This window comes from Micromonospora sp. DSM 43699 (assembly GCF_055517075.1).
This window is the reverse complement of sequence record NZ_JBTMMT010000003.1, coordinates 173,015-230,685: the sequence shown is the minus strand read 5'-3', so window position 1 is coordinate 230,685 and position 57,671 is coordinate 173,015. Positions and strand designations below refer to the sequence as shown.

The window sequence follows — 57,671 nt, the reverse complement described above, 5'->3', positions numbered from 1 at the left end:
AGGTGTTGGAGGCGGCGTCGGCGCTGGGTGGCGCGGTCACCGAGGCGGAGGTGTCGGCGTTGGTCGGTGCCGACGCGACGCCCTATCTGCAGCGTGCCACCGATGCGGGGCTGCTCGGGCGGCTGCGGAGCCGATTCGCGGTGAGCGGCATCCTGCGAGAGGTCTTCGACCGTCCGCTGGGTGTCGGCCCCGCCGCAGGTCAGCTCGCCGCGGTGCTGAACGTCGAGGACCTGAAGGTGATCACGGGCAACCTGGGGTTGCCCACGAAGGGCCGCAAGGCGGACCTGCTGGAGGCGCTGGCGGAGTTCTTCCTCCACCCGGACAACGTGCACGCTCTGGTCAAGCGGATGCCGGCCGCGACCCGGTCGCTGGTGCAGGAGGCTGACCGTGAGGGCGGGCGGATCCGCCGCTACGGCGGCAGCGGCATCGCCCACCGCATTCGGTACCAACCCCGCTACCGGCAGGTGCATCCGCTGGACTGGGCCGAGGAGCACGGGTTGGTCTACCGCGTCACCTGGGAGGACTATCAGCTGGCGGGTCAGGTCGCGCTCGCGCTGCGAGGCGTGGACTACCGGGCGCCGTTCCAGCCGCAGGAACCACCTGTCGCCTGGCACACCCCGGACCCGGTGACCGTGCGCCGCGACGCCCAGGCACAGGGCATCGCCGTGGTCGGATTGTTGTCGGCGCTGCTGGACGGGGCGGGACGCGAACCGCTGGCCACGGTCAAGGCCGGTGGCGTCGGCGTGCGGGAGCTGAACCGGACGGCGAAGGCGCTCGGTGTGACGACACCGACGGTACGACTGCTGCTGGCCGTCGCCACGGAGGCCGGGCTGGCCGAACTCGGCACACGCGTGATCCCGACGGCCGGGTACGACCGCTGGCTCACCCGTGGTCTGGACCGCCGGCTCGCGGTGCTCCTCACGGCATGGCGCGACCTGGACTACCTGCCGTCGTCGCAGACCGGGCCATGGATGCCGGAGTACGACGGGGCCTGGTCGGCGCACGCGCGGCTGGCCGCGCTGCGGGCATTGGGCCCCCGGGCGACGACGAACCTCGATCAGGCGGCTCAGTGGACCTGGTGGCGCCAGCCGTTGGCCTTCGGAAGCGCCACCACCGTACGCGGCCTGCTGGACGAGGCCACCACCCTGGGAGTCCTCGGCGCGGGCGCTGTCAGCCCCGCCGGCCAGGCGCTACTCGCCGACGCGGACGTCGTCGAGGCCGTCGGCGACCTGGGCGAGGTCACCCGTACCGCCCGGTTGCAGGCGGACCTGACCGCGGTCGTGGCCGGAACACCAAGCCCAGAGCTGGCAGAGCTCCTCGGTGCCACCGCCGTCGTCGAGTCCCGCGGCACCGCCACGACCTGGCGCTTCAACCCGGCTACGGTACGCGGCGCGTACGACGCCGGCTGGACCAGGCAGCGCCTGACGAAGGCCCTGACGAAGGTCGCCGAAGGCGGGCTGCCGCAACCACTTGCCTATCTGCTCGCCGACGTCGCCCGCCAACACGGGTCGGTACGCGTCTCGCCAGTGGTCAGCACCCTGGTCAGCGACGACACCGTGCTGCTGGCGCAGATCTGTGCCGACAAGCGGCTGGACCCGCTCCACCTGCGGCTGCTCGCCCCGACCGTGCTGGCCAGCCAGGCCACCACGGCCGACACGACAGCCGCTCTCCGCAAGGCCGGCTACGCGCCCCGCCAGCAGCACGTCGACGGCCGGGACGTCATCGAGAAGACCCGCCGTCACCGCGCGTGACGCGCGGGAGAGCCCACCGACCTCGGCCGAGGCCGGGGCAGTCCTCCGCGCCGTACACGGGTATCGCGGCCGGGCCCGAACCCGACGTCGTCGGTCGGCGGTCTGCCGTCAGGGCGTGGCGGGGGGAACGTCGGCGTCACGTCCGGTCAGGGGCAGCCCGGCGGTGATGGCGATCCGGAGGACGGCCTCCTCCATCGAGGTCACCTCGGGCAGGACGACCTCGTCGTCGTACCCGACGACGTCGCGCGGGGCGTACCAGTCACGCATGTTGTCCGCCGTGAACTCCGTGGCCTGCGGGCGCAGCTCGTGCCGACGCAGGGTTTCCGACAGGGACACGTCGAGATAGACGAACAGCGTACGGCCGCGGTGGCCGTCGCGTAGGGAGGTGAGCATCCGACGGTAGCGGGCGGCGTGCATGATCCCCTCGAGGATCACGTGGTAGCCGTGGTCGAGGGCCATCCGGACCGTCTGCTCGATCAGGGCGGGTGCGAGCCCACCGGGCCGGTCCCGTTCCCGCAGCAGAATCCGGCGTAGGTAGTCCTGCTCGACCAGGGCACAGCCACGACCATGCCGCAGCCGCAACTGCCGGGCGATGCTGCTCTTGCCTGCACCGGAGTTCCCCCTGATACAGACCAGAATCGTCCCGGGGCTGCCGGTAGGGATCACATCGTTCATCGCGGCGCTCCTCCGGGCCGGTGGTCACCTGCGGCTACGGCACCGGTGTCGCGGTGGCCGTCGGCTTCGTCAGCAGCATCGATGACTGTCTCTTTTGCCGGTCCTGGCGCCATCTGGCGGCGTGGCCGGCGACGGTATTTCCCGGCGCAGCCACGACTCTTCCATATGTCATCGCGCCGACACGGCATGGAAACACTCCGGGCTCGGCGTCCCCCGTCGATGGGAGAAACCTGTCATGGGCAAGGTAGGGAAACGGGTCCGCCGCTCGACGTTGGCCGTGCTCACGGGCGCGGCGCTGGCCGGCCTGCTGGCGGTCACCGCAGCCGCCGCGGCACCCGGCGAGGCACCGCAGAAGAGGGCCGCCGCGGCGGCCCGCACCGACGTCTACCTCAAGGACGTCACCGCCGACACCGGCGTCCAACCACACTCGTACAGCCCGCTGTGGGCCAGCCCCGACATCAAGGTCTGCCCGACCGCCGTGGAGTGTGCCGTCAGCCAGAACCCGATCGTCGGCGTCACCAACTACCTCTTCCTGAAGTTGCGCAACAACGGCCCGTACGGCTCGGGCATCGACAACGGCGTGCTGCGGGTCTACCGGACGACCCCGGGCGGCGGCGCCACCTGGCCGACGCACTGGACCCAGATCGGCGCGGCCAGCGTGACCGTCTACCCGGGTGTCACCACGGTGACGATCCCGTGGACCGGGGTGCCCGGACCGGGGCACTTCTGCCTGTTGGCGCGCTGGGTGTCGCCCACCGACCCGATGACCTTCGAGGGCCCGAGCAACAGCGTCAACACCCTGCACAACAACAACATCGCCTGGCGCAACGTCGACTCGGTCCGGCTCACCGCGGGCGGGCCGCGGGTCGTCCGGCCGTTCGCCATCGGCAACGTGACCACCGTGGAGACCAGGAACGACCTGGTCTTCACCCAGCCGGGAGAGCAGGCCCGGGGAGCCCGGGTCTTCGTCGACCTCGGCGCGACGCTGTTCGAGCGCTGGCAGGCCACCGGCAAGATCGGTACGGGCGTCCGCCAGGTCGGCAAGACCGAGTTGGAGATCGTGGAACCGGCGAAGGCCAGCATCAGCGGGTTGATGCTGAAGCCCGGCGAGCGCCTCGAGTTCTCGCTGGCCTTCTCGGCCGAGACCGCCCTCGCCAAGGAGACCGCGCTCAACGTGACCCAGTTCGGGCCGGACGCCGACGGCACTGAGCGCGCCGACCTCGGTGGGGTGCAATACCTGCTGGCGGGCGAGCAGCGGGGGTAGCGCGGGTCACCGCCGCCTCCGGGTGGGGTGCGGGCCAGCCGGCCCGCACCCCACCTTCGTCGGTCCGGCCGAGGCCGGAGACCGGGTGCGCACCGCCTGCCGCACCGCTCCGGCGGAAGCGGATCTGCGGTCAGCGCAGACAGACCCAGGCGGTGGAGACCGCATATCCGACGGTGCGTGCGCACAACTGGACCGGACCCGACGGTGGGACGCCCAACGAGAAGAATCCCACCGCGTCCACCGGCACCTCGTCGTACGTGCCGGAGGCCGTCCGGGCACTCACCCGTCCACCGCCGGACGGGAAGAGCTGTCCGACGATCCCGGCGTCACTGACCTCGATCTCCACCACCACCGACCCGTTGCGGAAGGAGAGCGTCCGCGCGGACGCGGCAGACCGGGTCATGCCGACCAGCTCGGCGTCGACCGCCGAGTCGAACGTCAGCTCGGCGACGGCCAGTTCCGCGTCCGCGGTACGCCAGGTGAACGCCGCCAGCGCCGCGCTCAGGTAGGCCTCCGAGACCGGCCCGGTGTCCCACAACGCCGCGCCCAACTCCGTCGTCAGTGCCTCGTCATCGACCGGCGGCCACCGCTCCATCCGACTCACCCCCGTTCGTACCGATGGCGGACGCTCCGACGAACCCGACGATCGCCGGGCATTCCCGCAGCCTACGCAGGCAACGGGCCTGGGTGGGTCCGATGCTGCCGACCGGAATCCCCAACCGCTCGGCGACCTCCCGATAGCTCATCGGCGGGTCGGCCGTCAGCAGCGCCAACAACGCCTGACAGCGTGGTGGAAGCTGCACGAAGCCCTCGCGCAACGCCTGCCGTCGCTCCGCGCGCAGCAACTCGTCGTCCGGGGCTGGGGCCATCGCGGCCAACTCCCGGGAGAACCCGTGCCAGGTCTCGAGTGAATCGTCGTACGGGTCGACGGGCCGGGCCCGGCGGCTGAGGCGGGACAACCGGTAGCACTCGCGCCGGGTCGTGGTGGCCAGCCAGCCCGGCAGCGCCTCGGGTTCGCGTACCCGGCCGAGCTGCTCCACCAGGCGGAGCCAGACGGTCTGGTTGACATCGGCCGCATCGGCCCGACTGAGGTCGTACGCCCGGATGACCGAGTACACGAGCGGGGTGTACCGGCGCACCAGCTCGGCCCAGGCCGACTCGTCCCCGCCGGCGGCGGCGGACAGCAGGCTGGTCACGCTCGGACCGGTCACCGGGCCACCGCCCGGTCGTCGGTGCCGCTCATCCGACGAACACCCCGTAGTCGGGATGCCAGCTCGCCGCGGCGAGCAGGGTCGTGCGCGCCGCGTCCGCGCTGAGGCCCCCGGCGGTCATCAGGGCGGCGAGACGTCCGGAGACGTGTGCGGTGGCGAACGAGGTGCCGGCCCAGACGGCGAACCCGTGGAACTGCCGTACCGGCCGGCCGGGCAGCGGTAACTGCCCCTCGACGTAGGTGCTGTGGCGTTCACCGAGGGCGCAGGCGTCCACCCAGGGCCCGAAGCAGCTGTCGACGGCCGGCACCAGACCGCCGGCCGTCTGGCTGAGCGCCGCGACCGCCAGCACCCGGTCCAGGGCGGCGGGCCAGACCGGACGACTGGTGCCGGCGTTGCCTGCCGCCGCGACCACCGCGCTCGTCGCCGGCAGCGCCGCCAGCGCGTTGGCCAGGGGCAGCGAGGGTTGGTCGTCGAGGGTGTATCCCCCCAGCGAGAGGTTGAACACGGAGACCTGCGGCGCGAGCCGGCTCAGGGCGGCCACCACCGTCTCCTCGTCCCCCACACCTGTCGGATCCAGGGCCTGCTCCGGGTCGACGCGTACCCCCGGCGCAGCCTGCCGGACCACGCCGGCGACGAAGGTGCCGTGCCCTCCCTGCGGGGCGAGCACGTCGGTGTGGACGTAGAGCGGGTCCTCGTCGTCGAGCTGCGGCAGGTATGCGCCGCCGAGCCACTGCGGGTGGTAGCCGCCGGCCTGCCGCCAGATCCCGGTGTCGCAGATGCCGACGGTGACCCCCGTGCCCTCGCCGAGCCGGGTCGGGTCGGGCGGCGGCAGCGCCGCAGCCGAGCGGGGTGGCGTACCCGGGTTTCCCATGATGTTGCCCAGGCCGATCAGCACATGGTGCGGCTGCACCGCCGGCACCGGTTGACCGGGCCACTGTCGGGGGTCGCGTAGTTTCGTCACGACACCGGGGATGTCGGTTTCCCGATCGAACGACAGCCGGGTGACACCGGCGAAGCCGGCGCCGACGGTCACGGGATAGTCGTGGGCACGCAACCAGGCGGCGACCCGTTGGACGTCGACGTCGGCGGCGAGCAGTTGCCGGGGCCGGTAGAGGATCTCCCGACCCGGCGCGGTGTACCGGCGCACGTTCTGGTCGGCTGCCAGCGCCGCCTCGAACGCCTTCTGGTAGGCGGCGGCGTCCGAATCGCCAGCAGCGGCAGCCGGGCCTGGTGCGACGCCGAACGGTGCCGCCGCCGCCAACGCGGACAGCGCGAGAATCCGCCGCCGGGACAGCCGGCCGGCCGGACCCGGCACGGAAGGTTGGTCAGACGGCGGCACGGATCCTCCATGCTCATGAGAGAAGCGCGCCCACCGATGGCGGACGCCGCGAATTCCCCGACCGCCAATTATTCCAAACCATCGCCCTTTGTCAATTGCACAACCAGCGGGCCGAACCCATTGACGACATTCACGCGACGGATTCTCGACATTGACTCGCGGCTGGCCGTAGTGGACTCTCTAGGGCATGCCCGACAGCACCGGTCCCGGTGCCACGACGGCCCAGGCGGCACTCGACGCCGTCCAGCGATACCCACCCGAGGCGATCACGATCGCCCACCGGGTGCTCGCCAGCCAGACCGCCGACGACGACGAGCGCTCCACCGCCGAACGGGCCATCGGCCTGGCCCTGCGCGAGCTCAACGACCTGGCCGGCGCACTGCGCCACCTCCGCCGGGCGGTACGGGTCGCCGGCACCCCCCGTACCCAGGCACTGGCCCGGATGAGCCTCGGGTACGTGCTGGCCAATGCCGGTCGTACCGCTGCGGCGCTGCGGGCCGTGACCGCCGCGCTGCCCCAGCTCACGGGTGCCGACGCCGGCCGCGCCCGGATGCAGCGGGGGGTGGTGCTGCACTACCGCGGACGCTATGCCGAGGCGGTGCGCGACTACGGCATCGCCATCGACATAGCCCAACGCGAGGGCGACCCGCTGCTGGAGGCTCGCGCCCGCAACAACCGAGGACTACTCCACGCGCACCGGGGCGCCCCCGGCGGCACCGACGACGACCTCTCCCGGGCGGCGGCTGCCTTCCACCGGCTCGGACTCGACCTCGCGGCGGCGGACGCCCGCTGGAACAGCGGCATCGCCGCCGGGCAACGCGGCGAGATCGCCGTGGCGCTGCGCTGCTTCGCCGACGTCGACGAGGAGTACCGGCGGCTCGCCGTTCCCCGTCCGGCGCTGCTGCTGGACCGGTTCGAGCTGCTGCTGTCGGTGCCGCTGCTCGACGAGGCCGTCGAGGTCGCCGCCGCCGCCGTACGGGAGCTGCACCGCAGGGCGATGGCCTCGGACCTCGCCGAGGCACAGCTCGCCCAGGCGCGGGCCGCGCTGCTGGCCGACGACCTGGACACCGCCACCACGGCTGCCGCCCAGGCCCGGGGCGGCTTCCGGCGTCAGGGCCGCCGCACCTGGGCCGCCTTCGCCCGGCACGTCGAACTGCGCGCGGAGTTCCGCCGGGGCACCCGAACGGCTGCCCTGCTCACCGCGATGGTGCGGACGGCCGACCAACTCGACGCCACCGGCTGGCCGGGCCCGGCGCTGACCACCCGCATCGACGCCGGCCTGCTGGCCGCCGCATCGGGTCGCGTCGACCGGGCCGTGGCCCTGCTCGACGTGGCCGCCCAGGCCCGCCGTCGGGGCACCGCCCCCCGCCGCGCCCAGGGCTGGTACGCCCTGGGCCGGTCGCGTCGGCTCACCGGGGACGACCCCGGCGCGGCCCGCGCACTGCGCCGGGGACTGGCCGTACTCGACAAGCACCGCACGTCGCTCGGCGCCACCGAGCTACGCGCCCACAGCGGAACGTACGGACAGGAACTTGCCGCCGAGGGCCTCGACATGGCGGTGCGCGCCGGCTCCCCGGCCCGGACCCTGGCCTGGGCCGAACGGTGGCGGGCCAACACCCTACGGATGCGGCCGGCGCTGCCCCCTGACGACCCGGACCTGTTCGCGGCGCTCACCGAGCTCAGGCTCGTCAGTAGCCTGCTGGAGGACGCGGTGCTGGCCGGCCGACCGGCCCACGCCCTGCGCAGCCGGCAGGCCCGGCTGGAACGGCGCATCCAGGACCTGGCCCGGCGGGTGCCCGGGGGGAGCGGCGTGATGACTCCGCCCGGCGTGGGCATGCTCGCCGGGCGGCTCGGCTCCCGCGTGCTGGTCGAGCTGGTCGCCCACGACGACCGGCTCCGGGCGGTGCTGGTCCGCGACGGCCGGGCCAGCCTGCACGACCTCGGCCCGCTCGCCGAGGCGGTGCACCTGGCCCGCTGGCACCGGTTCGCCCTGCGCCGACTGGTCACCACCGGCGACACGACCACCGCGCGGGCCGGGGCCAGCCACGCCGCGGCCACCCTCGACCACCAGCTCTTCGATCCGTTGCGGCGGCACCTCGGCGACCGCCCCCTGGTGGTCGTGCCGGTCGGGGCCCTGCACGCCGTGCCGTGGTCGGGGTTGCCGACCTGCGCCGGACGTCCCGTGACGGTGGCCCCGTCGGCCACCGCCTGGCTCAGGGCGGACGGCCAGCCGCCGTCGGCCGGGCCCTCGGTCCTGGCCTGCGGGCCGCGCCTGCCCGCCGGCCGGACCGAGGTACGCCGACTCGCGCAGGTGCTGCCCGGGGCCACCCTGCTCACCGGTGCCGACGCCACCGCCGACGCGTTGACCGCGGCGCTGGACGGGGCCGGCCTGGTCCACATCGCCGCCCACGGCACCTTCCGCGCCGACAACCCGCAGTTCTCCACCCTGGAACTGGCCGACGGACCACTGTTCGCGTACGAGTGGGAGCGGGTCCCCCGTCCGCCCGGCTGCGTGGTGCTCTCCGCGTGCGACTCGGGGCTGACCGGGGTGCGTCCCGGCGACGAGGTCATGGGCTTCGCCGCCGTGCTGCTCGCCCTCGGCGCACGGTGCCTGATCGCCACCGTGCTGCCGGTGCCGGCCGACCCCACCACCGCGCTCATGCTGGATCTGCACCGACGGATGCGGGCCGGGGTCCGCCCGGCGCAGGCCCTCGCCGATGCCCAGCAGGCCTTCGTCACCTCCGGTGACAGCACCGCCCGGGCCACCGCGGCGGCGTTCGTCTGTCTCGGTGCCGGTTGACGCCGCACCGTTCACGCCGCAGGCCGACCGTCTGGGCGGCAGTGGTCAACCCAGCGCCGCGACCCGAGGACGCAGGCCGTCGATCAGCTCCGGCGGGGCGGCGAGCACCCGGCTGCCGCTCACCTCGACCGCGGCACCGGCCTCGACGGCGATCACCAGACCGGCCGCCCAGTCCCAGCGGAACGTACGGTCCTCGACGTACGCGTCGCAGCGGCCCGCCGCGATCCAGGCCAGGGCCAGCGCCGTCGAGCCCAACATCCGCACCCCGCGTACGTCGCCGGCCAGGTCGGTGACCACGGTCGCCTGCACCCGGCGGTGGGCGACGTCGTAGGCGTACCCGGTGGCGAGGACGACCTCGCCGAGCGCGACGCCGGCGGGCCGAGCCAGCGGCACGTCGTTCAGGAACGCGCCCCGGCCCCGGACGCCGCAGAACGTCTCGTCGTGCACCGGGTCGTGGACCACCCCGACGACGGGCCGCCAACCGTCCGGCGTCTGCTCCTCGCAGGCCACGCTGACGCACCAGAACGGCATCCCGGCGACGTAGTTGACGGTGCCGTCGAGGGGATCGAGCACCCAGCGCAACCCGGAACCGCCGACGTGGTCACTGCCTTCCTCGGCGAGGATGCCGTCGCCGGGCCGGCGGGCGCGCAGCAGCGCGACGATGCGCGCCTCGCTGGCCCGGTCCGCCTCGCTGACCAGGTCGGTGGAGGCGGTCTTGTAGTCGATGCGGCCGGGGTCGCCGAAGCGCAGCAGCAGCTCCCGGCCGCCGAGACGCGCCGCCTTCTCGGCGACCCGCCGGCAGTCGTCCAGCTCGGCGCCGGTGGCCATCGCGCCCTCCTCGGGTCGTCCGCAGGACCGGTCGAGATCGTCGCACCCGCACGGGCGAGGGCACCAGCCGGCCCGGTCGAAGGGGGCCGCCCCCCGGCGCGGCCATCCGGTGTGGACGATCGTCCGGCGGCGTCGCGCCGGACGCCGGACGGGGTACGGCGTACGTGCCGGTCCGGATGGGTGAGTCGAGGCCGGGAGCAGACGGCGCGGATGCTCCTGCGCGGGCCCCTACGGGCACCGCCTGCTGGGCATCGACGAGGAGCGTTCCCGGGCGTTCCAGGAGGAGATCGCCCTTGGCTGCGAGTGGGATCAAGCCCGGCTGGACCCGGATCACCTTCGGCTACTTCGTCTCCGACCTGGTCGCCGACTACCTGATCGACGCGGTCGACCTGGTCGCCCGCCAGGGGCACCGCCTGCTGCCCGACTACCGGCTTCGATGCCCGCAGCGGTCTACACCTCCCGCTGGCCTGCACGGTCCCCCTGGATGCGCCGTCGTCACGCTGACCGGTGACGAGTGGGCCGAGGCAGACGTGCGCGGGATACGGTCGTGGCGGATAATCGCCCGATGACAAATCCTGACCTCGATCCCGATGTCTATCCACCCCTCGACCCTCGGGAGCCCGTGCCGGACGACCTCGGCGAGCTTCTTCCCGACACACCCAGCGAGTTGCCGGAGGCACCGGTCGAGCCGATGCCCGACGACGGCGAGCCGGGAGCCGTGCCCGAGCCGGCATGACTCCCGGCGCTGGCGGAGCATCGATCAGCGGTCCGGGGCGGTCGGAGACCAGCGCCATGCGTCGAGCTTCCGGGGGTTCCGGACCACCCACACATGGCTGATCCTGCCAGTGCCGGTCGTGGCGAGTGCGAGCACGGCGAGAGTACGGCTCTGACGATCAGTCGCGATCAGGCCCGGCTCGCCGTTGACGATCTCCCCGCCGACGGCGGGGTCGGGTTGCCGGTCCCACACGCCGAGGAACACAGGCGCGACGATCCGGCGCGGCAGCTCAGTGCGGGGGTCGCGCGTGGTATCGAAGGAGCCGTGTCGGTACGGGGTTGCGGAGGTCCCCTGTCCCGCCCTCGCCGTCGTGGATCTGCACCCGGTAGTGTGCCGTGCCCTGTGCGCCGTCACCTGTGTGCTGTGCTGGGCGTGCGATGTGTGCCGGGGAATCGAACCCCTGCGCCTGCCCTCGGCGCGCCAGGAGTGAGCCGGAATACCCGCCGGCTCTCGGGTTCGTGCACGCCTCCACGTCGGCTACCTGCTCCGCAACCCGTCAGTCCAGCAGGTCCACCTCCCAGTTGCTCCGCTGGATCAGGGTGTCGACCTCGCGGAGCTGCCGGGCGAGATCGTCGGCCTGGCCGCGCAGTAGCGCCACCGGCAACGCCGGGATCATCTTCAGCTCCGACCGCAACTGCCGAAACCCGCGCTGGCCCTCCCCCGCAGCGGCGTCGGCGGCAGAGGTGACCACGCCGTGCCGCAACCGGAGCACGTCCCGGCGGGCCAGAGCATCGGTGAGCGTGCCACCGTCGACCACGGTCGCGGCGTTGGTGCGGTTGATCCGCCGGATCAGCGACTCCAGCTCACCGAGCACCCCGCCGACCTCCGCCAGGAGCGCCGCCGCCTCCTCCGCAGGCGACTCACCCTCCTGGAAACGGGCGCTGGCGACGATGCGGGCACGGAGTTGTTCGACGCGACGCGCCGCATCCGCGCGCAACGCAAGAGCCTCAGCAAGTTTCATAGGCACCAGTGACCAGCGAAGATCACCCACGCCTCCCCATTACGTCGACCATGCGAAGAACAGCAGCAGGCACGGTGCCCGGGGACGGAGCGCCGGCCGAGTCCCGGGCAGGAGGATCGGGCGCCGTTGTAGCCTCTGCGGATGGCTGATGCCGACGATGTACGCCGTCTGGCGCTCGCGCTGCCCCACGCGGTGGAGATTCCCAGCGACGGCTTCGACTTCCGCGTGGAGAACAAGGGTTTCGTCTGGTCTTATCCGGAACGCGTGCCGGGGAAACCGCGGGTGATCCGCACCGATGTCGCGGTGCTCCATGTCGGTGATGAGGGGGAGAAGCAGGCGCTGCTCCTCGGCGAGCCCGCCCTGTTCTTCACGACGGCCGGGTACGAGGGGCTGCCCCTGGTGATGGTGCGCCTCACCGAGGTGTCAGTCGAGCGGCTGGCCGAGCTGATCACCGATGCGTGGCGGATGCGGGCGCCCGCCGAACTGCAGGAGAGCCTGCAGGACGGGTGATCCCTGCGCTGACGGTACCCGGCTGCCGGCACGCTGCTGTGCGCGGCGACACCGCTGCCCGGAGGGCTGACGAGACTGTCCCGTCGGACCGTCGTGCCATGATGCCGCTCACCCAAGGCAAGGAGCACGGCGCAATGGCCACGGTGACGGTTCGGGACGAGACGGCGACCGGCAGGGCGATCGACCAGTGGCCGCTGGCCGGTCTGCCGGAGCGCATCTCCGCGCGGGAGCTGGTCCGGTTGCGGGTACGCGAGGAGGTGGCACGGTTCAATGCCGAGCAGGCCGACGTCTTCCGGGGTCTGGTACGGCCGACCGACGCGGAGGCGACGTTGAACGGCTACCGGGTCGGTCGGGGCCGGCGGCTGGACTGGGAACGTCAGGCGGACGCGGCCTGTGCCGCCTTCGCCCACAACGGCTTCGTGCTGCTGGTGGGTGAGCGCCAGGTCGAGGACCTTGATGAGGAGATCGACCTGCTCGTGGACCCCGAGGTGGCCTTCGTGCGGCTCGTCCCCCTGGTGGGTGGCTGACATGGCCGACTGGATGCGGTTGCTTCCCGCACTGAGCGCGACGGACCGCCTCAGGGTGGAGACCGGGATCGCCGAAGCCGACGCCCAGGTGCGGCCGCTGCTCCGGCGGGCGAGCACCTACCACTGGACGTCGTCGGTGACCCGTACGCCGGAGTGGGCCGTCACCGGGTCGTGGCCGACCGAGCTGCGCCGCCGCGCCGCGCTGGCCGTGCACCTGGAGGTGGCGGCCAGCTCGATGCCGTCCGCGCTGAACGAGGTGGTGCGGAGTCTCGTCGACGACGAACACGACTGGACCCGGGCGGACCTGCTGTGGAGTCTGGAGGTCGCCGGCCGGGGGCAGGGCTACGACAATGTCGCCTACCTGGAGCTACCGGCGACGATCGCCGCGCACCTGGCTCCCGCCGACCTGGCCGATCTCGCGCCGGCGCTCGCGGCCCTGTTCGACGAACTCGCCGCGGGCCACCTCCCGACGGCAGGCCCTCGACGCCGGGTCGTCACGCTGATCGGGGAGGCGGTCGACCGCGCCACGGGTCGCCGCGTGCCGTCCCGGTTGCTGCACCACGGCGACGAGTTCGGTCCGCTCGTCCGCGCCGGCCTGGGTGACGTCCTCGCCGCGCCGGGTGTGCCCGAACTGCTGGCCCACTGCGCCTCGCTCGACAAGCCGACCGCACCGGCGAGATGGCTGCGCGGCCTCGACGAGCAGCTCAAGACCGCGACCGACGGGAGGAAGGCGGTCCGCGCGATCCTGGAGGCGTTCGCCGCCCACCGGCACTCCGTGCACGACGACTCGGACCGCCTCCTCCGTGGCCTGGTGTGGGCGCTGTCGCGGGAGTCGGACGAGGCGGCCACGGAACTGCTGGCGAGGGTCACCGCCGCCGCCTCGGCCGCGCCCCGCCAGGCGGCGGGCTTCCCCCATGCCCAGCGCACCGCGATCGCGGCCGTGCAACTGCTCGCCGGGCGCGACGGTGAGACACCGGTGCGCACCCTGGCGCGGCTCGCGGTGACCGTGAAGAACAAGGCGGTACGCAGTCGGGTGCACACCGCGCTGACCCACCTCGGCGCTCTGCGGGGGTGGTCACTGAGCGAGGTGCTGGAACTCGCCGTCGACGATCACGGGCTCGACCCGGCCGGGACCCGGCGGACCCCGGTCGGCCCGTACGAGGCGACGGTGCGGGTCGAGGGCGAGAAGGCCCGCCTGACCTTCGCCCGCGGCGACGTCGGGCTCAAGGGCGTTCCTGCGGTGCTCAAGGAGGCGCACGCCGACGAGCTGAAACAGCTGCGGGACCTGGTGAAGGCCGTGAACGCGACGCTGACCGCCGAGCGCCAACGGGTGGAGGCGCTGCTGTCCGAGGAGCGCACCTGGGCGTACCCGGACTGGGTGTCCCGCTTCCTGGACCACCCGGTCACCGGGACGTACGGGCGGCGGCTGCTCTGGGAGACCAGCACCGACGGACGCGACTGGTCGGCGGGTCTGCCCCGCGAGGACGCCGACGGGTGGACGGTCGCCGGTCTCGACGGGCGGCCGGCGCGTGGTGACCGGGTCCGGCTGTGGCACCCCATCCGCGCCGGGGTGGACGAGATCCTCGCCTGGCGTGAACGGGTGCTCGCCACCGGCCTGACGCAGCCGTTCAAGCAGGCCTTCCGCGAGGTCTACCTGCTCACCCCGGCCGAGGAGCGGACCGGTTCCTACTCCAACCGGTTCGCCGCGCACATCCTGCGCTACCGCCAGGCGAACGCGCTCATGCGCGCCCGCGGCTGGCAGGCCGGCTACCTGGGCACCTGGGACGGCGGGTACGACAGCGAAGCCACGAAGCTCTTCGGCGGCGGTGCGTGGCGGGCGTCCTTCCACCACCATCTGGTCGGCACGGACGATCCCCGGAACTACGACGTCGACCACTGCGCCACCGATCAGGTGCGGTTCGCCCGATCCGACGGCGCGACCTGGCAACCCGTACCGGTCGCGGACGTACCGCCACTGGTGTTCACCGAGGCGATGCGGGACGTGGACCTCTTCGTCGGCGTCACCTCGATCGCCACCGACCCGCAGTGGGCCGACCGCGGCGAGGACCGGTTCCGGGACTACTGGCACAGCACCGTGGTCGGGGCGCTGACCCCGTCGGCGGAGGTACGCCGCGACGCCCTGGCCCGGCTCCTCCCCCGGATGGCCATCGCCGGCCGGGCCACCCTCGCGGACCGTTACCTGCACGTACGCGGGAACCTGCGCGGCTACCGGATCCACCTCGGCTCGGGCAACGTCATGATGGAGCCCCACGACGCCTACCTGTGCATCGTCCCCGCGCGCGGGGGCACCGGGCGGCTGCACCTGCCGTTCGACGACGACCCGATGCTGTCGACGATCCTGTCGAAGGCGATCATGCTCGCCGCCGACGACACCATCACCGACCCCACCGTGCTGCGGCAGTTCGCCTGATGACCACTGGAGCACTGGACCCCCGGGACGGGGCAGCGGAGGACGACTCCTACGCATGAGGCAGGTGCGGCCACTGATAGGTCGTAGGTGCCGCAGTCGCCAGTCGTAACCACTCTTCCGAGCAGCAGTTGCGTACCGGTAGGGTGCCCGGTGTGACGGTGTTTCGGATCGGTGAAGCCGCGGATCTGCTCGGCGTGAGCGTGGACACGGTGCGCCGCTGGGTGGATGCGGGCCGACTGCCAGCCATCCGGGACGAGCAGGGCCACCGGGCGATCGACGGCGTCGAGTTGGCCGGATTCGTCCGCACGCAGGCGGGCCAACCGGACGGCCGGTCGGAGGAGTCCTCGGCGCGCAACCGGCTGCGGGGGATCGTCACCGCGGTCGCCAAGGACACGGTGATGGCCCAGGTGGACATCCAGGCCGGGCCGTTCCGGGTCGTCTCGCTGATGAGCCGGGAAGCGGTCGAGGAACTGGGCCTGCAGGTCGGCTCCGTCGCGGTCGCGGTGATCAAATCCACCACGGTGGTGGTGGAGCGGTCAGGCCCGACGCACAGGACACGGGCCGGCGCGTGAGCGCGGGCACCGCGACCTTCGGGGAGGAGAAGCAGGTGGGTGCACGTTTCGTCCGCGCCGTGCTGGCCGGGGTGACGGCCCTCGCGGTCGCCGGGCTGGCCGGCTGCGGCGGCAACAAGGCAGGCTCGCCGGGCGCGGCCCCGTCCGGCACCGGGGTGACCGGGACGGTCACCGTGTTCGCGGCGGCGTCGCTTACCGAGTCGTTCACCCGGATCGGCAAGGACTTCGAGGCCACCCACCCCGGGGTGGTGGTCAGGTTCAACTTCGCCGGCAGTTCCGCGCTGGCCACCCAGATCAACCAGGGCGCGCCGGCGGACGTGTTCGCCTCGGCCGCGCCGAAGAACATGCAGCCGGTCACCGATGCCGGCAACGCCGACGGTGCCCCCGTCGTCTTCGCGAAGAACCAACTGGTCATCGCCGTGCCCGAGGGCAACCCGAAAGGCATCGGGGCGCTGACCGACCTCACCAGGCCCGGCCTGAAGGTCGCCCGCTGCGCCGAGCAGGTGCCCTGCGGCGCGGCGGCCACCAGGGTCCTGACCGCCGCGCAGGTGGAACTCACCCCGGTCACGTTGGAGCAGGACGTCAAAGGCGCCCTGTCGAAGGTGAAGCTCGGTGAGGTCGACGCCGCCCTGGTCTACCGCACCGACACCAGGGCCGCCGACGCCGACGTCGACGGGGTGGAGTTCCCCGAATCCGCCGGCGCGATCAACGACTACCCCATCGTGGTGCTGAAGAACGCAGCCAACAAACCCGGCGCGCAGGCCTTCGTCGCCTTCGTCCGCTCCGGGCAGGGCACCACCGTCCTGACCGCCGCCGGCTTCCAGACCCCGTGACCGGCCGGGTGACGCGTGACCTCGACCGGTGAACGCCCGGTCCGAGCGGACGGGTCCGTCCGGACCGGGCCGCCACGCCGCCGCCGGGCGCAACGCGTACCGGCGGCGCTGCTGACCCCGGCGCTGCTGGGTCTGCTGTTCCTGGTACTGCCGCTGGCCGGGCTGGTGGCCCGCGCCCCCTGGAGCAGCCTGCCGCAGCGGCTCACCGAGCCCGGCGCGTTGACCGCGCTCCGGCTGTCCCTGCAGACCGCCAGCGTCGCCACCGTCGGGTGCCTGTTGCTGGGCGTGCCGCTGGCCTGGCTGCTGGCCCGTACCCGGTTCCCCGGCCGGCGGGTGGTCCGCGCGCTGGTCACGGTCCCGCTGGTCCTGCCGCCGGTGGTCGGCGGGGTGGCGCTGCTCCTGGTGTTCGGCCGCCGGGGCCTGCTCGGCACATGGCTGGACAGCACGTTCGGCTACACCCTGCCGTTCACCACCACCGGCGTGATCGTCGCCGAGGCGTTCGTCGCGATGCCGTTCCTGGTCATCGCCGTCGAAGGCGCACTACGCGGGGCCGACGCCCGCTACGAGGAGGCCGCCGCCACCCTCGGCGCCGGACGCTGGACCACCTTCACCCACGTCACCCTGCCCCTGGTGGCACCGGGCGTCGCCGCGGGAGCGGTGCTGTGCTGGGCCCGGGCTCTCGGCGAGTTCGGCGCCACGATCACCTTCGCCGGCAACTATCCCGGTATCACCCAGACCATGCCGCTGGCCGTCTACCAGACCATCGAGGGCGGCGACCTGGACGGCGCGGTCGTCCTCAGCCTGGTCCTGCTGACCGTGTCCGTGGCCATCCTCGCCGGCCTCCGCGACAAGTGGATCACCAGCCCATGACCGACACCCGGTCCACCCGCTCCCCCGTGGCGGACGCCCACCTCGTCGTCGACCGGGGAACCTTCCGCCTCGACCTGCGACTGCGGGTCGAGGCCGGCGAAGTGGTCGCCCTACTCGGCCCCAACGGCGCCGGCAAGACCACCGCCCTGCGCGCCCTCGCCGGTCTGCAACCACTGACCGCCGGCCACCTGAGCCTCGCCGGGCGCGACGTGGACCGGCCCGACCAGGACCACTGGACACCCCCCGAACACCGGCCGATCGGCGTGGTCTTCCAGGACTACCTCCTCTTCCCGCACCTCAGCGCGCTCGACAACGTCGCCTTCGGGCCGCGTCGCCGGGGTGCCGACCGGCGCACCGCCCGTCGGCAGGCCGCCGCCTGGCTCGACCGGGTCGGCCTGGCCGCACAGGCACGCAGCAAGCCGAGACAGCTCTCCGGCGGGCAGGCACAGCGGGTCGCGCTCGCCCGCGCCCTGGCCCTCGACCCGGTGCTACTGCTGCTCGACGAACCCCTCGCCGCACTCGACGCCCGCACCCGACTCGACACCCGCGCCGAACTCCACAGGCACCTCGACGCCCATCCCGGCGGCACCCTCCTGGTCACCCATGACCCGCTCGACGCCCTGGTCCTGGCCGATCGGCTCGTCATCATCGAGGACGGCCGGGTCGTGCAGGACGGCGACGCCGCCACCGTCACCGCCCGGCCCCGCACCGACTACGTCGCCCGACTCGTCGGCCTCAACCTCTACCGCGGCACCGCCGACGGCCACACCGTCCGCGTCGACGACCAGCTCACCCTCACCGTCGCCGACCCTCTGCACGGCGACGCGTTCGTCGCGTTCCCACCCTCCGCCGTCGCCCTGCACCCGCACCGGCCCGACGGCAGCCCCCGCAACACCTGGCCCGCCGTCATCACCGGCCTGCAACGCCACGGCGACAACCTGCGAGTCCAACTGGACGGCCCGATCGCCGCCGTCGCCGACATCACCCCCGCCGCCGCCAGCCACCTCGACCTGGGGCCCGGCCGATCCGTGTGGGCCGCCGTCAAGGTCACCGAGACCCGCGCCTACCCCGCCGGCGCCGACGGACACCCACCGCCCACCGCAGCATGACGACCACCACCGGACGGAGCAGCGGCCACCATGCTTCGGGGTACGGGCCCACCAGGCTCGTGACCGGACGCCCGGATCGACGCGTCAGCCGCCGACGCTCCGTCCGCGCCGACGCTCGCCAGCACTGAATCCTGCGGACCACCTACCGGCCGACCCGTCGGGCCGGGTGCATCCCGCCCGATCGGTCGTTCGCCTCACACCTCGCGTGCTGCCGCCTGGACGGTGTGCCGCATCAGCAGCATGGTCGTCACCGGCCCGACACCGCCGGGAACGGGCGTCAGGGAACCGGCCCGCTGTGCGCCGTCCGGATCGACATCACCGGCGAGGCCACCGTCGGCGGTCGGATTCGTACCCACGTCGATGACGACCGCGCCGGGCTTGATGTGCTCCGCGCCCACCAGATGGGCGCGGCCCACCGCCGCCACGAGGACGTCCGCGTCCGCGCAGACCCGGGGTAGATCCCTGGTACGGGAATGGCAGACCGTCACCGTGGCGTGTTCCGCGAGGAGCAGCAGCGCGGCCGGCTTGCCGACCACCGTGGACCGGCCGACGACCACGGCATGGGCACCGGCCAGGTCGGCCTCTTCACGGCGCAGGATCTCCAGCACGGCGGCGGCGGTGGCCGGGGCGTAGGTCGGCAGGCCGGCGACAAGACGGCCCAGGCTGACCGGGTTGGCGCCGTCGACGTCCTTCGCCGGCGCGATGTGCCGGCCGACGGTGTCCAGGGTGACGCCCTCGGGCAGCGGCGTCTGGCAGATGATGCCGTGCACTGTCGGGTCGGCCGACAGCTCGTCGAGATGCTTGGCGATGGACCTCCCGTCCGGGTCGGTCAGCGTGTCGACCCGGCAGGTGATGCCGACCCTGGCGGCGGCCCGTTCGATCGACCGGACGTACCAGGCGGTAGCCTCGTCGCCGGTCGGGACGACCACGGCCAGCGTCGGCACGACGCCCCGCGCGGTGAGCTCGGTGACAGCGGCGGTGACCTCGGCGGCGATGGCGGCGGCGATGGCCCGACCGTCGATGAGCCTCACGTGTGGATCCTCTCCCGTACGGCGTTCACGATGTCGTCCGCGGCGGCGGCAGCGGCCGCGTGCCTGTCCACTTCGACACGCAACCCGGCCCGACGCTCCTCGTCCTTCATCGCTCCCAGATTGATCTCGACGTTGATGACGGCGGCATCGAGAGCGGCACGGGCGGAGGCCGCCGCCACGGCGACGTCGGACAGGACGTTGACGTTCGCACCCGGCAGGACGCGACCGGTGAGCTCGATGATCTCCGCGGCCACGGCAGCCACACGCAGCGGCACCGCCGCGGCTCCCACGAGCGCCGCCTGGATGGCGGCCGTCCGGGTCGTCCGATCCGCGTCGGTCTCCTTGGGAAGCTTGTATGCATCGGTGACAGCGCCGAAGGCGGCCGCGTCGTCGTCGGCGAGTTGAACCGCCTGCGCACGCAGCCGGGTGGCCGCGTCCAGAGCCTCCCGCATGATCGGCTCGTGTTCGGCGTACTTCGGCTTCCCGATCGTCAGGTTGCACACCATCGACACGAGCGCCGCGCCGACGGCGGCGTTCATCGCCGCCGCCGCACCCCCGCCGGGTGCCGGGGCGGCGGAGGCGAGATCGTCGAGCCAGGAACCGATGGGCTGATCGCGCACGGTGCAGGGTCCCCTCGTCAGGCGGGTCGGATGCCGACCCAGCGTATGGTGACCTGCCGGCGGGCCCGCAGCCGGGACGGCACCGTTCACCACGACCGGGAGGGCGGACCATCCCAGCCGGGAAAGCGGACCACCACGGCCGGGAGAGCGGACGTCGGACACGAAGGCGGACGTCGGACAGGAGGGACACGCACCGCGCGGGAACCGTGCTCGGCGCGACCCGGCACGGCTGCGCCCGGTGTGCCACGATGCTGCGGTGACAGTGATCGAGGTCGTCACGGGCGACATCACCAGGGAGAGCGTGGACGCCATCGTCAATGCCGCCAACGGGTCCCTGCTGGGTGGCGGTGGTGTCGACGGTGCCATCCATCGTGCGGCCGGGCCCCGGCTGGCCCGGGCCGGGGGCGCGATCGGCCCGTGCGCGCCGGGCGACGCGATGCCGACCCCGGCGTTCGACCTCGACCCACCCGTACGGCACGTCATCCACACCGTCGGGCCGGTCTGGGCGGGCGGCGGCCACGGTGAGGCCGAGGTGCTGGCCTCGTGTTACCGCAGGAGCCTGCAGGTCGCCGACGACCTCGACGCCCGTACCGTCGCCTTCCCCGCCATCGCCACCGGCGTGTACGGCTACCCGCCCGAGCGGGCCGCCCGGATCGCCATCGCGACGATCAGGTCGACCCCGACGAACGTCCGACGGGTACGACTCGTCGCCTTCGACGAGGACACCCACGCGCACCTGACGGCCGCACTGGCAGCGGCCGACTGACCCGCTCGGGCCTTCCGCCGGCCGGAGCCGGGCCACTGGCGCGGCTGGCGAGGTCGACGGGCCACGGGATGGCAGGGTGGGAGGCATGGACAGGAGACAGGTCGACGACTGGCTCGCCGGCTACGAACGGGCCTGGCGGACACCGGGCACGGATGCGCTTGTCACCCTCTTCACCGAGGATGCGAGCTACCAGCAGGGGCCGTACTGGACGCCGGTAGTGGGCCTGGCGGCCATCGCCCGGCTGTGGGAGGAGCACCGCGAGGGCCCCGCCGAGGTGTTCCGGATGACCTGGGAGATCGTCGCCGTCGACGGCGACACCGCGGTGTCGCGCCACGAGGTCCGTTACGGCGATCCGGTCGCCCAGGAGTACCGAGACCTGTGGGTGATGCGGTTCGCCGACGACGGGCGGTGCCGGTCGTTCGAGGAGTGGCCGTTCTGGCCGGGTCAGCAGCCCGAAGGAGCGTGACCGGGCCGGTGGCCACCTGACGGCAGGCCGGGGCCCGGCATGTGCCGTCGCCTACCGGCCGCCGGGAGGCCCGTGGCTCGTGGTGGCTAACATCGCCTCGTGGTTGCGGAGTTGATCAGGAAGGTGTCCGTCGACGGGGACGACGACGCGATCGAGGAGTTGTCCCTGATCGCGGACGCCGATCCGGGAAGGCTGACGCCGTACCTCGGCGCGCTGCTCGACCGGGGCGTGTGGTGGCCGGGGAAGCTGTACCGGGCGGCGGACGCGGACGTCGTCCGCCGGGTGATCGAACACATCGACGGTGGCCGGACGCCCGACCAGCTCAACCAGCTGCTCGTCATCCTGGCGCACACCGCGCACCCGATGGCCGAGAGCGCCCTGCGTCGCTGGTCGACACGACCGCCGGCCGGCGCGGAGAAGTTGCACGTCGGCGTCCTGGCCTACGCGCGGGAGGGCGGCTGGACGATCGGCCCGGAGGGCCGCCGACGGGACCTGTGCGGTGACACCGCGTACGCATGGATCCTGCGTGGGGCACCGCGACGCACGGAAGGTCCCACGTGTCCGTGGTGCGGGTCACCGCTGTGGACCGCGGTGGACCTCGATCCGGCGGACCCTGCCGTCGGTGCCGCACTGGCGCACACGGGCTGGTCCGGCCGGCTGGTGATCGAGACATGCCACTTCTGCGCCTGTTACACGACGCTGTACAGCCGGGTCACGCCGGCCGGTGACACCGTCTGGTGGACCGGCAACACCCGCCCGGGCCACCTGGGCTCCGCCGAGGCGGAGGATCCGCCCAGGCTGATACCGGTCCCTGGTGCGGTCCGGCGGAGCCCCTACCAGGCCAGCGCGTGGGATCGGGGCGGATCGACCCTGGGCGGCCGGCCCGACTGGATCCAGGACGCCGAGCACCCCGACTGCCCCGGTTGCGGGCAACCGATGGACTACCTGGGTCTGATCGGCGGCGCGGACCTGGACGAGTACGGCGAGGGCGCCTACTACCTGCACCTGCACCAGCCCTGCGGGTTCGCCGCGGTGAACTACCAGCAGAGCTGAACCCTGGACGGGCCTCGGCGACCGCCGCGCCGATCAGTAGCCGACCGTCACCTGCATCTCGCGCCAGGTCCGCGGGCCGACCACCCCGTCGACAGGGATCCCGCGCAGGCCCTGGTACCACCGCACGCCGCTCTCCGTCCGCGCGTCGAAGTCGCCTGTCGCGCGGCCACACCGGCGCTCCCCCACGAACCGCTGCACGAATGCCACGTCGTCGCCGCTCGTCCCCCGGCGCAGGGTACGTGAGCCCGGCTTCCGCCCGGGCGGCGTCGGCGCGGGCGGAGTGGTCGCGGCGCGCAGGGCGGCCACCGTGAACAGCCCGACGACACCGTCCACCGCCAGCTTCCGAGACTGCTGGAAGGTGCGTACCCACGCCTCGGTGGCGGCCCCGAAGTCACCGTCGACCGCCAGAGCGGCCCCCAGCCGGTTGGCGGTGGCCTGCAACTCGCGGACGTCACCGCCCCGGTCACCGCGCCGCAGCACCCGGTCACCGAGCTTCGGCACCGGCGCCGCCACGATCCCCCAGCTCCGGTCGCTGCGCTCCAGGGCCCGCTGGTGGCTGACGCTGACGTGCAGGTGCTTGTCGTGCGGGTTGCTGCCGGTGTACCGGGCCGGGGCGAACCCCCGGCTCCGGCTCCAGATCGTCCGGTCGAAGATCACGTACTGGGTGGACGGGTGGGCGATGCACTTGCGGATCACCAGCACCGGGTCGATGCCGTCCCGGTCGATGTCGAGCGCGTTGACCGAGCGGTCGTCCGCGTCCGGGTTGTGGTCGGAGGTGCCGGCCTGGTGGGCGGCATCACCGATCCAGCCGTCCGAGGCACGGTCCCGGTGCGGCCAGCGCCTGTCGACCTCGTCGCGCAGCAGCCGCAGCGTCGGCGCCAGGTGGTACGCCGCGAGCGCGGGCGGCTCCGGGGGCGGCTCCTCCTCGGCGGCGAAGAGGTCGTACCCGACCGCCTCCCCGATCCGGCTCTCCGGATCGTCGTCCTCCGGGACCGGGCCCCCGTCGACCCGATCGATCACCATGTCCATCTCGTACTCCTCTCTGCTGGCCGCCGTTGCGGTGTCACGCGGCGGTGGGGGCGTCGGGCGTCGGGGCGGCGTCGGCTGGGGCGGCCGGGCGGGCGTGCGGCGTCGCCGGCACCTCGACCGCAAACGGTTCGAGGTCGGCGCGGATCGCCGAGACCTGCCAGTAGAAGGCGTGCGACGCCTTCGCACCGTCGACGGTGCGGACCCGGAACTCGCCGGCGGCGACCCGCGACGCCGCCAACGGCGACACCGGCTCGTCGTCCTCGAAGACCGGGGTGAGCTGGACGGTCCGACCCTCCAGCCGGGTCAGCGCCTCGAAGTACCCGGGCAGGTCGACGGTGGCGACGCCGTCGACGAGCCGCCCCTCACCCCGGTAGTAGACACCGTTCTCGGGGCCCTCCAGCGCGGCGTGCACCAACAGCCGGCGGTCCGGATCCGCCGGGTCGTCCAGCGGGTGGTCGATGACGAACTGCTTCGTCCGGCCCACGATCTTGCCGGTGGCGGCCTCCAACGAGATCGGGTACGGGCCGCCCGCCGGCCCCGCGTAGACAGCCCCGGAGACGAACATGTCGAAGGTGCTGATGCCCCCGCCACTCCAGTCGGGAATCGAGTTCGGGCTCGTCTTCACTCCGAGCCGACCGTTGACCTGCAGGTCGCCGCCGACAAGACCCCGCTTCTCCACCCACAGGCAGCCCGCGTCCGGCGCGGAGTTGTTGCCGTACCCGACGTACACACCCTGGGTGTTGAGCAGGTAGAGCCGCTCCGGGCCGCTCAGGTGCAGCCGTCCGGCACCGGCGAGATAGCCCCCGTCGGGGAGGTTGACCGTCCCGGCCACCCCGAGCGCGCCCTGGACGGTCAGGTTCCCGCTGGCACCGGCCTCCTTGACCACGGTCAGTCCGGCGCCGGCCCGGACCGCGACCTGGCCGTCGCTGGCCAGGCTCAGCCCGCCGCGTCCGCGGACCCGCGCGGCCCGCAGTTCCTGCACCTCCAGGTCCGCGTACGGCTGGCTGTGCAGCGGGTAGCCCAGCCCGGGGGTGGTGCTGCTGCGGTCGACCAGCTCGAAGCCGCGCCCGGCCCGGAAGGAGAGCTGCGCGTGCTGGACACCCGTCCCCCAGAAGCCGAGGCCGGTGACCACCTGGTCGGCCTGCACGGCGGTGCCGTCCAGGCTGCCCAGGTGCAGCATGCTCCGGCTGATCAGCAGCCGGTCCCCGCCGGCCTGGTGGAAGGCGATCGCGTCCTCGGGGTCGTTGTTGTTGCCGATCCGCAGGACGGTGTTCTCGCCAGCTGCCGCCCAGTAGCGGATGAACGCCTCGTCGCCCACCCCGCCGCCGGGGTTGGCGGGAAACTGGATGCCGGCCTCCGGCGAGTTGCCGACGGCGGGCACGATCGCCCCGGCCGGCATCCGCAGCCCGGCGACCAGCCGGCCGGTGCTCTGCACCGTCACCACGCCCCGGTTGCTGACCACCTGGCCGAGCACGATGGTGCGTCCCGGGTCGGCCGGCGGGGTGCTGGTCAGCTCCACCCGACCCTCCTCGGTCCACCGGGTCTCGGCGGCCACCCCGCCCTCCTCGCGCCGGTCGGTGAGCGTCTCCAGGTAACGCAGGGTGACCTGGAAGGTGCCGTCGCCGGGCGGGCTCAGCCGTCGGCTGCCGGGCACCACGACGAGCAGCCCGTCGGCGTCGACGGCCGCGCCCTCGGCGACCGTGACGTCGCTCCCGGTCGCGCTCAGCTCCAGGCCGCTGACCACGCCGACCGGTTGCCGCAGCCGGGCGGTGAGGTGCTGCCGGGACAGCAGGTAGTCCACCGCCTGGGCCAGGTCGGCGGCGCGCAGGTACTGGTGGTCGTAGTAGCGGGGCCGGGCCATCGGCAGCGGCAGGTTGTTCTTCCAGGTGATCGTCATCGGTTTCTCCGCGCGGATTCGAGATCGGTGGAAATGGTCGGGTCGTCCGCCCCGGCGGCGGGGCTCATCGGGGCTCCACGGCGTCGTAGCGCAGGCCGCTGGAGACGGCACCGCCGGTGGCGTGCCGGGAGCGACCGAGCCACAGGTGCACCGAGCCGTCCACGCCCCGGGCCAACTGCCAACGGCGCAGCACCCGCACCCCGGACCGGCCGATCTCCTCCTCGGGTACGGCCAGTTCGACCACCCCGGTGCCGCCCGGACCGGGCCGCCAGTCGAGCAGCCGGCTGTGCCCGGACACCGGGACGGGCGGCCCGTCACGGGTCGGCTGCTGGATCGGCACCCGCCGCAGCCGCACCGCCGTCGGGTCGTCGGGCATCGGGGTGGGGACGAGCGGCACCCAGTTCTCCGGCACCGTGGTGGCGAACGCGTAGGACAGCTCGGGCACGGTCACCGGGCGTCCGGTCACCGGGTCGACAGGCGGCGGATCGGACACCGGTGGACGGGGCGGGACGGCCGCCCGGGCGACCTGCGCGCTGCGGTCGATCCCCCGGCCGGTCGCGCCGGTCACCGTACGCTCGATCGCCCAGGCCAGGTTCGCCATCTCGTCCCGGCCGAACCGGACCTCCTCGACCGGCTCGGAATCCAGTGTGGTGGCTGCCGTCGCGGGCAGGACCAGCACGTCGGCGGGCCCGTCGGTGACCGCGCCGGACGGCCGGAACAACGCCCAGCCGCGCCCGCCGGGAGCGGCCGGCACCAGCGTCGGGGTGCCGAACGTGTCGGTGACGATCAGCGACCGGATCCGGGTGGCCGAACCGACAGGCAGTTCCAGTGGCACCACGAAGTGGTCGTTGGCGTAGACCAGGCCGTACTCGAGCAGGAACATCCGGGCCAGGTCGGCGGCGCCCGCCCCGACCTGGGCCAGGTTGATCCGGGAGTCCTCCATCTCCCAGAACCGGGTGGCCGGCATCCCGGCGTAACCGACCGGGGTGGGCAGGGTGACCCGGACCAGCTCCTGGCTGGCCGGCTGCGCCTGCAACGTGTCACCGGGCGCGTTGTCGAAGTGGTACCAGTCCAGTCGGTCACCGTCGTACTCCCGGGCGGCGAGCACCAGCTCACCGGCCGACCCGGCGGCGGCGACGGAGAACTCGTACTCCATGCGCTCCCGCTGCCAGGCGGTGTCCTCCAGCCCGGCGGTGCTGATCAGCGGGTGGAAGTCGGCCGGCGGCCACGGTGGGCTCGCCGGCCGGGGGTCGACCCCGGGCGAGATGACCGCCGGTAGCTGCAGCAGGTATCCCCCGGGTGGGCCGGGCGGCCGGGGCGGCACCCCCAGCCAGGCCAGCCAGCCGACGATCGCGGTACGCACCGCGCCCGCCAGGGCCGGCGGCACCGGCACGTCGGTGTCGACCGTCCCGGCCGCGCAGGCCCGCAGCAGCAGGTCGCCGTGCGGCACCCGGCCGGCGACCACCCGCAGGTAGCCGACCGTGGCCGCGTCGGCCGCCGACGGGGCGTCCGGCGGCACTGCGGGGATCCGGTAGCGGCGGGCGACCGCCGGTGCCAGCTCGGCGGCGCCGGCCTCGGCCAGCAGCCGCAGGAACTGCTGGCCGGTCTCCACCGAGAGTCGCAGGTCGTCGGCGGTGGCCGCGCCCTCCCGCTCGGCCAGCGCTTCCAGCGGGATGTGGGCCGGCAACCCGATGGTGCTGCCCGAGGCGGCACCCGGGCGGTACCTGGTGAACGGGGTCACCTCGGCGTGCACCCGGGCGGCCACCGGCGAACCGGCGTCCTCTCCGGTGAACTCGCCGAACTGCCACTGCCGGGCGAGCAGCCACAGCGGATCGGCGGTGCGTGCCTCCAGGGCCGGGCTCAGGTCGCCCCGCCGGGTACGCGGCTCCAGCCGGGTCCAGGTCGTCACCGAGGCCGACGGATCCGGTGTGGCATCGGGGGGGACGGCCGACGTCGGCCGGTGGTCCTGTCCGAGGTGGGTCATCGGCCCTCCTGCTCATCAGTCGCGGGTGCCGCGTCCGGAACGAAGTCGGTGGTGGTCGCCGCCTCGGCGACGTTGGTCGGCAGGTAGAACGCGGGCAGGAACTGCCCGCCGGCACCGAGCGAGTCGAGGTCGGTGACCCGGGCGATCGCCAGGTCGAGGGTCTCCTCGACGGCCTGGGCCAGGCCCGCCGGCTGCCAGCTCGGGGTCCCGTCGGCGCTGACCGCCAGCAGCACCGCCTGGGCAGCGGCGGCGGCCGGCGCGTCGTACTCGAAGGTCAGGCCGGTCCGGGTCCGGGCGGCCGGCACCACCTCGGTCCACTCGTCGACGAGCAGACCGTGCACCGGCCGGACGGGGTCGAGGTCGCCGAGGCTGACCAGGACCAGCGAGGTCGGTTGGCTGTCGGGTGGCGGCGGGGCCTCACCCACCCACCGGTCGTCGGCCCGGTAGGGCAGTTGGGCGACCCTGACCCGCGCCGGCACCCGCACCACCCCGCCCGCGTCGAGGGCGTCGGCGTAGGTCAGCGCCTCCTGCAACCGGCCCACCGCCGGGCGGACCCGACCGTAGCGGGCCAGCCAGCGTCGTACCGGGTGGGGCGAGCCGCCCTGCAGGGCGTCGCTGGCGGCGAGTGCGGTGGCCAGCGCGGTCGGGTCGGGGGCCCGGCTGGCCGACAGCACCGGCATGTCGGCGCCGAGCAGGGCCCGTACCCGCGCGACCTGCAGTTCGCGGCGGGCCTGCGGTGGCGCGTCCGGGTCGTCGAAGTCGGTCTCCGGGTCGCAGTCGCAGCCGTCCAGCGGGCACGCCACGGTGCCCCGGGCCTCGGCGACCAGCCGGCAGTGCGCGGCGATCCGCCGGGCCAACTCGTCGCCCGCGGACCGGCCGGCCTCCGCCACCTCGGCATCGCTGTGCGGTGGCGGGAACACCCCGACGACGCCGAACCCGGCGGCCGTGCGCAGCGCGTCACGCACGGTGGTCCCGCCCCCGGCCGGGTCCGCCGGGCCGCCGGCGGGACGCAGGTCGTCGGCGGTGGCGCGGGCGAGCTGCCACAGCTCGGTGGCCTCGTGCCGGGTAGCGTGGTCGACCTGTACCGGCGCGTCGGACTCGGTGCCCAGGTCGGCGGCGAGCAGTTGCCGGCTCCGGCCGAACAGGTCACGCAACGCCGCGACCGCAGACAGGAACTCGGCCAGGCTGACCCGGGAGGCAGGCCAGTCGGGATCCCGGTCGTAGTCCAGCGCCAACCGCCAGTCGGGGGTCACCCGGGACGGTGCGAAACTGCTCCAGGCGACCAGTTCGATCCGCCGGTCCAGATCGGTGCCGGCGGGCACGCCCGGGTGCGGCGGTGCGGCGAGGTGGTCCACCGCCGCTGCCCCGAGAAAGTCCAGGCTGCCCTCGACGGGGTCGGTGACGTCACCGCCGTCGGGTGCGTACCAGCGCATCCGCCAGCACACCCGGTCGGCGGGCGGCAGCAGCGCGGCGGTCAACGCGTCGACCGCCGCGCCGATGATCCGGGGCTGCGCGGACCGGCCCGCCGGCCAGTCCACCCGTCGGCCGGCGAACCGGTCGTCGAGGTGGAACAGCAGGGCGACCCGGTGGGTCACCGTCACCCCACTTGCCGGGGTACGGGTGAAGTGCAGTTCCGGCGGGCTGCCGGCCGCGCCGGAGGCGACGTCCACCGCCGCGGCGGCACGGTCCATGTCGCCCACGGCAAGCTGGTGCACGCCCTCGGCGAGCAGGGCGTCGGCGACCGCGTCGGCGTGCTCGGCCAGCTCGTCGAGCACCTCGCCGACGGCGATCCGGGCGGCACCGGGCAGCTTCGCCAGCTCGCCGGCGAGCGCGCCGGCCCGGTGCAGCCGGTGCAGTTCCAACCCGTCCGCGACGGCGGTGGACGCGACGGTGTCGACGATGCTCGGCGGTCCGCCGTCCTCGGCCGGGTCGACCCGGTGCGCGCGCACCGGGGCCAGCCTGCGGAACAGCGGGAGGTACCGGTCGAGCGGGCCGTCCGGATGGTCGTGCAGGCCGCGCTCGAACCGGTAGCCGAGCAGCTCGCCCAGGGCCTGACCGTCGCGCATGCCGGCGAGGAGCTGCCCGGCCAGCCGGACCCGGCGCGAGGAGAGGTCGACCGCTACCGGGTTGTCGTCGCCGCCGCCGTGCGAGCGCCACGCGCTGCGCAGCACGGCGGCGGTGGCCGCCTGCGCCGGGGACGGGGCGTGCACGTGACCCGCTCCGGCCGGGGCCGCCACCAGTTTCGCCGGCACCGTGGGGTCCAGCACGTGGGCGGGCCGGTCGACCAGGGTGGGCGGTGGTGCAGGGCGCAGGTCGGTGAGCCAGCCGTACGCGCCGATGTGCAGCCCGTCGGGCGTGCCGGGCGGACGGGTGGCCGGCAGCCGGTCCAGCCGGTTACCTGCCAGGGAGGTGACCCAGGCGTCCAGCCGGTGCGCGGCGAGTCCGAGCGTGCCGGCGACGTACCGGTCCAGGTCGTCCGGGTCGAGGGTGGCCGTGTCCAGCCCGGTCGCCAGGCCCTCCAGCGCGCCGCGCAGCTCGCGCAGGTCGGCGGTGGCCGCCAGGTGCCGGGCGTCACCGTCCCCGGTCGCGGCGGCCAGGTAGTCGCCCACACTCCGGCCGCCGGTGCCGGGCACGGTGACCGCCAGCCGCCGGCGCAGCGTCGGCGTGACCTCGCCCGGTCGGACGTCGACCAGTTCCGGCTCGGGGATCTCGGCGGCGGCCGGCAGCCCGGCGACCTGCGCGAGCAGGTCGGCGGCGGCCGAGTGTTCGGCGATCAGCGCCGCCCGCAGCAGCCGGTGGAACAGCGGCACCGGCCCGTCGGCGGCGGGTGCGACCGGAATCCGGTCGCCGCGCAGGCCCACCGCGGCCAGCGCGTCGAGGTAGGCCCGGATCCTCTCGGCCCGGGCCGGGCCGGGTGCGGCCACCAGCGGGGTGCCCAGCGCGAAGGCACCCTCGGCGAAGACCGCCAGCGACAGCCGGGGATCGACCGGGCCACCCAGACCGAGCGCGGCCAGCAGCGCCCGGCCGGGTTCGACGACCTGCTGCCGCCAGTGCGGGCCGAGTTCGAGCCGGGCGAACCGCCACAGCCAGCTCACGTAGTCGTTGCCGAGCATGCTGCGGGCCCGAACCTCCAACACCCGGGCGTCGGTGGCCAGGATCTCCACCATGGTCTGCTCGGGGTCGGGCAACCCGGGCCGGATCCGGGGGGCCGGGGCGGCCAGCCAGACCCGCTGCCAGAGTTCGCGCAGCACGGGGACCGCCCGCGCCTCGGCGGGGTCGGCCGGCTGCCAGCGGCGCAGCGCCGCGACCGGAAGCAGCCCGTAGGGCTGGGCACCGACGCGCAGGGTGGGCAACGGCCCCTCCGGGTGCAGGTGCTCGACGAAGTGGGCGCGTAGTCTCCGCTGCTCGTCGGGGGTGGCCACCGGCAGCAGGTGCCGCAGCATGCTGCCCGGTCCGGCCGGCCAGAGGGCCCGCCGGACCAGCCGGGCCATCCGCCGTTCGTCCCGGTCGGCCGCGGCGGCACGGGCCAGCGCGGTAGGCGCGTCGGCGCGCACCGGCCGACGGCGGACGGCCGCCAGGTCGTCGGCCATCGGCGCGGTCGGGGACGCCCCGGCCGCTACGGCACGCAGCGGTACGGCCAGAGCCCGGCTGGCCAGGGCGGCGGCGTTCTCGTCCGGCGCACCGGTGTCGCCGGGTACCACGTCGGTGCCGGTGACCCGGGCGACCGGGGCACGCGCGGTCACGGTGACCGTCTCGGTGTTGTTGGTCGGGGTGCCCGGCGGCAGGAAGGCCAGCCCGTCGGTGGCGGCGTGGGCCTCCAGCAACCGGCCGAGCTGCGCGGCGGACACGTCCGGCGCGGTGTCGGTGTCGACGCCGAAGACCAGCAGGCGGTCCACCGGTTGGGGCCGGCCGGCGCTGTCGGTGGGCACGTCGACGGCGAAGGCCATTCCGGCGGCCACCGCGGCCGGGTAGTCGACCATCCAGCGCATGCCCTCGTCGACCGGGGGTGCCGTGGCGCCACCCGCCCCGGCCGGGGTGCGGGTCGCCGGGTCGGCGGGCGGCACCGGGGTCGGTCCGGCGGCCAGGTCGCGGGTCACCGGCAGGGAGACGCCGGTGAACAGCGTGTCGTCGGTGGTCCGGCCCACCGCGTACCAACGGGTGGGTAGCAGTCGGACCCGGGCCGGTTCGCACCACGGCGCCGGGCGGCGCAGCGGGTCGGGCAGGTCACCGGTCGACGGGTCGGGCTCCATCACCCGGGCGATCCAGCCGGCCCGGGTCTCCCCGAACCGCCGGACCAGCTCGGCCCAGGCCTCCGTACCCGGCCCGGCCGGCAGCGGGTCACCGGCCGGTACGGCACCGCCGGTCGGGGCGGTGCCGTCGGCGGTCGGACCCTGCCAGTACGCCTGGCCGGCCGCCACCTCGTCGTCGGTGAGCCGGGGTTCGTGGCTGTCGATGTGGATCTGGTCGGGATAGACCCGGATCCGCAGCGAGGCACCGGCGAACCGGGTCTCCAGCCGGACCGGCAGCAGCGCCAGCGGGTATCCGGTGGACAGCGTCCACGGGGTGCCGGTGAGCGCGTCGGACAGCGGCGTCGGGGTGGCCTGCGGCTGCGCCAGCGAAGGCCGGGTGGCCTGCGGCTCCCCCGACGACGGTCGGGTGGCCGGCGGGACAGCGGTGGTGCCGGCGGGGCGGGGTGCGACGGTCATGGTTGGGTCTCCGGCGTGAGCAGCAGGTCGCTGGCGTGGCGGGCGAGCATGACGGGCCGTTGCAGCGCCACCCGGGCCATGTCGGCGGCGTTGCGGCCGAACACCGCGCCGTCCACCGGCGTGGCCGGGAAGCCCGGCGCGTAAGGGGAGAGGAAGCGGGCACCGGCGGGCAGGTCGCCCCAGTGCAGGTCGTCCCAGTGCTGACCGGCCCAGACCGGGGTGCCCGGCGAGGCCGACGACGGCGGGTCGGCCGGCTCGGTGTCCAGACCGAACCGGGGTGCGGTGGGTTGCTCCCGCAGGACGAAGAAGTAGCCGGGATCGCCGTGCGCCTGGTCGGTCGCGCCACGGGCCTGTTCGGCGGTGAACGGGAAACCGAACAGCAGCAGGTCCGGGGAGAGCCAAGCCTGGAAGATCGGCGGCAGGTCCACCCCGGTCGGCTCCCGCCGCGACCCGACCCAGCGGGCCCGCCGCATGGTGACCACCGTGGACGGGAACCGGCGCAGCACCTCGCCCCGGATCACCAGGACCAGGGACTGCTCGTCGGCGGCGCCGACCGCGGTCAGGTGGCTGCCGAGCGGGCCGGTGCGCCAGGCATCGTCGGTCAGCGGTGGGATGTCGGTGAGCGGCCCGCCCGCCGACGCCGCGCCACGGACGTCCCAGAACTGCCGGAACCAGGTCTGCCGGGGATCCGCGGGGAAACCCCGCCACAGCATCTCCCGGCTCATCTCGTGGTTGAGCCCGACCAGGAACGCCTCGATGAACCGGGGATTGGCGGCCAGCGCGGTCATCGTCTCCGGCGCCACCGCCGGCAGGTTCGGCACCACGTACTCCTGGGACAGCCCGCGTAGCAGCTCGTAGCTGGGCACGTCGAAGGTGATCCCGGCCAGCAGTCGGCGCAGCGGGTCGCCGGTCGGGGGCAGCACGTCGACCAGGAGGTCACCGGCGACACTCAGCCCGGCCAGCACCTCACCGGCGACCGCGGTCTCCGGGCGTACCGTGGCGCGCACCGCGCCCGCCGCCGGGGCGAGGGGCACCCGTGTCGGCTTCGGGTCGGCGGCCAACCGTTGGGCCGGGGCCAGCCGGTCCTGGTGGTTCGCGGCGGCGGCGATGAACCGGTCGCCCATCGCGCTCCGCGCCGCAACCAGGTCGGTGCGCAGGTCGCCCACGAGCAGGCTGCAACCGTGTCCGGTCGGCGCGTCCGCCGCGCCGGGGATGTCCTGCGGCGGGCTCCAGATCACCGGCACGCCGTCGGGATCCAGGTCGAAGCCGACCCTGGTGGTGAGCACCCCGACCCGGGAGCGGTACGCCACCACCAGGTCGGGACGACGGGTGCCGCTGACGTCGACGACCGCCGCACCCGCCGCGCCGCCGGCGGCCACCGCCGCCTCACCGGCGACCGGCAGCGGGCCGGTCCAACCCGGGTCGGCGATCCGGCCGCGCCGGTTGATGCCCCGGCCGGTGAAGTACCGGGCCGCCGGCAGCCCGGCCGCGTCCGTGCCGGCCATGAAGACCAACAGGTCCGGCACCTGGTCGCCGGTCATGTCGACCACGTCGACGCTGACCGAGTGGATCGCCGTGAAGGTGTACGGGGTGGGCAGCGAGTCCGTCCAGCCCCGGGTGACCCGGCCGGCCGCGTCCAGCCCCCAACCGACCCGGTAGAACACCCGGCTGGTCGCCCGTGCCGGGTCGGTGCCGTTGACGGCGTACCCGATGACGAGCTCGGGTGACCCGTCACCGTCCAGGTCGGCGACGGTGACGTCGACCGCGTCGGCGTGCCCGCCCACCGGATCGGGCAGTTCGTACGGGCCGGTCCAGCCGCCGGTGGCGGTGCCGTCGGCGTCGATCCCGCTGCCGACCCAGTAGGCCAGCCGCCGGGTGCCGGGCGCGCTGCCGGCCAGCACCGCCACCGCGATCAGGTACGACGGTCCGCCGGCGGCGAGCATGCCGGCGGTGATCGAGGTGGCCGCTGCGGGCACGCCGGTGAACGGTCCGGCCACCGGCGCGGTGAGCGTGTCCTCCCGCAGCAGGCCCGCCTCGTCGAGGTGGTGGACGGCCTGCGAACGGATCCGGCTGCCGGCTCCCTCGACCACCTGGTACGACACCAGCAGCGAGGAGAGCAGGCCGAGCCGGGGCGCGAACCGGACGTGCGCCGCGGCCGGGGCGGTGTCCGGGCCGGCACCCCGTGGATCGGCCGGAGTGCCGTGGTCGACCCATCCGACGGCCCGGTCGCCCCAGGTGTAGGCGGCCAGCCTCCCGTCGGCGGTCCGGACGAAGATCTCGCCGGCCCGGTCGTCGCCGACGACCGGGCCGGGCCGGTGCGCGGCGATCCCGTTGGCCGGTCGGCCGATCTCCTCCCAGTTCCAGGAGTAGACCCCTGTCGCGTCGTTGCGCCACTGGTAGCGGCCGTACAGCCGCAGGTCGTCCGGGTCGCCCTCGGGGTGGGCCAGGACGAGCAGCTCCGGCTCCTCGTCGTAGCCACTGGTCACGGTCTGTTGACCCAGCGAGACGATCCGCAGGTTCTGCGCCAGCGGAGGGCGGAAGGACACCCGGCCGTGGTTGACGGCCCCGCCCCAGCCGGGCACCCGGGTGACCAGCTCACCGGTCGGGGTGAGGTAGCCGAAACCGTCGGCCCGGGGGTGGCTGAGGGTGTGGTAGGCCGCCGGGGAACCCCAGGTCGGCGGCGGCTGCCCGGGACCGTCGGCGACCAGACTCCACTGCCCGGTGTGGACGAAGAGCCGCTGGGCGGAGGTGGCCACGAACACGCCGGCCGGGGTCGGGCGCGGTGAACCCCACAACCGCTCGCCGGTGGCGAGCTGCGGGCGGCCGAGCGAGATCCAGGTCCGGGCCACGGTGGCGAAGCGGTACAGGTCACCGCCCGGGGCGAGCATGAAGATGTCGGTGCCGCCGGCGGTGGGTCGGCTGGCGGCACCGCCGGGTGGGCTGCCGCAGTCCGTCCACACCCACCGGTCGCCGTCGTAGCGACGCTCGTAGAGCCGACTGTCGCGGGTCCGCACGTACACCCGGTCGGGGGCGACGGTGGCACCGGAGGTCACCACCCGGGTGCCGGCCGGGGCGCCGTGGTCCCGCCAGGTCCAGGCCCCGTCGAGCCGGCGTCGCTCGAACAGCCGGCCGTCGGCGGCGGCCACGAAGAACCGGTCCGGGCCGAGCAGGTCGCCGCCGTTGCTGGCCAGCGTGGTGACCGGGTCGTCCGCGGCGGCTCTCACGAGGGACGTCGGAGCCAGCGTGGCGGCCGGATGCCACCACGGGTCGGCCGCTTCGAGGAGTTCCCGGGTCAGCCGGGCGATGCCCTGCTCCTGCGGGACCAGATCATCGAAGACGACGCCGCCGGCCGGGATCCGGGCCGGCGGCACCGGGCTCGCGCCGCCGGCCAGCCGCAGCAGCGCCGCCGGTGCCGGCGCGGCGGGACGCAGCCGGCGGGCGAGTGGGCCGCGCGGACGGGCCAACCGGCGGAACGGCGCGCTGGTCGCCGCGCGGGCGCCGGCGTTGCCGTCGAGTAGTTCGTCCAGCGACTCGACGGGGGCAACGCCGGCGCTGGTCAGCCCGGTCGGGGCGGGGGCGGGGACCAGGTCGTGCACCGGACGGGCCAGCGCGACGAGCTGGTCGTCGCCGAGGGCGTTTCCGGGTGCCGTCGGGTCGACCCGCTTGGCGAACAGGGCGGTGGCGCTGTCCCGGGCCGCCTGCCCACGCCGCAACTGCTCGTTGACCTCGGACAGCTCGGCGGCCCGCTGCCAGGCGGCGGCGGCCAGGTCCTCCTGGTGTTTCTGGACGACCTGGGTACCCAGCGCCGCCGCCGCCCGGTAGCGCGGGTCGAGGTTCAGCCCGGCCAGCCAGCGCGGCTCGCTGCCCGGCGGTGGCACCTGCCCCTGCTGGCGGTGGATCTCGCCGTACAGCGGTGGGGTGAACCAGTCCTCGACGTGGGCGAGCAGCTCGGTCATCCGGGCCTGCCAGGGTGCGGCGGCGGCCGGCTGCCAGACGGTGGGGGTCATGCTGGGCGAGGCGAGCGCACCCTCGAACGCGAGCACGGAGCGGCCCTCCACGCCGGCGGGTGCGAGGTCGGGCAGCCCACCGCCGGCGGCGGCGATGTCCACCGGCTGCCGGCCGACGTCCGCCGGCAGGGCCCGGCCGCGCAGCCGCCGGGCCAGCGACTCGAAGTCGCCGTCCGGGCCGGTGCGGAAGGTCCAGTGGTGGTAGACCGGCAGCACGATCGGGGCCTGCGGATCGGCTGCCGGGGAGCCCACGCCCCAGGCCGGCACCAGTGGACCGGCGTCGACCGGCAGGCCCAGCCCGGCACGCACACCGGCGTCGAAGGCCGGTACGACGGCGGCCAGGTAGTCGGTGCCCGGGGCCAGCCGTCGGGGGCAGATCAGCCGGGACAGGGTGCGCTGCGGCGCGTCGGCGAGGATGTCGGCGACGTTCTCGTCCTCGGCGAGGGCCAGCACCTGGACGTGTGCCCAGGCCCAGGACTCGGCGAGGTCGGGGAGCTGCCCGGCGGTGGTGGCGAGTCGGGCCAGCGGCTGCCCCGCCGAGGTGTCCAGCCGACCCTGCGGGCCCGCCGGGACGACGACGAGCACCAGCCAGGGACGCAGCCGGCCCTGCGGATCGGGCTTCGCCGGGGTGTACCGCCAGGGCAGGTCGGGCAGGTCGAACTCGACCGCCGCGAACAGGGTCACGTCGACGTTGTCCGCGCCCGCCGCCGGGTGGCTGCGGATGATCTGCTGGCCGTCCAGGCCGGTCACGTCACCCGGCCCGTGCAGCAGGGCGGTGGTGGTGCCGACGAGGTCCACCGGTTCGACCCCGACGGGGCCGGTGCCGTGCGCGGTCACCGAGAGCGCCACCTCGGCGCGGGTGTGCGGCAGCGCCCCGCCGAGCGGGTCGGGTACGGAGACGAGTCGGGCGACGCCGTCGCGTACCCAGGGCAGGAAGCGGAGGCCACCCATGTCAGGACACCTTCTCGGGTTCGGCGAGGACGATGGTCGGGTCGGGCACGCGGACACCGACCCGGCGGAACAGCCGGCCGCGGTCTCCCCCGGGGGCCACCTCGGCGGCCTGCGTCGCGGTCGGCAGGGCGGTCGCCGGTGGGCTGACCCGGGCCGGGCGGGGTCGCCGGCCGGTGGGGTGCGGGACGCCCCGGCCGGGCAGCCAGGACGGCCCGGCGTCGCGCAGACCGAGGTCGGCACCGGTGAACCGGGCCGCTCCGGTGGTCCGGCTGCGGGCGTTGGCGGCCGGGCCGGTGGCCGCGAACAGGGCGAGCAGCCCGCCCGGTGCGGCGCCGGTCGCCGAGCGGGCAGCTGGCGTCGCCGGCATCTCCCGTCCGGCGTCCTGCGGGTCGTCGATGATCACCCGGTCGTAGGCGTCGTCGGCGTCGAGCCCGGCGAAGACGGTGGCGTCGTCCGCCGGCAGGGCGGTGCCGTCCGGCAGGGCCACCGCACGGCCGGCCTCCATCCATTCGAAGCCGGGGGTGAGCACCCGCTGCTCGGGGGTCAGGTCGCGGAACTGGCCGGGGGCGAAGTCGTCGAGGATCGGCGCGCCGAGGGTGCCGCGTACCGTGTCGTCGCCGGTGCCGACACTGACCTCGGTCAGGGTGAACCGGTGCGGACCACGGATGCGGGAGGTGCCGATCCGGTGCAGCTCCACGCCGAGGGGCAGGACGTTCTGGCGTACGCCGAGGGTGGCCCCCGGGGAGAGCAGCAGCGCTCCCCCGGCCCCCTCGACCGCCCGTAGGGCCACCGGTTCCGTGCCGACGGTGGCGGCCCCGATCTCCCAGGCGTCCGGGCTGGACAGCGCCGCACCCAGCAGCGCCGCGGCGTCCACCTGGCTGGGTTCCCGCGCGTCGGCCCGCTTCCCGTCGGTCCAGTCGAGCTTGGCCGACACCTCCCACCACAGGAACTTGATGCGCGCCTCCCCCCAGGCCCGCCAGGGGCCGGGGCCGCTCACCCCGAGGACGAGTCGGACCACCAGCAGCTCGGTGCCGTCGTAGGTCAGGGTGACGTACGCGCCGATCTCGGCGGTGAACCAGAACGGCGTGAACTGGAACAGCACGTCCAGCCAGGCCCGGCCGTCGACGGCCAGGGCACCCGCCTCGAAGTGCATCACCAGCTCCGCCCCGAACTGGGCGGTGTTGCTGGTGATCGCCAGGTAGGCGTGGAGTTTGAGGCCCTTGCCGGACTTCTGCAGCGCGATCTCGAACCGCTTGACCGGCGGGAAGCCGGCCGGCGGGCAGAACCTGGGGTGGAACCCGCCGATCGACAGGGCGAACGACGACGAGCGGCCCCACCGGGCCCGGACCATGAACTCGCCGGAGACCGGCCTGCCGAACAGGTGGGAGCCGATCAGGGCGCCGTCGAGGCTGATCTCCCTGCGGGCGACGTCGACGATGCCGGCCGAGTCCAGGCGGAGCCGTCCGGCCGACTGGAAGTCGATGACCAGCCTGCCGAGCAGCAGCACCCGGACCGGGTCGGGGAATTCGACGAGCACGGCGAGGTCCGCGACGACCTGGCCGGAGAGGAAGTTCAGCCGGACCATCGCGCCGAGCACGGTGCCGGTGGGGTCGACCGGGAAGATCCGGCTGAGGGTGGCGATCACCGCCGGTGCCCGGCCCACCACGTCCTCGGGGAACAGCAGCGCGTCCAGGGTCCCGGCGCGGGCGGCGTTGCGGACCTCCTCGGGGTCGCTGCGCCGGTTGTGCCCGACCACCAGCCCCAGACCGGTGATGGAGATGCCCCAGAAGAGCATCAGCCCCGGGTACCACTGGAAGGTGCCGACGACCAGCATCGAGAAGGTGTGGTCGCCGTCGGCCTCGACCAGTCGGCTGCCGTCGGGGTTGCGGGTGTTGAGGATCGCTGTGGCCTGGAGCAGGAAGCCCCGCATCGGTGAAACGCCGTCCTTGGTGGCGATGCCCAACTGGAGGGCGCCGGCGTACATGCCGCGGGGTTCGTCGACGAACAGGTAACCGCCGCCGTTGACGATGCCGTTGTCGATCCGCAGCCCCACCCCGTCCGGGGCCTTGAACCGGGGCACCAGGTCGGCGTTGCCGAGGTTGCCGGTGCCGGCCGGCACCGCGGGCGGGAAGGCGAGGTCGGCGCGGATCCCGATGTTCTCCACCACCGCCCGCAGCGGGCCGAGCTCGGCCCGGACCGTGGTGGTGACGGTCAGGCCGACGCTGGCGGTGGGCGTGCTGGCGGCGAGCGCGATCCGCAGCCCTTCCAGGTGGATGCCGCGCAACGAGAGGTGCATCGGGTAGTCGGCGGTCAGCGCGGCGGCCCCGGACAGGTGCAGGCCGGTCCGTAGCGACCAGCCCAGGCCGAGGTCGAAGCCGAACCGCAGACCGTCGGACGGCAGCAGCCGGGCCAGCAGCCCGTCACCGTCGCCGGCCTTGACGACGAGTTCGGCGCGGCCAGCGGCGAGCATCAGCTCGATGTCGTCCCGGCCGGTGCCCAGCGTCGCCCGACCGCGCAGCACGAGCTGCCCGACGGACAGGTGGGTGCCGTCGGGTGCGCCGATCACCCAGCCGGGCTCGTCCTTCGGCGCGATCCGGGCGATCTCGGCGGAGAACTTCACCGCCGGGCCGCCCCCGGCGAGGGTCACGCCGGCCGAGTTGACCGCGATGGCCGGGCCCGCGCCGGCCAGGTCGGTGGCGATGTTCCAGCGGCCCAGCGCGCCTTCGAGGTGCACCTCGCCGGTGGGGGCGACGATCCCGGTGAGCAGGCCGTCCCAGCAGGCCAGGGCGAGGGTGACGCCGAGGTGGAGCTGGGCGTCCGGGTCGGCGGCGGCCAGTGACCCCGGTCCCTGCCGGCCGGGCAGCGCGGGCGGTTCCCCAACGACCAACGCGGGCTGTCCCCCGCCGGGCAACGCGGCCTGTTCCCCGCCGGGCAGCGAGGGCGGTTCCCCGCCGGGCGGTCCGGCGACGGCGAACCGGAGCCGGAGCAGGCCATCGGCCAGCCGCTGCCCGGCCTCGCCCTGGTCCGGGCCGATGCCCGGCCGCACCCCGTGCGCGGCGTCCACCCCGAACGCGCGCAGCGTGGCGGCGAGCCGGGGCAGCAGCCGCGCGGCCAGCGCGTCGACGGCCTCGGGGGTTTCCCAACCGGCCGGCGCGTACAGCCCCCTGAGGTAACCGCCGGGGTCGGCGACCAGCTCGACGAGCCGTTCCAGGTGCAGTTCGTCGCGGTGACGGGGCAACCGGACCGGCGCGTCACCGGCCGGCATCGGCGGGCTGGCCGGCAGCTCGACGCCGGGGGTGACCAGGCCGAGCAGGGTCAGCAGCGGGACCGTCCAGGGTGCCCGGTGCAGCAGGTAGGTGAGGATCAGGTGGTCGACGAGGTCGTCGGCAAGCGCCTCGGGCAGGCCGGCCGACGGCGGTAGCTTTCCGCGCACCGCCGGGGGCAGCGTGCCGACCTGTCCGAACGCGGTGCCGGCCGCGGTGCCGATCTTCTTGAGTTCGGCGAGCGAGTCCGGCGGGCCGTCGGCGATCGCGGCGTCCAGCGTCCCGATCGCGGCCCCGACGGTGCCGACCCACTGCTCGAACGCGTGCGCGTCGACCCCGCTGACCGCTTCCAGGTCCCAGCCCAGCGCCCGCATCAGCCGGGCCCGCCGCCACGGGTCGGCCGCGCCGAGCACCGGTTCGGCCAGGGTACGGAGTTCGCCCCAGAGCAGGGCGAGGACGTTCCGGTTCCGCTCCACGTCGTCGCTCATGCGTCCGGGTCTCCTTCACTGCGGTGCTGGTCGTCGCGTCGGGGGCTCATCCGGTCACCCGGGACAGGTCGCCGGTGTCCAGCCGCAGCGAGCCGCGCTGCGGTGACAGCGTCCGGTCCGCCGCCGGGAGCACGGCGACCGGAAGCTGGTAGCCGGTGCCACCCGGCCAGGTCGGCCAGGCCCGCACCGCGGCCAGCGCGGCGGTCAGCTCGGCGTCGGACGTGGCCCCGACGACCTGGCCGATCGCGGTGATCAGGGCAGCCTCGTGGGCGTCGGTCCAGCCGGTGGGCGGGCCGGTGAAGTCCGGCCCGAGGGTCCGCGCCACGGTCAGCACGGTCCGCAGTTCGGTGCCGGCGCGGGGCACGGTCCGCTGCTCGGGCGGTTCGCCGGCCACCGGCGCTCCGAGGGCGACCAGGTGGTGGGCACGGTACGTCTGCCAGCAGCCGAGCAGGGCCACCGCCCGTTCCGAGGTGAACAGGTCACCGATCCGCACCCGGCGGGGTTTGCCGTCCGGGCCGGGCACGTCCGGCACCGTGACCGGGGTCGCGCCGGGCGGATCCCACGGGGTGCCGAGCAGGTCGTGCAGGCCCTGGCGGGCGAAGCGCCAGATGCCGTGCCGGACGCCGGGTCGGGTACGCAGGCCGGTGGTGAAGCGGTGCACCCAGTGCCAGCCGCGCAGGTCGAGCAGTTCGCGGACGTACCCGATCGGGGTGCCCGCGCCACCGGTGTGGTCGCTCAGCGCCGGCCGGGCCCGGCTGATCCGCAGCTCGGGGTAGAGCAGGGCACCGCCGTCGACTCCCCAGCCGGGCGTCCCGGACAGCCCGGCCAGCCCGCCCATCGCCTCGTACGCGTCGCGGTCGGTGGCGCGCAGCGCGGCCAGCCAGGCCCAGAGCTGGCCGGGTTGGGTACGCCAGTCCGGCCGGGGCGGCAGGGTCACCGGTGCGGTGCGGGGGCCGTCGGCGGGCCAGCCGAACGGCCCGATCCGCAGCACCCCCTCGTCGGTGCCGTCCAGCACGTCGCACCAGCCGCCGGTGGAGCCGGGTCGGGTGTTCTCGGCGACCGCCCGCAGCACCTTGAAGGTGGACAGCCGACGGCGGGCCGGGTCGGCCACCGCGGGATCGCCGCTGCCGGCGGCGGTGGCCAGCGCGGCCAGCGACGGTCCGCCGACCTCCCCGTCCCTCGGCGGGATCAGCGCCTCGGGGAGCAGTTCGAGGGTCGGCTCGACCAGTGGCCCGGCCCACTGCGGCGCGGCGGCCCGACTGCCCCACCGTCCCAGCGGGATCAGCTCGGGGTGGTCGGCCGGCGCCGGGCCGGCGTCGGCCGGACGGCCGGTCACCACCCGTGAGTAGAGCCGCTGGTCGGCCGGGTGGGCGGTGTCGGCGCGCCAGACGTTGCCGGTGGCGAGCTGTTGCGGGCTGCCGCCGGCGACCTGCCACGCCTCCACCACCACCGGGCAGCGCCAGCGCTTGTCCAGCCAGTGCCGGATGGCGAGCTGGGTGGCCAGGTCGGCGATCCCGCTGACCGGTCCCAGGTAGCGCTCCGACTCCGGCACGTCGACCGCCGCCAACCGGTCGGAGTACCGGGTGGCGGTCGCCCCGGCGGGTTCGTGCGCGACCCGGTCCGCGCGGGCGTACGTCTGGAACTCGCGCACCGCCCAGTAGGTCGTCGGGTCGTACGTGCCGGGGTCACCCGCCGGGCCGAAGCCCAGCGTGGTCAGGTCGGCCTGGAGCCGGGTCACCCACCTGTCGGTGACCAGGGTCGCCGGCCGGTCGACCCCGTCGTAGTGTGCCTTCCCGCCGGCGCGGGCGTCGTGGTCGTCGAGGCGCAACACGTAGCCGTACGGTGCGTCGGCCAGCAGCGAACAGCCGTACGACAGGTCGATGGTGTAGCTGGTCAGCGCGGCGGCCCGGGTCTCGGACGGCAGGTGCCACCAGAGACGCTGGGTGGCCCGCTTGCACTCGCCGGCCGGCCAGTCGAAGGTGATCTCGCCGAGGTTGTTGTGCCCGACGATCTCCTTGCCGTTGCCCCAGGTGCCGAGATACCCGTCTAGGTTGCGGGCGGCGGCCAGGTACTGCGCCAGCGCCTGCTCGCGGGGCAGCCCGGCCGGGTCGAGCACGGTCTGCGGGGTGCCGTCGCGGCGAACCGTCGGGTCGGCCTCGTCGTGGTGGGCGAACTGCACCTGGACGCTCCACTCCGGCGGCCGGCCGAGCAGCTTGAGCCGGTCGTGGTCGCTGACCGCGGGCCGGCCGGAGACCCACCAACCGGACACGGCGTCGGCGGCCACCCCGACCTGGACCCCGGCCTGGAAGCGTCGCCCCTGCCGACCCTCGTCCTCGTTGGCCCAGCCCACCAGGTCGATGCGGCCGAGGCTGTCCAGCAGCGGCACGTACCCGACGTCGTGCAGCAGCCGGGTCAGGGCCACCTCGTTGCGCAGGGCGCTGGAGACGAACCCGGCGATCACCCCTTCGGTGCGGTTGACCCCCTGGAAGGGGTGGGCGCGGTCGGGGCCGCTGGCGTACGGCAGCGTCGCGGAGTAGCGGATCCGCTCGGCCGAGCCGAAGTGGATGTCGCCGCCGAGCATGACGATCCGGCGGCGACGGACGCCGTCCGGGCCGGGCGGCGCGGCGGAGAGCAGCCGACCGAGGAACTTGTGGGTGGCCGCGTCGCTGGTGATCCAGGCGTCCTCGGCGTCGGCCTCGTACCGGCCGGCGATGGCCTTCATGGCCGGCTGGGCGAGCTGTTCGAGCAGCGGCATCCCGAACACGGCGACCGGCTGCGCCAGCACGGTGACCGCCTCGTCGTCCAGCACCCCGCCGCCGCTGACCATCTCGTCGAGCGGGTGGTCGGCGAGCAGCAGCCCGCCCGGGTGCCCGGCGCCGGCCGGATACTCCCGCCAGGTGCGGGTGTCCAGGGCGACGAGCTGGTAACGCGGCCAGGTGACAGTGAAGTGGTAGCTGAGGGCACCGGCGGGGCGGGCCGGCCGGCCGTCGGCGCCGATCGCGGTGGGCAGGCCGAGGCGTTCGCGCAGTCGCAGGTCGTCCACCGCCGCCGGGGCGGCCAGCCAGCCGCTCAACGCGGTCAGCAGGTCCCGGCCCGGCTCACCGGCCGCGCCCTGCTCGGTGAACCGGTCGGGGGTGTTGCCCCAGGCCTGGAAGACCGCGTACGCGGCCATCGCGTTGCGCACGACGCGCCGGCCCAGTTCGGACCCGACCACCGCACCGGTGACGAACTCCCGGGTCATGTTCCAGTCGTCGGTGACCTCGTGGTCGTCGGCGATCATGTAGGTGGCGACGTTGGCCAACGACCGGCGTACGGCGACCAGGCCGCGCTGGAAGTTCTTCAGTCGGATCGCCTGCTCGTGCCAGCGCAGGAAACGACGGATGATCTTCTGCTGCTGGCTGCTGGCGTCGTAGGCGCGACCGACCAGCAGCCGGTCGTAGACGGTGTCGCCGGGTCCACCGCCCTGCGGGTCACGCAGGATCCGGGTGTCGGCGGGGAAGACGTGCTCGAACCGCGGATAGGTCGCCGGCCAGAGCTGGTCGGACCAGGCGAGCAGGTACATGCAGGCGTACTCGCGCAGCGACATCAGGTGGCTGTCGGCCTCGCCCGAGGTGAACTTCGCGTCCCGGGCCAGGGTCACCGCCCGGTTGCCGGGGGTGAACAGCCGGTCGGCGGGCGGGCTGGTGGAGCCGTCGGGGAGTAGTTCCGGCGGCAGGCCCAGGGTTGCCCCGATGCCGGGCAACGCCGGGACGGCCGGCTGCCCGTCCCGGGCGGGCACCGCGTCGTGCCCGTGCACCATCGCCAGCAGCACGTCGGCGACGTCGTCTGCGTAGATCTGGTCACCGCCGAGCACGAGCTGGTGCGGGCGTACCGTCGGGTCGCCGCCGGCCGCCGCCAGGATCGGGTCCAGGACGGCCAGCGCGTCGTGGCCCTCCCCGTGTGGCTTGCGGCACGACCCGTGGAAGATCCGCAGCTTTCCCGGGTCCGCCGGTGGCGTCACGAAGCTGGGGTAGCCGGGTGCGCCGCCCGTCGCCCGGGGGTCACCGGCGTAGCTGAGCAGCGACCGGGCGGCGGTCTCGTCGACGGCCACCGCCCCGGCGGCCAGCAGGCTCGACCAGTTGCCGGTGGAGCCCGGGAAGGCGAGGTCGTAGCCGTACAGGCGGCCCTCCCGTAGGCCGCCGACGGCCTGGACGGTGGCCACGTAGAGGTTGCCGCCGAGGCGGACCGCGGTCCGGCTGCCCGTCGCCACCGTCGCGCCCCGGGCGTAGGTCGGGCCGGGGCCGGTCTCGAACACGGTGAGGGTGACGGTGCAGGCGGACCGGACGGCGACGAAGACCGCCGCGCTGCCCGGATCGACCCGGCGCACGATCGGCCCACAGACAACGTGGGGTGGTCCGCCCGGAGCGTCCATCGTCGAGGTTCCTTTCACAAAGTCCACCAGCCGAATGCGGTCACGGGTCGGCGCGTCGTGCTGCCCGACCTGCGGGACATCGGCCCGTCCCCGCCGGCTGCCCGTGCCGTGGCACGGGGACGCGCCACGGCGGGTTCGGCCGCTGCGGTAGCGGCGCACGGCAGTCTGCGCGGCGGTCGCTCCCGTCCACCAGGGACGGGCGTCCCGGGTGGACGGGACACCGCCGCTCGGCCGTACGGACAGCCGTCCCCCGGCCCGTTCGGGCGGCGGCTGTCCGGGGGCAGAATGAGCGGCTGTCATGACCTTCCGCTCCGGCGACGAGCCGCCCGCGCCGCACCGCGACACCCGGCACCGGGTCGCGGCCTGGACGGTGCTCGGGCTGACCGCGACGCTGACCGTGGCGGCCGTGGCCACCTGGTGCGCGGTGCTGCCGCCGATGACCACCACCCAGCTCTTCTCCCTGGTCGACCTGATGGACGGGGTGATCTACGGCGGGGTCGCCTGGCTGATCCTCGGCCGCCGGGCGCACCTCGCCGGCTGGATCGTCGCGGCGGCGGCGCTCGGCGGTTCGCTCGCCGCGTTCGCCGCGCAGTGGACCCTGCTGGCCGAGCGGCATCCACAGTGGTGGGCACCGGCCGCGCTGACCAGCGCCCACCACTGGGCCTGGCTACCCGGCCTGTACGGCCTGGTGGTGCTGATGCCGTGGCTGCTGCCCGACCGGCCGATGCGGCGGGGTGCCCGGGTCGCCGTCGCCGCCGGGGTGCTCTACCTCGCCTGCGCCCAGGTCGCGGCGTTGACCGCGCCGGCGCCGTACGGACTGTTCCCGATCAGCGATAGCGGGCTGCGGGAGCTGCGTGTCGACCTGTTCGGGCCGATCATGCCCGCGCTCGTGCCGTTGGGGCTGATCGCCGCGGCCGGGGCGGCCTGGCGGTGGCGTACCGGTCCGCCGGGGCAGCGGCACGGGATGGGTTGGCTGACCGTCGGGAACCTCCTGCTGTGTCTGGCCTTCCTGCTGGTCTCGCCGCCGTGGTGGCCGGGCTTCGGGCCAGCCTGGGCCGCGCCGTCGCTGATGCTCGCCTCACAGGCGTTCTTTCCTGCCGCCGTGCTCGTCGTGGTGCTCCGGCAACGCTTGTGGGGAATCGAGGTGGCCGTCCGGCGGACCCTGGTCTGGCTGTTGATGACCGCCGGCGTCATCGCCACCTACATCGGTGCCGTCACCCTGCTCGACCGGTGGGTGCCTGCGGGTTCCCTCGCCCCGAAGATCGTGGTCACCGCGCTGCTGGCCGCCGCCTTCCAGCCGGTACGCCAGTGGGTGCAGCGACGGGTCGACCGGTTGGTGCACGGCGACAGCCAGGAGCCGCTGATGCGGCAGGTCGTCCACCGGCTGCGCGACGCCGACTCCGGCGGACAGTTGATCGAGAACGTGGCTCTCGCCATCGCCACCTCGTTGCGCCTGGACCGGATCACCATCACCGTGACCGACCGGTGGGGTGCGGGCAGCGCGCCCACGGCCTACACCGGCTGTCCCGGGGACCACCAGCCGACGCCGACCGGCGCGGGGCAACTCACCGTCGACCTGGTCAGCGGTCAACGGACGGTCGGTCGGCTGACCGCCTGGCCACGGCCGGGGGAACGGCTGGGCGGCCACGCCGCCGCCGCGCTTGCCGACCTGTCCCCGGTGGTCGCCGCCGTCGTCGACCTGGCCAGCACCAACGAGGCGCTGGCCAGGTCCCGGGCGCGCCTCGCCGAGGCCCGCGACGAGGAGCGTCGTACGCTGCGTCGTGACCTGCACGACGGACTCGGACCGGCACTGAGCGGGATCGGGCTCGGCCTGGCTGCGGTGCGTAACCTGCTCCATCGGGACGTGACGATGGCCGGGGAACTGCTCGACCGGCTCGTCGTCGAGACCACCGAGCGCGCCGAGGAGGTACGCGACCTGGCCCGCGACCTGATGCCGCCGGTCCTCGCCGACGGCGATCTCATCCCGGCCCTGCACACCCTGCGCGAGCGGTACGCCGTCGCCGGCCTCGACATCCGCGTGGCGGCCCCGGCGCAGCTCGGCCCGTTGCCCGACACCATGGCGACCGCCGCCTACGGAGTGATCACCGAGGCGGTCCGTAACGTCCACCGGCACGCCGGGGTCGGCGTGTGCACGGTCACGCTCGTCCACCGGCCGGACCGGGTGAGGATCACGGTCGCCGACGACGGTTGCGGGCCGCCTCCGCCCACCCGGTCGCGTGGGGTCGGACTGCAGTCGATGCGGGAGCGGGCGGCCGGCATCGGTGGCACGTTGACCATCGGCCCCACCTCGACCGCCGGCAGGCCGCAGGGCACGGCCGTCACCCTGACCATCCCCACCCCGGGAGCCGGGACGTGACGTCGCCGATCCGGGTGGTCGTGGTGGACGACCACCCGGTGTTCCGACTCGGCATGACCGCGCTGCTGTCCACTCTGGACGGCATCCGCTGCGTCGGCGAGGCCGCCGACGTCGACGCCGCGCTGGACGTCGTCGCGACCGAACGTCCCGACGTGGTGCTGATGGACCTGCACTTCGCCGAACGGTCCGGGATCGAGGCCACCCGGATCATCACCAGACGCTCACCGCAGACCGGGGTGCTCATCGTCACCATGCTCGACGACGACGAGTCGCTGATCGCGGCGCTGCGCGCCGGCGCCCGTGGCTACCTGCTCAAGGGAGCCAACGCGACCGAGGTCGAGCGCAGCATCAGGGCGATCGCCAACGGCGAGATGATCCTCGGCCCGGCGGTCGCGGCCCACGCCGTCGCGCTGTGGTCCGGGGTGCGCGCCACCGGGCCGGCACCCTTCCCGCAACTCACCGATCGGGAGCGCGAGGTGCTGAACCTGGTGTCCCGGGGGCTGGACAACGCCACCATCGCCCAGCGGCTCGGGCTCAGCCCGAAGACCGTCCGCAACAACCTGTCCAACATCCTGGTCAAGTTGCAGGTGAGCAGTCGCGCCGAGGCCATCGTCCGGGCCCGGGACGTGGGTCTCGGCACCGGCTGAGGGCGGGGTGGGCCGTCCGGGCCGCGCCGCCGGGTGACCGTTCGCACCTCGACCAGCGGTGGCCGAACACGTGGTCAGTGACCGCCCACGACGTGACGGAGCAGCCCGAGCCGGAGTATCCCGAGACCGTGCACCGAGACGGACGGGTACGACTGCGCATGCAGGTCCTGCCCGGCCGCCCGTTACCCGCTGCCTGGACCGTCGGGGCACACTGGGGCCGTGGAACGTCACGAGTTCGGCGCCGCGGTGCGCCAGTTGCGGGAGAGTACGGCCCCTGCGACTGTCGGGCTACCTGTCGGCCGTCGGCGGGTGCAGGGGTTGCGGCGGGAGGAGCTCGGCGAGCTCGCCGGGATGTCCGCGGACTACGTACGGCGGTTGGAGCAGGGGCGCAGCCATCCGTCGGCCGGGGTGGTGCACGCCATCGCCCGTGCGCTACGGACCGGGCGGGCGGACTACGAGCGGCTCTGCGCACTGGCCGGGTACGCCGCCGCGGACGGGCAGGTGCCCAACGAGGTCGGTCCGGGTGCGATGCGGCTGCTGGAGCGGTTCACGGACACCCCGATGTTCGTCTCCGACGCGGCGATGAACCTGGTCGCCGTGAACAGCGCGTTCCTGGCCCTGGGGCACTGGGATCTCACCGGGGAACCCTGGGAGTGGAACATCGCCTGGCGTACGTTCTGCGATCCGCTCAACGGTTTCCGGCAGTCTGCCGCCGACGCGACCGACCATGAGGCGGTCCTCACCGCCAGCCTGAGGAGCGCGCTGTTGCGCTACCCCGCCGACGCCGCCCTCGCCGAACTGGTGGACGAGATGCGGAGCCGGAGCAGCCTCTTCGACACCCTGTGGCGTACGCCACGACCGGTGGCGGCCTACGAGAGCAGCGCCACGTTCGTCCACCCGGACCGTGACACCGTCACGCTCGTCGGCAGCCTTCTCACCATCCCGGGCGACGATCTGGCGGCGCTGATGCTCACCGCGGCACCGGGTTCGGCCGATGCCGCGCGCCTCGCGGAGATCGTCGGCGACGCCGGCGGACCGGCAATCGTCAAGGTGGGCCAGTCCGGCCCAGGCTAACCGCGCCGGGGCCTGCCAGATTGGTCGACGTAGCCAGCGACAGCGGATCCGGCGGCTGCCTCCGGGCAGCCCCGGTGACGCCGGGCTGGGTGCCTTCGCACGCGAAGCGGTGCCACAGGGGTCATGCCCTGCTTCGGGTGCGAAGCACATCGGCGGCGCTCACAGAGGCAGGTTCAGCGATGAAGGCAGTACGTTTTCACGAGTTCGGCGGTCCCGAGGTGCTGCGCTACGAGGACGTCGCGCAGCCCGTCCCCGGCGCCGGTCAGGTCCGGATCCGCGTCGCCGCGACGTCGTTCAACGGCGTCGACGGCAACATCCGCGCGGGCTACATGCAGGGCCCGATCCCGGTCGAGCTGCCGCACACTCCCGGCCTCGACGTCGCCGGCACGGTCGACGCGGTCGGCGACGACGTGGACGAGGTCACGGTCGGTGACCGGGTCATCGGTTTCCTGCCGATGACGGGGACCGGGGCGTCCGCGGAGTACGTGATCGCCCCGGCGGGGATCCTGACGGGAGCGCCCCGGAACATCCCGTTGGCCGACGCGGCGGCGCTCCCGCTGGTGGGCCTGACCGCGTGGCAGGCGCTGTTCGACCACGGCAAGCTGACCGCCGGCCAGCGGGTGCTGATCAACGGGGCCGGCGGAGCGGTCGGTGGATACGCCGTGCAGCTGGCGAAGGAGGCCGGTGCCAGGGTGATCGCCACGGCCAGCCCGCGCAGCGCCGACGCGGTCAGGGCCGCGGGCGCCGACGAGGTGATCGACCACACCACCACCGACGTGACGTCGACGGTGACCGAGCCGGTCGACCTGGTACTCAACCTCGCGCCTGTCGCCCCGGAACAGCTCGCCGCGCTGGTCACGGTGATCCGGGACGGCGGGACCCTGGTCAACACCACCGTCTGGATGCCCGCCCCTTCCGACGAGGAGCGCAGCGTACGCGGCATCGACCTGTTCGTCCGAAGCGACGCCGACCAACTCGCCGACCTGGCCGCCCGGGTCAGCACCGGTGAGCTGCGGGTCGACGTCGCCCGGCGGGTGCCGTTGGCCGGACTGCCGGCCCTGCACGCCGACGCGACCGCGAACACCCTGCCCGGTGGCAAGGTCGTCGTCACCGTCGCCGACGCCTGATCATCCGGATACCGACCACGTGGAGACGAAACTCGTTCCTAATCCCGACGGGCCCCCGGGCGGTCCTGCGGGGTCCGCGGAGCCGCCGGACTCGACCCACGGCCCGGCGTCGCGGGCCGGCGCGAAGACCGCCTCGATCGCGTCGCGCGTCCCGTCCGCGCGACCGACCGGGCAGCCCACGTTCGCCAGGGCCGTGACGCCGTCCGGGAAGACCGCCTTCGCCGTGAACGGGCCCACGAGGAAGCCCAGCACACCGGGCGCAGCCGACGGTTCACCGGGCGCGCACCTGGCGGTTCCCGCAGATCCTGGAGCTTCCCGTTCGCCGAACGCCCGACGAGGTGACCTCCTTCGACATCGGCTATTGACGTCGCTGTAACAGGAGGTCTAGCGTCTGTCGAACCGCTTCGTCGAACCGCTTCGACGACTATTCCCAAGCGGTTCCCTGCCTGGCCGGAGGAGGTGCGCGGTGGCCACCATGCAGGACGTCGCCCGCCTGGCGCAGGTCTCGGTCAGCACCGTTTCCTACGTCCTCACCGGCGCCCGGCCGATCTCCCCGGCCACCCGGGCCAAGGTGCTCGCCGCCATGGCCGAGCTCGACTACCAGCCCCACGCCATGGCCCGTGGTCTGGCCAGTCGACGCAGCCGGATCCTGGGCCTGCTGCTGCCGATGGACGAACGCGGCCTGGGCGCGACCGAGACGGCGTTCGTCACCGGGGCCGCCGCGGCGGCCAGCGCCGTCGGCTACCACCTGGTGCTGTCGCCCGTCGGTGGCGGCGGCGACCTCGACGGCCTGCGCCGGCTGGCCAGCCAGCGGATGTTCGACGGCGTCGTGCTGATGGAGGTGCAGCTCACCGACGAGCGGGTCACCGCGCTCCAGCAGGCCGGTGTGCCGCTGGTGCTGATCGGGCGCACCGGGGACACCGACGGGCTCTCCTACGTCGACATCGACTTCGCGCAGACCGTACGGGAGGCAGTGGCGCACCTGGTCGGCCTCGGGCACCGGCAGATCGTCTACGTCAACCACTCGGCCGAGACGCTGGCCAGCGGTTACGGGCCGGCGCTGCGTACCCGGGACGCCTTCGTCACGGCCATGACCGGCCACGGCCTGGAGCCGGTCATGATCCCGGCCGAGGACAGCGCCGCGGGCGGGCGGGCCGCGCTGGCCGCCGCCTTCGCACGGGCGCCGGGCCTGACGGCCGTGCTGGCCATGAACGAGGCGGCGATCTTCGGCATCCTCGGCGAACTGACCGCGCGGGGGCTGGCCGTGCCCGACGACGTGTCGGTCGTCTCGATGGTCACCTCGCCGCAGGTCGCCGAGCTGGCCACCCCGGCGCTGACCGCCATGACGTCGCCCGGGTCGGCGATGGGCCGGATCGCGATCGAGGCGCTGGTGCGCCACCTGGACGGGGCCGGTGACGAGCGCCACCAGCAGCTGCTGCCGTGCGCGCTGGAGATCCGGGGCTCGACCGCAGCCCCACGAAGCCGCCCGCCGATAGGGGCTGACCAGTAGAAAAGGCCCGTCGCCGCGCGGCAACGCGACGACGGACCCAGTGAAGTACCGGGCTCGATACTCAACGAGGAGGATAGCAATGCAGCGATTCCGCCGGATCGTCGCCGCGATCGCCCTGGCGGCGACCGCGACGACCACCGTGGCCGCGTGCGGCGACGACGACAGCGGTGACGACAGCGGGGCCAAGACCCTCAAGCTCTGGCACTACGAGGGCGAGAACAGCGCGATGGGGGTCGGCTGGGACCGGGCCATCGAGATCTTCAAGACCGAGCACCCGGGCGTCGAGGTGCGCTTCGAGCGCAAGGCGTTCGAGCAGATCCAGCAGAACGCCGGCATGATCATCAACTCGTCCGAAGGCCCGGACATCATGGAGTACAACAAGGGCAACGCGACGGCCGGCCTGCTGTCGTCCCAGGGCCTGCTCACCGACCTCAGCGACGAGGCCGCGAAGCGCGGTTGGGCCGACAGGCTCAGCCCCAGCCTGCAGACCACCGCGCGGTACAGCGACAAGGGCGTGATGGGGTCGGGCAACTGGTTCGGCGTGCCGAACTACGGCGAGTACGTCACGGTCTACTACAACAAGGACCTGTTCGACCGTAACGGCGTCAAGGTGCCCACCACCATGGCGGAGCTGACCGCCGCGATGGACACCTTCGTCGGCAAGAAGATCACCCCGCTGGGCATGGCCGGTGCCGAGTACCCGGCCGGGCAGCTCTTCTACCAGCTGGCCCTGTCGAAGGCCGACAGGCAGTTCGTCGACGACTACCAGCTCTACAAGAACCCTGTCGACTTCCGCGCCGACCCGCTGAAGTACGGCGCGGACACCTTCGCCGACTGGGTGAGGAAGGGCTACGTGGCCAAGGACTCGGCGAGCCTCAAGGCCGAGGACATGGGCACCGCGTTCATCGCGGGCAAGACGCCGATGATCGTCTCGGGCAGTTGGTGGTACGGCCGCTTCAAGGCCGAGATGAAGGCCAACTGGGACACCTTCCTGTTCCCGGGCAACACCCTCAACGCCGGCTCGTCCGGCAACATCTGGGTCGTCCCGACGAACAGCAAGGCCAAGAGCCTGGCGTACGACTTCATCGACATCACCCTGCGCCCCGAGATCCAGGACCTGATCGGCAACAACGGTGGCGTCCCGGTGGCCGGTGACCCCGCCAAGATCAGCGATCCGAAGGACCGCAAGCTGATCGAGGACTTCAACACGGTCAGCAAGCAGGACGGTCTGGCCTTCTACCCGGACTGGCCGGTGCCCGGCTACTACGACGTGCTGGTCGGCGGGTTCCAGGGCCTGATCAACGGGTCCAAGTCCCCCGACCAGGTGCTCGACACGATCGCCAAGCCGTACGCCGACGGCGTCAAGGAGATCACCGGCAAGTGACCCGGTGCGCGGCGGGCGCGTCCGGCACGACCGGCGCGTCCGCCCGCCCCGTCGGGAAGGATCCTCCATGGCAGTCTCCGACACCGTCGCCGCCACACCGTCGGCGGCGACCCCCACCCCCGCTCCCCCGTCCCGCCGCCGGCCGGGCGGCCGGGACGCGGCGTACTGGCTCTACCTGCTCCCCGGAGCGGTGCTGTTCATCCTGGTCATCGGGGTGCCGCTGGTCGGCACCGGCTACCTGTCGCTGACCCGGTGGTCGGGCGTCGGTGACCCCACCTTCGTCGGGTGGGACAACTACCAGCGGCTGCTGCACGACGAGGTGTTCTGGGCGTCGTTCCGCAACACCGTGGCGATGATCGTCGCGATGGTGGTGGTGCCGACCCTGCTCGGGCTGCTGCTCGCCTCGGTGCTCTTCGACGTCATCGGGCGTCGGTTCAGGCCGCGTACGGCGGCGGCGTTGCGGGCCGCGTTCTATCTGCCGCAGGTGCTGCCCGTGGTGGTGGCCGGCATCGTCTGGGGCTGGATCCTGCGCCCCGACGGCGCGTTCAACAGTCTGCTCGACGCCGTCGATCTCGGAGCGCTGCGCCACGACTGGTTGGGCGACCCGGACACCGCGCTGCCGGCGGTGATGGCGGTGATGATCTGGGTGCAGATCGGCTACCCGGTGGTCGTGTTCATGGCGGCGTTGCAGCGGGTCGACCCGGAGCTGTACGAGGCGGCCGAGGTCGACGGGGCGAACTGGCTGCGCCGGTTCCGGGCGATCACACTTCCGCAGATCCGACCGGAGACCTTCGTGGTGGCCCTCACCTGCACCATCGCCGCGTTGAAGGTGTTCGGGCCGATCTACGCGCTGACCCGGGGCGGCCCGGAGAACGCCACAAACGTGCCGTCGTACTTCGCGTACTACACGTTCTTCAAGAAGCTCCAGGTCGGGTACGGTTCCGCGATCTCCACAGTGCTCACGCTGATCATCGTGGTGGTGGCCGTGGTCTTCATCGGGGTGCAGGCCCGTAGCGAGCGTCGGGACCGGGGGATCTGAGATGGCCGTCATCATCACCGCGCCCCCGGTCCGCCGGCCGGTGCGCGACCGGCACCACCGGGGCGTCAGCCGTTGGGTGGTGCTCGCCGGGGTCACCGTGGGCGCGCTCGTCATGCTGGTGCCCTTCGCGTTCATGCTGCTCAACGCGTTCAAGTCGCCTGGTGACTACTCGTCGGGCGGGCCGCTGAGCTGGCCGACGGAGTTCTACACCAGGGGTCTGCTGACGTACTGGAACGAGGTGAACTTTCCGCTCAAGCTGTGGAACTCGACACTCATCGCCGGATCCGTGGCGGTGCTCGGCGTCGTCGTGTCGCTGCTCAACGCGTACGCCCTGGGTATCGGCCGGGTCCGCGGCCGGCTGTGGATCGTCGGGTTGTTCCTGCTGGCCAACATGCTGCCGCAGGAGGCGTTGATCTACCCGCTGTACTACGCCGCCAAGGAGATCGGCCTCTACAACACCAGACTGTCGGTGATCATCATTTTCACCGTCATCCAGAGCGCGTTCGGCACCTACCTGCTCGCCTCGGTGCTGGGCACGTTCCCGCGCGCGCTGTTGGAGGCCGCGGCGCTGGACGGCGCCGGCAAGTGGACGGTGCTGTGGCGGGTGGTCTTCCCCAACCTGCGGCCGACCCTCGCCGTCCTGCTCATCTTCTTCTTCATCTGGACCTGGAACGAGTTCCTCATCCCGCTGGTCATGCTGATCGACAACCAGACCCAGACCATCCCGGTCGCCCTCGCGTCGTTGCAGGGCGACCGGCTGATGGACGCCCCGACGACAAACGCCGGCGCCCTGATCAGCCTGGTGCCGGCCATCCTCTTCTTCCTCATCTTCCAGCGCACCCTTGCGCGCGGCATCACGGCAGGAGCCGAGAAGTGAAGTTCACCGACGGGTACTGGCAACTGCGCCCGGGGGTCAGCGTGCTGCGCCCCGGCACGGTCGAATCGGTCGAGCCGGACGACCGCGGCTTCACCGTCTTCGCGCCGGCCGGTCGGATCAACGGTCGGGGCGACACGCTCAACCGGCCCGTCGTCACCGTCCGCTTCTTCTCCCCCGCGCCCGGCGTGGTCGGGGTCACCATCGGCCACCACAACGGCGGGCTGCCCCGCGAACCCCACTTCGGGCTGAGCACCGACGACACGCACCCGGTCACCGTCGACATCACCGGGATCAGCGCGTCGCTGACCACCGGCGAACTGACCGTCCGGGTCGCGCTCGTCGACGGCTGGCGGGTCGAGTTCCGGCACGGCGACCGGCTGATCACGGCCTCCACCGAACGCAGCATCGGGATCGTCACCGACGGCGAGGGCCGCCGGTACGTGCACGAACGACTCGCGCTCGGCGTCGGCGAGACGGTGTACGGCCTGGGCGAACGGTTCGGCCCGTTCGTGAAGAACGGGCAGACGGTCGACGTCTGGAACGCCGACGGCGGCACCGCCAGCGAGCAGGCGTACAAGAACGTGCCGTTCTATCTCAGCAGCGCCGGCTACGGGGTGTTCGTGGACCACCCGGAGCACGTGTCGTTCGAGGTCGGTTCGGAGGTCGTCGCGCAGACCCAGTTCAGCGTCGAGGGCCAGTCGCTCACCTACCACGTCGTCGACGGCCCCACCCCGAAGGACGTGCTGCGCCGCTACACGGCGCTGACCGGCCGACCGGCCCGGGTGCCCGCCTGGTCGTACGGGCTGTGGCTGTCCACGTCGTTCACCACGTCGTACGACGAGAAGACGGTGACCGAGTTCGTCGACGGGATGGCCGAGCGGGACCTGCCGCTGTCGGTGTTCCACTTCGACTGCTTCTGGATGCGCCAGTTCCACTGGGTCGACTTCGTCTGGGACCCGGCGACCTTCCCCGACCCGGAGGGCATGCTGCGCCGGCTGCACGAGCGGGGCCTGAAGGTGTGCGTGTGGATCAACCCGTACATTGCGCAGCGCTCGTACCTGTTCGAGGAGGGCCGGCAGGCCGGCTACCTCGTGCGCAACCCGGACGGGTCGGTGTGGCAGTGGGACAAGTGGCAGGCCGGCATGGCGCTCGTCGACTTCACCAACCCGGACGCGGTGGCCTGGTTCACCGGCAAACTCAGAGCGCTGCTGGACATGGGCGTCGACTGCTTCAAGACCGACTTCGGTGAGCGCATCCCCACCGACGTGGTGTGGCACGACGGGTCGGACCCGCAGCGCATGCACAACTACTACTCCTACCTCTACAACAAGGCGGTCTTCGCGCTGTTGGAGGCCGAGCGGGGCGAGGGCGAGGCGGTGCTGTTCGCCCGCTCGGCCACCACCGGCGGCCAGCAGTTCCCGGTGCACTGGGGCGGCGACTGCGAGTCGACGTTCGTCGCGATGGCCGAGTCGCTGCGTGGCGGGCTGTCCCTGGCGTCGTCCGGCTTCGGCTACTGGAGCCACGACATCGGCGGCTTCGAGGGCACCCCCGACCCGGCGGTGTTCAAGCGGTGGATCGCGTTCGGACTGCTCTCCTCGCACTCGCGGCTGCACGGCTCCGGCTCGTACCGGGTGCCGTGGGCGTACGACGACCAGGCCGTGGACGTGCTGCGCCACTTCACCCGGCTCAAGCTCGGTCTCATGCCCTATCTGGCGGCGACGGCCGAGCAGGCGCACCGGGAGGGCATCCCGATGATGCGTCCGATGATCGTGGAGTTCCCGGACGATCCGGCCGTGGCACACCTCGACCGGCAGTACATGCTCGGCCCGGACGTGCTCGTCGCGCCGGTGCTCAGCGCCGACGGGCAGGTCACCTTCTACGTGCCCGCCGGCACGTGGACCCACCTGGTCACCGGCGCGCAGCTCACCGGGCCGGCGTGGGTGACCGAGAAGCACGGGTACGACAGCCTGCCGGTGCTCGCCCGGCCCGGCGCGGTCATCGGGTTCGGGGCACGCTGCGACCGACCCGACTACGACTGGGCCGACGGGGTGGAACTGCGGCTCTACGCTCCGGCAGAGGGGCAACGGCAACGGGTACGGATCCCGGCGCCCGGCGAGGGGCCGGGCGCCCAGTTCGAGGTGAGCTTCCGCGACGGGGTGGCGACCGCCGAACTGGTGGCGGGCGAGTCGTCGGGGTACCACTGCGTGGTGGCCGGCACGGAGAGGGCGGGGCGATGACGGCACGGAACTTCCCGGAGAGCTTCGTCTGGGGCTCGGCCACGGCGGCGTACCAGATCGAGGGTGCGGCCACCGAGGACGGTCGGGGTCCGTCCATCTGGGACACCTACAGTCACACCCCCGGGCGTACCCGCAACGGCGACACCGGCGACGTGGCCGCCGACCACTACCACAGGTGGCCGCAGGACCTGGACCACATCGCCGAGCTGGGGCTGGGCGCGTACCGTTTCTCGATCTCCTGGCCCCGGGTGCAGCCGGGCGGCTCGGGGCG

General features: G+C 73.6%; 41 protein-coding genes (2 of these 41 running past the window's edge). 25 read left to right on the top strand and 16 right to left on the bottom strand.

Going from position 1 to position 57,671, the window contains the following annotated elements; genetic code table 11:
- On the top strand, positions 1 to 1,751 hold the 3' portion of the coding sequence (locus AC0AIB_RS03450; protein ID WP_465095990.1) for a helicase-associated domain-containing protein. 46 nt of this gene lie to the left of the window's left edge; the window shows 1,751 of its 1,797 coding nt (coding positions 47-1,797); its start codon lies beyond the left edge, outside the window; the stop codon is at positions 1,749 to 1,751.
- A 108-nt stretch (positions 1,752 to 1,859) separates the two neighbouring features.
- Here the strand turns inward: AC0AIB_RS03450 and AC0AIB_RS03445 are convergent, their stop codons facing one another.
- Entirely contained in the window at positions 1,860 to 2,426 is a 567-nt protein-coding gene (locus AC0AIB_RS03445) for a kinase (RefSeq protein WP_328345665.1), read from the bottom strand.
- A 235-nt stretch (positions 2,427 to 2,661) separates the two neighbouring features.
- Here AC0AIB_RS03445 and AC0AIB_RS03440 point away from each other — a divergent pair, with 235 nt between their 5' ends.
- Positions 2,662 to 3,690, top strand: coding sequence for a hypothetical protein (locus AC0AIB_RS03440; protein WP_465095989.1), 1,029 nt, complete (start codon positions 2,662 to 2,664; stop codon positions 3,688 to 3,690).
- Positions 3,691 to 3,820: 130 nt separating this feature from the next.
- Here AC0AIB_RS03440 and AC0AIB_RS03435 read toward each other — a convergent pair whose 3' ends face one another.
- From AC0AIB_RS03435 to AC0AIB_RS03425, 3 genes are read right to left on the bottom strand one after another with little or no spacing between them, the layout of a single operon-like run.
- Complete coding sequence (locus tag AC0AIB_RS03435) at positions 3,821 to 4,285, bottom strand: hypothetical protein (protein WP_328345661.1); 465 nt, start codon at positions 4,283 to 4,285, stop codon at positions 3,821 to 3,823.
- Positions 4,260 to 4,901: an RNA polymerase sigma factor gene (locus AC0AIB_RS03430; protein WP_328345659.1), complete on the bottom strand. Its 642-nt coding sequence runs from the start codon at positions 4,899 to 4,901 to the stop codon at positions 4,260 to 4,262. Before AC0AIB_RS03430 ends, AC0AIB_RS03435 begins: the two co-directional genes overlap by 26 nt.
- A 28-nt stretch (positions 4,902 to 4,929) precedes the next feature.
- Positions 4,930 to 6,240, bottom strand: a complete 1,311-nt coding sequence (locus AC0AIB_RS03425; protein ID WP_328345658.1) for a S8/S53 family peptidase — start codon at positions 6,238 to 6,240, stop codon at positions 4,930 to 4,932.
- 187 nt (positions 6,241 to 6,427) lie between these two features.
- Between AC0AIB_RS03425 and AC0AIB_RS03420 the strand changes: the two genes are divergently transcribed.
- On the top strand, positions 6,428 to 9,040 hold the full coding sequence (locus AC0AIB_RS03420) for a CHAT domain-containing protein (RefSeq protein ID WP_465095988.1): 2,613 nt from the start codon (positions 6,428 to 6,430) through the stop codon (positions 9,038 to 9,040).
- A gap of 45 nt (positions 9,041 to 9,085) precedes the next feature.
- Here the strand turns inward: AC0AIB_RS03420 and AC0AIB_RS03415 are convergent, their stop codons facing one another.
- Positions 9,086 to 9,868, bottom strand: a complete 783-nt coding sequence (locus AC0AIB_RS03415; RefSeq protein ID WP_328345654.1) for an inositol monophosphatase family protein — start codon at positions 9,866 to 9,868, stop codon at positions 9,086 to 9,088.
- 293 nt (positions 9,869 to 10,161) lie between these two features.
- On the opposite strand from AC0AIB_RS03415, the gene AC0AIB_RS03410 reads away from it, so the two are divergent.
- A complete protein-coding gene (locus AC0AIB_RS03410; protein ID WP_328345652.1) occupies positions 10,162 to 10,437 on the top strand; it encodes a hypothetical protein in 276 nt (91 codons plus the stop codon).
- The gene (locus AC0AIB_RS03405) at positions 10,434 to 10,604 is read left to right on the top strand and encodes a hypothetical protein (protein WP_328345650.1); all 171 of its coding nucleotides are present in this window, start codon (positions 10,434 to 10,436) and stop codon (positions 10,602 to 10,604) included. Before AC0AIB_RS03410 ends, AC0AIB_RS03405 begins: the two co-directional genes overlap by 4 nt.
- A 24-nt stretch (positions 10,605 to 10,628) precedes the next feature.
- Here the strand turns inward: AC0AIB_RS03405 and AC0AIB_RS03400 are convergent, their stop codons facing one another.
- Together AC0AIB_RS03400 and AC0AIB_RS03395 are read right to left on the bottom strand one after the other, a co-directional pair.
- Positions 10,629 to 10,847: a hypothetical protein gene (locus tag AC0AIB_RS03400; protein ID WP_328345648.1), complete on the bottom strand. Its 219-nt coding sequence runs from the start codon at positions 10,845 to 10,847 to the stop codon at positions 10,629 to 10,631.
- A 292-nt stretch (positions 10,848 to 11,139) separates the two neighbouring features.
- Complete coding sequence (locus AC0AIB_RS03395; protein WP_328345646.1) at positions 11,140 to 11,604, bottom strand: DIP1984 family protein; 465 nt, start codon at positions 11,602 to 11,604, stop codon at positions 11,140 to 11,142.
- A 141-nt stretch (positions 11,605 to 11,745) separates the two neighbouring features.
- Between AC0AIB_RS03395 and AC0AIB_RS03390 the strand changes: the two genes are divergently transcribed.
- The 7 genes from AC0AIB_RS03390 to AC0AIB_RS03360 all read left to right on the top strand — a co-directional run bounded on the left by AC0AIB_RS03390 (position 11,746) and on the right by AC0AIB_RS03360 (position 18,456).
- The gene (locus tag AC0AIB_RS03390) at positions 11,746 to 12,114 is read left to right on the top strand and encodes an MmcQ/YjbR family DNA-binding protein (RefSeq protein ID WP_328345644.1); all 369 of its coding nucleotides are present in this window, start codon (positions 11,746 to 11,748) and stop codon (positions 12,112 to 12,114) included.
- 98 nt (positions 12,115 to 12,212) lie between these two features.
- Positions 12,213 to 12,641, top strand: a complete 429-nt coding sequence (locus AC0AIB_RS03385; protein ID WP_465095987.1) for a hypothetical protein — start codon at positions 12,213 to 12,215, stop codon at positions 12,639 to 12,641.
- A gap of 1 nt (position 12,642) precedes the next feature.
- The gene (locus AC0AIB_RS03380) at positions 12,643 to 15,072 is read left to right on the top strand and encodes a DUF4132 domain-containing protein (protein ID WP_465095986.1); all 2,430 of its coding nucleotides are present in this window, start codon (positions 12,643 to 12,645) and stop codon (positions 15,070 to 15,072) included.
- A 152-nt stretch (positions 15,073 to 15,224) separates the two neighbouring features.
- Positions 15,225 to 15,644 (top strand): TOBE domain-containing protein, encoded by a 420-nt coding sequence (locus tag AC0AIB_RS03375; RefSeq protein ID WP_465095985.1) that lies wholly within the window; start codon positions 15,225 to 15,227, stop codon positions 15,642 to 15,644.
- Positions 15,645 to 15,679: 35 nt separating this feature from the next.
- Complete coding sequence (modA, locus tag AC0AIB_RS03370) at positions 15,680 to 16,477, top strand: molybdate ABC transporter substrate-binding protein (protein ID WP_465095984.1); 798 nt, start codon at positions 15,680 to 15,682, stop codon at positions 16,475 to 16,477.
- Positions 16,478 to 16,492: 15 nt separating this feature from the next.
- Positions 16,493 to 17,347, top strand: a complete 855-nt coding sequence (locus AC0AIB_RS03365; RefSeq protein ID WP_465095983.1) for an ABC transporter permease — start codon at positions 16,493 to 16,495, stop codon at positions 17,345 to 17,347.
- Positions 17,344 to 18,456 carry an ABC transporter ATP-binding protein gene (locus AC0AIB_RS03360; RefSeq protein ID WP_465095982.1) on the top strand — a complete coding sequence of 371 codons (1,113 nt, stop codon included), beginning with the start codon at positions 17,344 to 17,346 and terminating at the stop codon, positions 18,454 to 18,456. Before AC0AIB_RS03365 ends, AC0AIB_RS03360 begins: the two co-directional genes overlap by 4 nt.
- Positions 18,457 to 18,650: 194 nt before the next feature.
- On the opposite strand, the gene AC0AIB_RS03355 is transcribed toward AC0AIB_RS03360, so the two are convergent.
- Together AC0AIB_RS03355 and AC0AIB_RS03350 are read right to left on the bottom strand one after the other, a co-directional pair.
- On the bottom strand, positions 18,651 to 19,487 hold the full coding sequence (locus tag AC0AIB_RS03355) for a bifunctional 5,10-methylenetetrahydrofolate dehydrogenase/5,10-methenyltetrahydrofolate cyclohydrolase (RefSeq protein WP_328345632.1): 837 nt from the start codon (positions 19,485 to 19,487) through the stop codon (positions 18,651 to 18,653).
- Positions 19,484 to 20,395, bottom strand: coding sequence for a cyclodeaminase/cyclohydrolase family protein (locus tag AC0AIB_RS03350; protein ID WP_328348759.1), 912 nt, complete (start codon positions 20,393 to 20,395; stop codon positions 19,484 to 19,486). Before AC0AIB_RS03350 ends, AC0AIB_RS03355 begins: the two co-directional genes overlap by 4 nt.
- Between AC0AIB_RS03350 and AC0AIB_RS03345 the strand changes: the two genes are divergently transcribed.
- From AC0AIB_RS03345 to AC0AIB_RS03335, 3 genes are all read left to right on the top strand, one after another.
- Positions 20,364 to 20,873, top strand: a complete 510-nt coding sequence (locus AC0AIB_RS03345; RefSeq protein WP_328345630.1) for an O-acetyl-ADP-ribose deacetylase — start codon at positions 20,364 to 20,366, stop codon at positions 20,871 to 20,873. The genes AC0AIB_RS03350 and AC0AIB_RS03345 overlap by 32 nt on opposite strands.
- 85 nt (positions 20,874 to 20,958) lie before the next feature.
- Positions 20,959 to 21,339, top strand: a complete 381-nt coding sequence (locus AC0AIB_RS03340; RefSeq protein ID WP_465095981.1) for a YybH family protein — start codon at positions 20,959 to 20,961, stop codon at positions 21,337 to 21,339.
- Between the two features lie 99 nt (positions 21,340 to 21,438).
- Positions 21,439 to 22,392, top strand: coding sequence for a hypothetical protein (locus tag AC0AIB_RS03335; protein WP_328345626.1), 954 nt, complete (start codon positions 21,439 to 21,441; stop codon positions 22,390 to 22,392).
- 33 nt (positions 22,393 to 22,425) lie between these two features.
- On the opposite strand, the gene AC0AIB_RS03330 is transcribed toward AC0AIB_RS03335, so the two are convergent.
- The 7 genes from AC0AIB_RS03330 to AC0AIB_RS03300 form a co-directional block, all read right to left on the bottom strand.
- The gene (locus AC0AIB_RS03330; RefSeq protein ID WP_328345624.1) at positions 22,426 to 23,421 is read right to left on the bottom strand and encodes a peptidoglycan-binding domain-containing protein; all 996 of its coding nucleotides are present in this window, start codon (positions 23,419 to 23,421) and stop codon (positions 22,426 to 22,428) included.
- 34 nt (positions 23,422 to 23,455) lie between these two features.
- Positions 23,456 to 25,318, bottom strand: a complete 1,863-nt coding sequence (locus AC0AIB_RS03325) for a hypothetical protein (RefSeq protein WP_328345622.1) — start codon at positions 25,316 to 25,318, stop codon at positions 23,456 to 23,458.
- Between the two features lie 64 nt (positions 25,319 to 25,382).
- Positions 25,383 to 27,302 carry a hypothetical protein gene (locus tag AC0AIB_RS03320; protein WP_328345620.1) on the bottom strand — a complete coding sequence of 640 codons (1,920 nt, stop codon included), beginning with the start codon at positions 27,300 to 27,302 and terminating at the stop codon, positions 25,383 to 25,385.
- Positions 27,299 to 32,008, bottom strand: coding sequence for a hypothetical protein (locus tag AC0AIB_RS03315; RefSeq protein ID WP_465095980.1), 4,710 nt, complete (start codon positions 32,006 to 32,008; stop codon positions 27,299 to 27,301). The genes AC0AIB_RS03320 and AC0AIB_RS03315 overlap by 4 nt, the downstream gene beginning before the upstream one ends.
- Positions 32,005 to 36,966, bottom strand: a complete 4,962-nt coding sequence (locus AC0AIB_RS03310; protein WP_465095979.1) for a hypothetical protein — start codon at positions 36,964 to 36,966, stop codon at positions 32,005 to 32,007. Before AC0AIB_RS03310 ends, AC0AIB_RS03315 begins: the two co-directional genes overlap by 4 nt.
- 1 nt (position 36,967) lies before the next feature.
- The gene (locus AC0AIB_RS03305) at positions 36,968 to 40,717 is read right to left on the bottom strand and encodes a DUF6603 domain-containing protein (protein ID WP_465095978.1); all 3,750 of its coding nucleotides are present in this window, start codon (positions 40,715 to 40,717) and stop codon (positions 36,968 to 36,970) included.
- A 46-nt stretch (positions 40,718 to 40,763) separates the two neighbouring features.
- Positions 40,764 to 45,128 carry a hypothetical protein gene (locus AC0AIB_RS03300; RefSeq protein ID WP_465095977.1) on the bottom strand — a complete coding sequence of 1,455 codons (4,365 nt, stop codon included), beginning with the start codon at positions 45,126 to 45,128 and terminating at the stop codon, positions 40,764 to 40,766.
- Between the two features lie 298 nt (positions 45,129 to 45,426).
- Here AC0AIB_RS03300 and AC0AIB_RS03295 point away from each other — a divergent pair, with 298 nt between their 5' ends.
- The 10 genes from AC0AIB_RS03295 to AC0AIB_RS03250 all read left to right on the top strand — a co-directional run.
- Positions 45,427 to 47,505, top strand: coding sequence for a sensor histidine kinase (locus tag AC0AIB_RS03295; protein ID WP_465095976.1), 2,079 nt, complete (start codon positions 45,427 to 45,429; stop codon positions 47,503 to 47,505).
- The gene (locus tag AC0AIB_RS03290; protein ID WP_328345609.1) at positions 47,502 to 48,152 is read left to right on the top strand and encodes a response regulator transcription factor; all 651 of its coding nucleotides are present in this window, start codon (positions 47,502 to 47,504) and stop codon (positions 48,150 to 48,152) included. The genes AC0AIB_RS03295 and AC0AIB_RS03290 overlap by 4 nt, the downstream gene beginning before the upstream one ends.
- A 219-nt stretch (positions 48,153 to 48,371) precedes the next feature.
- Positions 48,372 to 49,226, top strand: a complete 855-nt coding sequence (locus AC0AIB_RS03285; protein ID WP_328345607.1) for a helix-turn-helix domain-containing protein — start codon at positions 48,372 to 48,374, stop codon at positions 49,224 to 49,226.
- Between the two features lie 179 nt (positions 49,227 to 49,405).
- Positions 49,406 to 50,353 carry an NADP-dependent oxidoreductase gene (locus tag AC0AIB_RS03280; RefSeq protein ID WP_328345605.1) on the top strand — a complete coding sequence of 316 codons (948 nt, stop codon included), beginning with the start codon at positions 49,406 to 49,408 and terminating at the stop codon, positions 50,351 to 50,353.
- Between the two features lie 475 nt (positions 50,354 to 50,828).
- Complete coding sequence (locus tag AC0AIB_RS03275) at positions 50,829 to 51,863, top strand: LacI family DNA-binding transcriptional regulator (protein WP_328348758.1); 1,035 nt, start codon at positions 50,829 to 50,831, stop codon at positions 51,861 to 51,863.
- A 79-nt stretch (positions 51,864 to 51,942) separates the two neighbouring features.
- Positions 51,943 to 53,247 carry an ABC transporter substrate-binding protein gene (locus AC0AIB_RS03270; RefSeq protein ID WP_465095975.1) on the top strand — a complete coding sequence of 435 codons (1,305 nt, stop codon included), beginning with the start codon at positions 51,943 to 51,945 and terminating at the stop codon, positions 53,245 to 53,247.
- 67 nt (positions 53,248 to 53,314) lie between these two features.
- Positions 53,315 to 54,286: a carbohydrate ABC transporter permease gene (locus AC0AIB_RS03265; RefSeq protein WP_465095974.1), complete on the top strand. Its 972-nt coding sequence runs from the start codon at positions 53,315 to 53,317 to the stop codon at positions 54,284 to 54,286.
- 1 nt (position 54,287) lies between these two features.
- Entirely contained in the window at positions 54,288 to 55,163 is an 876-nt protein-coding gene (locus tag AC0AIB_RS03260) for a carbohydrate ABC transporter permease (RefSeq protein ID WP_465095973.1), read from the top strand.
- The gene (gene yicI / locus AC0AIB_RS03255; RefSeq protein WP_328345599.1) at positions 55,160 to 57,400 is read left to right on the top strand and encodes an alpha-xylosidase; all 2,241 of its coding nucleotides are present in this window, start codon (positions 55,160 to 55,162) and stop codon (positions 57,398 to 57,400) included. The genes AC0AIB_RS03260 and yicI overlap by 4 nt, the downstream gene beginning before the upstream one ends.
- On the top strand, positions 57,397 to 57,671 hold the 5' portion of the coding sequence (locus tag AC0AIB_RS03250) for a GH1 family beta-glucosidase (protein ID WP_465095972.1). Its footprint extends 1,123 nt past the window's final position; only the first 275 of its 1,398 coding nucleotides appear in the window; it begins with the start codon at positions 57,397 to 57,399; its stop codon lies off the right edge, out of view. The genes yicI and AC0AIB_RS03250 overlap by 4 nt, the downstream gene beginning before the upstream one ends.

Excerpts from the sequence above, each read along its gene's own strand:
- AC0AIB_RS03440 (WP_465095989.1), top strand. The coding sequence starts at position 2,662 with ATGGGCAAGGTAGGGAAACGGGTCCGCCGCTCGACGTTGGCCGTGCTC.
- AC0AIB_RS03280 (WP_328345605.1), top strand. The coding sequence starts at position 49,406 with ATGAAGGCAGTACGTTTTCACGAGTTCGGCGGTCCCGAGGTGCTGCGC.
- AC0AIB_RS03420 (WP_465095988.1), top strand. The coding sequence starts at position 6,428 with ATGCCCGACAGCACCGGTCCCGGTGCCACGACGGCCCAGGCGGCACTC.
- AC0AIB_RS03340 (WP_465095981.1), top strand. The coding sequence starts at position 20,959 with ATGGACAGGAGACAGGTCGACGACTGGCTCGCCGGCTACGAACGGGCC.
- AC0AIB_RS03325 (WP_328345622.1), bottom strand. The coding sequence starts at position 25,318 with ATGACGATCACCTGGAAGAACAACCTGCCGCTGCCGATGGCCCGGCCC.
- AC0AIB_RS03415 (WP_328345654.1), bottom strand. The coding sequence starts at position 9,868 with ATGGCCACCGGCGCCGAGCTGGACGACTGCCGGCGGGTCGCCGAGAAG.
- AC0AIB_RS03385 (WP_465095987.1), top strand. The coding sequence starts at position 12,213 with ATGATGCCGCTCACCCAAGGCAAGGAGCACGGCGCAATGGCCACGGTG.
- AC0AIB_RS03380 (WP_465095986.1), top strand. The coding sequence starts at position 12,643 with ATGGCCGACTGGATGCGGTTGCTTCCCGCACTGAGCGCGACGGACCGC.
- AC0AIB_RS03350 (WP_328348759.1), bottom strand. The coding sequence starts at position 20,395 with ATGTCGCCCGTGACGACCTCGATCACTGTCACCGCAGCATCGTGGCAC.
- AC0AIB_RS03435 (WP_328345661.1), bottom strand. The coding sequence starts at position 4,285 with ATGGAGCGGTGGCCGCCGGTCGATGACGAGGCACTGACGACGGAGTTG.
- AC0AIB_RS03330 (WP_328345624.1), bottom strand. The coding sequence starts at position 23,421 with ATGGACATGGTGATCGATCGGGTCGACGGGGGCCCGGTCCCGGAGGAC.
- AC0AIB_RS03315 (WP_465095980.1), bottom strand. The coding sequence starts at position 32,008 with ATGACCGTCGCACCCCGCCCCGCCGGCACCACCGCTGTCCCGCCGGCC.
- AC0AIB_RS03360 (WP_465095982.1), top strand. The coding sequence starts at position 17,344 with ATGACCGACACCCGGTCCACCCGCTCCCCCGTGGCGGACGCCCACCTC.
- AC0AIB_RS03260 (WP_465095973.1), top strand. The coding sequence starts at position 54,288 with ATGGCCGTCATCATCACCGCGCCCCCGGTCCGCCGGCCGGTGCGCGAC.
- AC0AIB_RS03275 (WP_328348758.1), top strand. The coding sequence starts at position 50,829 with ATGCAGGACGTCGCCCGCCTGGCGCAGGTCTCGGTCAGCACCGTTTCC.
- AC0AIB_RS03320 (WP_328345620.1), bottom strand. The coding sequence starts at position 27,302 with ATGACCCACCTCGGACAGGACCACCGGCCGACGTCGGCCGTCCCCCCC.
- AC0AIB_RS03310 (WP_465095979.1), bottom strand. The coding sequence starts at position 36,966 with ATGGGTGGCCTCCGCTTCCTGCCCTGGGTACGCGACGGCGTCGCCCGA.
- AC0AIB_RS03445 (WP_328345665.1), bottom strand. The coding sequence starts at position 2,426 with ATGAACGATGTGATCCCTACCGGCAGCCCCGGGACGATTCTGGTCTGT.
- AC0AIB_RS03300 (WP_465095977.1), bottom strand. The coding sequence starts at position 45,128 with ATGGACGCTCCGGGCGGACCACCCCACGTTGTCTGTGGGCCGATCGTG.
- AC0AIB_RS03390 (WP_328345644.1), top strand. The coding sequence starts at position 11,746 with ATGGCTGATGCCGACGATGTACGCCGTCTGGCGCTCGCGCTGCCCCAC.
- AC0AIB_RS03295 (WP_465095976.1), top strand. The coding sequence starts at position 45,427 with ATGACCTTCCGCTCCGGCGACGAGCCGCCCGCGCCGCACCGCGACACC.
- AC0AIB_RS03265 (WP_465095974.1), top strand. The coding sequence starts at position 53,315 with ATGGCAGTCTCCGACACCGTCGCCGCCACACCGTCGGCGGCGACCCCC.
- AC0AIB_RS03270 (WP_465095975.1), top strand. The coding sequence starts at position 51,943 with ATGCAGCGATTCCGCCGGATCGTCGCCGCGATCGCCCTGGCGGCGACC.
- AC0AIB_RS03305 (WP_465095978.1), bottom strand. The coding sequence starts at position 40,717 with ATGAGCGACGACGTGGAGCGGAACCGGAACGTCCTCGCCCTGCTCTGG.
- AC0AIB_RS03395 (WP_328345646.1), bottom strand. The coding sequence starts at position 11,604 with ATGAAACTTGCTGAGGCTCTTGCGTTGCGCGCGGATGCGGCGCGTCGC.
- AC0AIB_RS03405 (WP_328345650.1), top strand. The coding sequence starts at position 10,434 with ATGACAAATCCTGACCTCGATCCCGATGTCTATCCACCCCTCGACCCT.